Below are 55,521 nucleotides of genomic sequence, written 5' to 3'. Positions count from 1 at the left end.
GAACCGCTGCGATGCACACCCTGATCCAGGAGATCGAGAAGGCCGCCATGCGCGCCGACGTCCCGGACTTCCGTCCGGGCGACACGCTGAAGGTGCACGTGCGCGTCACCGAAGGCAACCGGAGCCGTATCCAGGTCTTCCAGGGCGTGGTGATCCGGCGGCAGGGCGGCGGCGCCCGCGAGACCTTCACCGTCCGGAAGGTCAGCTACAGCGTCGGCGTCGAGCGGACGTTCCCGCTCAACAGCCCCTCGATCGACAAGATCGAGGTCGTCACCCGCGGCGACGTCCGCCGCGCCAAGCTGTACTACCTGCGCAACCTGCGCGGCAAGGCGGCGCGCATCAAGGAGAAGCGCGACTTCTGAGCCCGCCGACCGCCGACGCCCCGGGAACCCGCTGCGGTGCCCGGGGCGTTGCCCGTTTCGGACGGATACGGCGGTCGCGGTGCACGGCGACACGCCCAGCCGACCGGTGGTCGGGGCGCCTCGCCGCTAGGCTTTGTCCCTGATGACTGACGAGGACGATCGGAGAGACGTGCGATCCGGAGCCGAGGGCGCGGTGCCCGATGAAGAGGAGACCGTGACCTCCGCCGAGGAGACGGCCGACGACGACTCCGCCGAGGACGGGAAGGACTCCTCCTCCGCCTCTTCCGATTCCGACGACGATGGCGAGAAGAAAAAGAAGAAGCCGGGCTCGTTCTGGAAGGAACTGCCCGTCCTGATCGTCGTCGCGGTCGTCCTCGCCCTCGTCATCAAGGCGTTCGCGGTCCAGGCGTTCTACATCCCGTCCGGTTCCATGGAGAACACCCTCCAGATCGGCGACCGGGTCCTCGTCAACAAGATCGTCTACCACACCCGCGACATCCACCGCGGCGACGTCGTCGTCTTCAACGGCCTCGACTCCTGGGACCCCGAGACCCACATCTCGAAGCCGACCAACCCCTTCTCCAAGGCGCTGCGCGCCGTCGGCACCGCCTTCGGCGTGGCGCCCAACGAGAAGGACTACATCAAGCGCGTCATCGGCGTCCCGGGCGACCACGTCCACTGCTGCGACGCCCAGGGCCGCGTCACCGTCAACGGCGTCCCCCTGAACGAGAAGTCCTACCTCTACACCGACCCGGTCACCCACGAGCAGAACAAGCCGTCGAACGAGCCGTTCGACGCCTACGTGAAGCCGGGCCAGCTCTGGGTCATGGGCGACCACCGCGAGCTCTCCTACGACTCCCGCTCCCACCGCGGCGACCCCGGCGGCGGCACCATCCCCACCGACCGCGTCATCGGCCGCGCCTTCGTGATCGTCTGGCCGCTGAACCGCATCGACAACCTGCCGATCCCGGACACCTTCAAGCAGACCGGCTTCAAGACCGCCTCCATGGCTGCCCCCGCCACCCCCATGGCCCTGGGCATTCTCGGCACGCTTCCCCTCGCGTACCTGCGCCGCAGACGCCACCGCCGCTCCTAACCCCAACAGGCCCTGCCGACCAGCCCATGAGCGGGGCAGGTTTGGAAGATCGCCAGTCTCCGGTGGCATCGTCCACGACGCCACTGTGCGGCTCCTGACAAGCTGCTCCCTGCGCCCTGGGCACAGGCGTCGTAGCTTGATCTCTGCCACGGTGTCCGCGCACCCGCAGCCCTTTGTCGCTGGTCAGGGTGGCCGGGTGATCGCGGACATGCCCGGAACAGTGGCATTCGGTGAGCGGCGGGGGGTTCGGGCGACGTACCCTGCGGAGCATGAAGGGTCGTCCACTTCGTTTCACGCCACGCCGTGACGCGGGGCTGCACGCCTACGAGCGCGCCCTGGAGCACGCCGGGCTCAGTCCCGTGGCGGGCGTCGACGAGGCGGGCCGCGGGGCCTGCGCGGGCCCGCTGGTCGTCGCCGCCGTGATCCTTCAGGGCGGACGCGGCGGGCGGATCGAGGGCCTCACCGACTCCAAGATGCTGACGCCGGCGCGCCGCGAGGAGCTGTACGCCGAGATCACCAGGCGGGCGCGCGCGTGGAGCGCCGTCATCATCCCCTGCCACGACATCGACCGGATCGGCCTGCACCGCTGCAACGTCACCGGCATGCGGCGGGCGCTGGCGGCCCTGGACACCCGTCCCGCCTACATCCTCAGCGACGGGTTCCCGGTACCGGGGCTGGAGGCCCCGGGACTCGCGGTGATCAAGGGCGATCAGGTCGCCGCGTGCGTGGCCGCCGCCTCCATCGTCGCGAAGGTCACCCGAGACCGCATCATGGTGGATCTCCATGAGCGCTACCCCGAGTACGGCTTCGATGTCCATAAGGGGTATGTGACGCGCGCGCACGGCGCGGCCCTGGCGGAGCACGGACCTTGTCCTGAGCATCGGTTCTCCTACGTCAATGTCGGGCGTGCCTTGCGTAACAATGGGGAGGTGGCCTTGGGGGAGGAGACCGAAGGGGAGGTCCCCGGCGAGGGCCGTACGGAAGGGGCACGGGCGTGAGCGCCGAGGATCTCGAGAAGTACGAGACCGAGATGGAGCTGCAGCTCTATCGCGAGTACCGCGACGTCGTCGGGCTTTTCACCTACGTCGTCGAGACCGAGCGGAGGTTCTACCTCACCAACTCGGTCGACCTGCAGGTGCGCGGCGCCGACAACGGCGAGACCTACTTCGAGGTCACGATGCAGGACGCCTGGGTCTGGGACATGTACCGCCCCGCACGCTTCGTCAAGAACGTGCGTGTCGTCACCTTCAAGGACGTCAACGTCGAGGAACTCGCGAAGAGCGACTTCGAACTCCCTTCCGACCAGTGACCCCGCCCCAAGCCCCACCCGCCCCCCTGAACCGCTCCCCAGGGCCGGGACCTACCTGCACGCCCGCGGACGGATCCCCCACTTCAGGGGTGCGGCCCCGTTACGGGGCGAGCGCACAGGGCATCGACGCTCCCTATCTTTTTCGCCCTCTCCACGTGACCGTGACGGCTCCCTGGGCGCGCTCACGGCCTGCCCACGGGACGCGGTGGTGCCAGCCCGGGCCTGATGGTGCTCGCCCTGCCCGGGCGCGATGGTGCCTGTCCTGCGCGTGGTGGTGCCTGCCCTGGGCGTGGTGGTGCCTGCCCTGGGCGTGGTGGTGTCTGCCCGGAGCGTGCCAGGTCACACCCAGGGCGTGGTGGTGCCTGGCCGAACGCGCTGGGCCTGACCGGGCGTGGTGGTGCCTATCCGGGCGCGCCGGGACTTGGCCGGGGCGTGTCGAGTCCTGCCCGGGGCGTGGCGGGTCCTATCCGGGCGCGGTGGCGACTGACCGGGCGTGGTGGCGCCTGCCTGAGGCGCGGTGGTACTTGCCCGAGGCGCGGTGGTGCCTAGCCGGGCGCGTCGGGGCTTGGACGGCGCCTGTCGAGTCCTGCCTGGGGCGTGGCGGGTCCTAGCCGGACGCGGTGGTGATTGGCAGAAGGCGCTGGGCCTGACCGCGCGTGGTGGTGCCTGACCGCGCGTGGTGGTGCCTGACCCGGTGTGGTGCTCCCTTGCCGGGCGCGCCGGGGCCTGGACGAGGAGCGGTGGTGACTGGCCGGGCGCGGCGGGCGCCTGGCCGGGGCGCGGCGGGGCTGGGCGGGGCGCGGTGGTGGCTGGACGGGTGTGCCGGGGCTTGGGCGGGCCGTGGTGGTGATTGGCCGAACGTGGCGGGCGCCTGGGCGGGGCGCGGTGGTGGCTGGACGGGTGTGCCGGGGCTTGGGCGGGCCGTGGTGGTGATTGGCCGAACGTGGCGGGCGCCTGGCCGGGGCGCGGTGGTGACTGGACGGGTGTGCCGGGGCTTGGGCCGGGGCGCGGCGGGGGCCTGGTCGGGTCTGGGCCGGGGCTGGTGTGGGGGGTTGCGGGGGGTGTCTGGCTGCTTGGGATGTTCGTGGGGGGCATGGCTTCTCCTGGTGGGTCGTGGGCGTTAGCGGGGGGACTTGGCGGACTTGGTGAGGCGCCAGCCGTTGGCGGCCCGTTCTATGAAGCCGGACGCGGCCAGCAGGCCGAGCTTCGCGTTGATGGCGGCCAGGTCCATGCCGGCCTTGGCGGCCAGGGCCGCGGGGCCGGTCGTGCCCCGGGCGGGGAAGGCCTCCAGGACGGCGCGGGTGACCGGTTCCAGCCGGTCGCGGGGGAGGACGGGCGTCTGCGGGGGCGGCGCCAGGTCGGCGCCCAGCCGCCCGACGGCCTCGATGATCTCCTCGGTGCGGCTCACGAGGACGGTGTCCTCCTGGCGGAGGAGCTGGTGGCAGCCGACCGATGAGCGGGAGGTGACCGGGCCCGGCATGGCCATCAGCACGCGGCCGAGCTTGCGGGCCCATGCGGCGGTGTTGAGGGCGCCGCTGCGTGCCTCCGCCTCGACGATCACCGAGCCGCGGGAGAGGGCGGCGATCACCCGGTTGCGGACGAGGAAGCGCAGCCGGTGCGGATGCGTGCCGGGCGGCGACTCGCTCACCAGCAGGGATCGGCGTGCCATCTCCGCGAACAGGCCCTCGTTCGAGGCGGGGTAGGGGACGTCCACGCCGTTGGCGAGGACCGCGACCGTGCGGCCGTCGGCGGCGAGAGAGCCGCGGTGGGCGGCGGCGTCGATGCCGAGCGCTCCGCCGGAGACCACCGTCCAGCCGTCGTCGGCGAGTTCGGAGGCGAAGTCGGAGGCCATCCGCTGCCCGTACGGGGACGAGGCGCGCGAGCCGACCATGGCGACCGATCTCAGGCAGGCGTGGCGCAGGTCCTCGGGGCCGCGGAGCCAGAGCGCGTAGGGGCGCTCGCCGCCGAGGTCGTCGAGGGTGGTGGGCCACTCCGGTTCCCCAGGGCAGACGAGGCGGCCGCCGAACTGCGCGCAGACGGCCAGGTCGCGGTCGGGTTCGGCGGCGGCCAGGCGGATGCGCCAGTGCTCCAGCCGCTGGATCTCCTTAGGCGCGGCGGGCAGGTCGGCGGGGAGGGCGCCGGTGCGGATCACGTCGAGTGCCCCTTCGGCGCCGCAGTGGCCGACGACGCGGTTGAGGAACGCGTCGCCGGGTTCGGCGACGGCGGTGAGGGCGGCGCGGGCCTCCCGCTCCGGTGTCATGGGGATCGTGGTCATGACCGCCCCGCGTGCCAGAGCGCAAGGGCGCCGCCGATGTCGTCCGCGTCGGGCTCGTCGTGGCCGCCGAGGTCGGCGATCGTCCATGCGACGCGCAGGACGCGGTCGAGGCCGCGTGCGCTGAGCGTGCCGCGCTGCAGCGACTCGTCCACCATCCGCATTGCCTCGGGGCCGGGCGTGAAGCGGCGTCGCAGTTCCGGGCCCGGGATCTCGGAGTTGGTGCGCCATGGGGTGCCGGTCAGGCGTTTCAGCGTGCGCTCCCTGGCGAGCATGACCCGGTCGGCCACCACCTTGCTGGCCTCGGCGAATTCCAGGTCGTAGCGGAGTTCGGCTCTGGTTGCGGGCGCCAGCTCCAGTTTGAGGTCGATGCGGTCGAGGAGCGGCCCGGTGACGCGGGTGCTGTACTTGCGGCGCACTCCGGGGGCGCAGGAGCAGTCGACCTGCTTGGCGGCCGCACACGGGCACGGGTTGGCCGCGAGGACGAGGGTGAAGCGGGCGGGGAACCGGGAGGTGCCCTCGGCCCGGCTGATGCGCACCTCGCCCTCTTCGAGCGGCTGGCGGAGGGCGTCAAGGGTCCCCGCCATGAACTCGGGCGCTTCGTCCAGGAACAAGATCCCCCTGTGGGCGAGGGAGACGGCGCCCGGCTGCAGGACCCGGCCCGAGCCGCCGCCGACCATGGACGCCCGGCTGGCGGTGTGATGCGGTGCGTGGAAGGGCGGCTGGGTGATCAGCGGCTGGCCGGGCGGGAGCGTACCGGCGACCGAGTGGATGGCGGTGACCTCGAGCGCGGAGTCGGGCTCCAGCGGCGGCATCAGTGTCGGCAGCCGTTCGGCCAGCATGGTCTTCCCGCAGCCCGGCGGCCCGGTGAAGTACAGGTGATGCCCGCCCGCGGCGCTGATCTCCAGGGCCCGCCGCGCCTCCGCCTGGCCCCGGACGTCGGCCAGGTCGAGGTCGGCCGGGACGTCGGGCCGCCGGATCGCCGCCCCGTCGGTCGCCACCGTCTTTTCGTCGGGCTCCGCCTCCTCGATGGGCGGCGGTTCGTCTCGCAGGATGCACAGCAGCCCGCGCAGCGTCGCGGCGGAGACCACCTCCACGCCCGGTACGAGTTCGGCCTCGGCGGCGTTCGCCCGCGGGACGACGACGGTGCGGCAGCCGTAGTTGGCGGCGGCCAGGACCGCGGGCAGCACGCCCTGGATGGGCCGGAGCCGGCCGTCCAGGCCGAGCTCGCCGATCAGCACCAGCCCCGCGCACGACCGCGCAGGGACGACCTCGGCCGCCGCGAGCAAGGCCACCGCAATGGCCACGTCGAAGATCGAACCCTTCTTGGGCATGCTCGCAGGGAACAGCGAGACGGTGACATGCCGGTTGGGCCAGTCCTCGCCGGAGTTGAAGATCGCCGCACGGACGCGGTCGCGGGCCTCGCTGAGGGCCGTGTCGGGCAGCCCGACCAGGTGCAGGCCGGGCACCCCGCTGGTGAGCGCGGCCTCGACGTCCACGACGAAGCCGTCCACCCCCACCAGGGACACCGAGCGGGTCTTGGCGAGCGTCATTCAGCACACCTCCTTCAGATGATCGATCGAGAAGCCGTCGCCCTTGACGACCAGGCCGAGCACGTCCACCCGGACCTGCGCGCCGCCGACGCCGTGCGCGGCGGCCCACCGCCAGGCCAGCCGCCGTAACCGGGACGACTTGGCGGCCGTGATGGCCTCGAGCGGGTCGCCGTACCGGGCGGAGCGGCGGGTCTTCACCTCGCAGACGACGTGGCCGCGGCCGTCGTGCGCGACGATGTCGAGCTCGCCTTCGGGGCAGCGCCAGTTGCGGTCGAGCACCGTCCAGCCGAGCCCGGTCAGGTAGGCGGCCGCCGCGTCCTCTCCGCGACGGCCCAGTTCGATGCGGGCGTTCATGCGCCTCACCTCCGGGCTCCGACGCTGCCGGACGCCGGATCCGCGGAGAACTGGAACCGCGTTCTGTGGAAAACGCCGCGACATTCGGGGCGATCCGGTGAAAACGGTGGTGGGTGCTTGCTCGGGACGGGCGGGTGCCGCAGCGTGGCCTTGTGGATCTGAACGAGGCCGTGGACGAGTTCGGTCGGCACCTGCACGCCGAGCGCGGCGTATCACCGCACACGCTGCGCGCCTACCTCGGTGATCTGGCGGACCTGTGCGCATACGCCTCAACCGTCGGCGTGACGGAACCGGCAGAAGTGGACGTGTCGCTCCTGCGCGCGTGGCTCGCCCGCCAGCACGCCCTCGGGCGGGCGCGCGCCACGCTCGCTCGCAGGACGGCGGCCGTCCGGGCCTTCACCCACCACCTGCACCGGCGCGGGCTACTGGAGAACGACCCCGGCCTGTTGCTGGGCACGCCGAAGAAGCGCCGCGACCTCCCCGGTGTGCTCACCCAGGACGATGCGGCGCGCCTTCTCGAGACCCTGGACGCCGAAGGGCCGATGGGGTTGCGCGACCTGGCCGTGCTGGAGGTCCTCTACGGGACGGGCGTGCGCGTCAGCGAACTCTGCGGCCTCGACATCGACGACCTGGACACCGGCCGCCGGACCGTACGCGTCCTGGGCAAGGGGAACCGTGAGCGCACCGTCCCGATCGGCGAGCCGGCCGTCCGGGCCGTCGAGGACTGGCTCAGGGCCGGACGCCCGGCGGTGGCGACGGAGACCAGCGGCCCGGCCCTGTTCCTCGGCGCTCGCGGAGGGCGCCTCCACCCGACCAGCGCCCGCCGCATCGTCCATTCACGGATCGCCGACGCGGGGACGATGCCCGACCTCAGCCCCCACGGGCTGCGCCACACGGCCGCCACGCACCTGCTGGAGGGCGGCGCGGACCTCCGCAGCGTCCAGGAGATCCTCGGCCACGCGTCCCTGCAGACCACCCAGCTCTACACGCACGTCTCGGCCGAACGGCTCAAGCAGGTCCACCGCCAGGCCCACCCCCGGGCCGCCAGGGACGACTAGGAGCGTTCCTGGCGGCTCTGGGGGACGCGGCGCAGGCGGCGCTCATGGGCGAGGTCGATCACGCCGGGCGGCGGACGTCGGGAGCGGCCGCGTGCGCGAGTTCGGCGCCAGGCGAAGGACAGCGAGTAGGCGACGACGAGTCCCGTGACGGCCCCGCCCGTGGCCGTCGTCGCGTCACGGAGCGTCATGTTCGGAGCGGGCGGCTGCTCGGACGGGGGATGTCGTTCGTGGGCCTTCCCCGATGCCTCCTGCGGCGGTGCGGCCCGCGGCCACTGGGGAAGCAGCCGTACTTCCCGCCTGACCAGGCTCAGAGGGTCCAGATAGACGCGGCCTTTACGCAGACCCCAGTGCAGGCATGGCGTCGGGCAGTGAAGACGGCCGTCCTCCAAGACGCCGATACGGGCGCCCAAGGCCACCTGGCGCCCGGCCTTGACGCTGGGCTGGACGGGCAGGTACGTCGTGCGCAGCGGCCCGTGATCGACCGCGACGACGCCCCGGCCGGCCAGGCTTCCGGCGTAGGAGACCCGTCCGGCGCCGGCGGCGTACACCGGCTCGCCGGCCCGTGCCGCGAGGTCGACCCCGCGGTGGCCGGGACCCCACGGGACCGCGGGCGGCGAGAAGGCGCGCAGGACCCGCGGTGTGGGCGGGCCTAAGGGCCATCGCCAGGCGTTCGTTCCGGGGGAGACGACCGCGTGCGCTCCCGGGAAGTCGACCGCGTGCGCGCCCGGGGAGCCCAATGCGTTCGCTCCGGGGGAGACGGCGGTGATCACGCAGGTGAGGAGCAGTGTGAGCAACGTCATGCCCAGGAGCCTGCCGCCCGGTGGACCGGCCGTCGAGGAGGTGCGCCAACTGTGGATAACCGCTCGGTCCGTTGATTCACGGGGGCGTCCGCGCCCTGATAATCTGTATGCGTGCCCGGAAGGACACCGGCCAGGGCCAGGCCGTCGCCGATCCGCCGTCCGGCGGGGAGGCGGGAAGCCGCTCCCGGTGAGCGGAGAGGTCACGGATCCGGGGAACGTTCCGGATCACAGCCGCCAAGGGGCGTCCCGGCGGCTGATTTCACGCGTCCGCATGCCACCGAAGACATGGTGGGGCGCCGCCCCTCGGTCCGTCGCCGCGGCGACGGTGGGGCGATGCCCGGGCGCAGGGCGACAACCAAATGCGGCCCGGCAGGGCCAGAGAAGGAGAACACGGGCAATGGCACCCGTCGTCACCATGCGGCAGCTCCTCGAGAGCGGCGTCCACTTCGGCCACCAGACCCGCCGGTGGAACCCGAAGATGAAGCGCTTCATCCTCACCGAGCGCAACGGCATCTACATCATCGACCTGCAGCAGTCGCTGTCCTACATCGACCGCGCCTTCGAGTTCGTCAAGGCCACGGTCGCGCACGGCGGCACGATCCTGTTCGTCGGCACCAAGAAGCAGGCGCAGGAGTCCATCGCCGAGCAGGCGACCCGCGTCGGCATGCCCTACGTCAACCAGCGCTGGCTGGGCGGCATGCTGACCAACTTCTCCACCGTCCACAAGCGGCTCACCCGGCTCAAGGAGCTGGAGGAGATCAACTACGACGACGTGGCCGGCTCCGGCATGACCAAGAAGGAGCTCCTCGGCCTGCGCCGCGAGAAGGACAAGCTGGAGCGCACCCTCGGCGGTATCCGCGACATGGCGAAGGTCCCGAGCGCCATCTGGATCGTGGACACCAAGAAGGAGCACATCGCGGTCAACGAGGCCAAGAAGCTCGGCATCCCGGTCGTGGCCATCCTCGACACCAACTGCGACCCCGACGAGGTCGACTACCCGGTCCCGGGCAACGACGACGCCATCCGCAGCGTCAGCCTGCTGACCCGCGTCGTCGCCGACTCGGTCGCCGACGGTCTCCTCGCGCGCGCGGGCGCCGCGTCCGGCGGCGACGAGAAGCCGGCCGAGGGCGCCGCCTCCGGTGCCGCCGAGCCGCTGGCCGAGTGGGAGCGCGACCTGCTGGAGAACAAGCAGGCCGAGGGTGAGGCCGCCGCCGCTCCGGCCGAGGCGCCCGCCGAGGCCGCGCCGGCCGCCGAGGCCCCGGCCGAGGCCGAGGCCGAGGCTCCTGCCGAGGCGCCCGCCGAGGCTCCGGCCGACGCCCCCGCCGAGGGCCAGCAGGCTTGATCCCGCGGTCCCGGCGGCGTCCTCGCGACGCCGCCGGGACCGTCGCGGGTCCACGACCAACGACGAGAGAAGCGAAGAGAGCGATGGCCAACTTCACCGCCGCTGACGTCAAGCGGCTTCGCGACCTGACCGGCTCCGGCATGATGGCCGTCAAGAACGCCCTGACCGAGGCGGACGGCGACTTCGAGAAGGCCACGGAGCTGCTGCGCCTCAAGGGCGCCAAGGACGTCGGCAAGCGCGCCGAGCGCACCGCCGCCAACGGCCTGGTCGCCGAGCACTTCAACGGCTCGGGCGACGGCGCGCTGCTGGAGCTCAACTGCGAGACCGACTTCGTCGCCAAGAACGCGCAGTTCATCGAGCTGGCGAACCGGCTGGTCGAGTTCGCGGCGGGCAGCGGCGCGGCGGACGCGGCGACCCTGCTCGGCGCCGAGATCGAGGCCGGCAAGACCGTCCAGGCCCTGATCGAGGAGAACAGCGCCAAGATCGGCGAGAAGCTGGAGCTGCGCCGCTTCGCCCACTTCCAGGGCGCGTACGTGGCCAGCTACCTGCACAAGTCCGACCCGTCCCTGCCGCCGACCACCGGCGTCCTGGTCGAGCTGGACAAGGAGAACACCGAGGTCGCCAAGGACGTCGCGCAGCAGATCGCGGCGATGGCGCCCAAGTACCTCACCCGCGAGGAGATCCCCGCCGAGGTGATCGAGAAGGAGCGGGCGCTCGCCGAGCAGCTCACCCGCGACGAGGGCAAGCCGGAGCAGGCCATCCCGAAGATCGTCGAGGGCCGGGTGAACGCCTACTTCCGCGACTTCGTGCTGGTCGAGCAGGCGTTCGTGAAGGACGGCAAGAAGACCATCGCGAAGGTCCTGGACGAGGCCGGCGTGAAGGTCGTGCGCTTCGCCCGGTTCAAGGTCGGGCAGGCGTAAGGGCACTCTGGAGACAGGGACCCGAGATTCAGCGACGCAACGAGGAGGCCGCCGACGTGCCGGAGAAGACGACCACCAGTGCGACGGCGGCCCCGTCGTCCGGGCAGCACGCGCCGCGCGCGGGCTGGAAGCGGGTGCTGCTGAAGCTCTCGGGCGAGGCGTTCGCCGGGCGCGATCCCCTGGGCATCGACCCCGAGGTCGTGCAGCACGTGGCGGAGGCCATCTCCGAGGCCGTGAAGGACGGCGTGCAGGTCGCGGTCGTGTGCGGCGGCGGGAACATGTTCCGCGGCGCGGTCATGGCCGAGCGCGGCATGGACCGCGGCCGCGCCGACTACATGGGGATGATCGGCACGGTCATCAACTGCCTGGCGCTGCAGGACTTCCTCGAGAAGCTCGGGCTCGACACCCGGGTGCAGACCGCCATCACCATGAGCCAGGTGGCCGAGCCGTACATCCCGCGGCGCGCCATCCGGCACCTGGAGAAGGGCCGGGTCGTCATCTTCGGCGCGGGGCTGGGGCAGCCGTTCTTCTCCACCGACACGACCGCCGCGCAGCGCGCGCTGGAGATCGGTGCCGAGGCCGTCCTGAAGGCCACTCAGGTCGACGGCGTCTACGACGCCGATCCCCGTAAGAGTCCAGAGGCGGTCAAGTTCGACCGTTTGGATTACGGTGAGGTTCTACAGCGGGGTCTGAAGGTCATGGACGCCACGGCCATCAGTCTCTGCATGGACAACGCGCTCCCCATCGTGGTCTTCGACCTCATGGGGCAGGGCAACATCGTCCGGGCCGTCCGGGGTGAGAAGATCGGCACGCTGGTCAGCCCGGCACAGGGCTGACCGCTGCCCGGAACGCGGTGCCAGGGCCGACCAGATGACATGGGAGTCACAGTGATCGACGAGACCCTCCTCGAAGCCGAGGAGAAGATGGAGAAGGCGGTCGCGGTCGCCAAGGAGGACTTCCAGGCCATCCGCACCGGCCGGGTCACCCCCGCCATGTTCAACAAGATCACCGCGGAGTACTACGGCACGCCGACGCCGGTCAACCAGCTGGCGTCGTTCACGCTGCCGGAGCCGCGGATGGTCATCGTGCAGGTGTTCGACAAGTCGTCCATGCAGGCGGTGGAGAAGGCGATCCGCGACAGCGACCTCGGCGTGAACCCCACCAACGACGGCAACGTCATCCGGGTGGTCTTCCCCGAGCTGTCGGAGGAGCGCCGCAAGGACTTCGTCAAGGTCGCCGGCACCAAGGCCGAGGACAGCAAGATCTCCATCCGCAACATCCGGCGGCGCGCCAAGGACACCCTCGACAAGCTCGCCAAGGACGGCGAGGTCGGCGAGGACGAGGTGCGGCGTGCGGAGAAGGAGCTCGACGACACCACGCACAAGTACGTGGCGCAGATCGACGAGCTGCTCGAGCACAAGAAGGCCGAACTGCTCGAAGTTTGATGGGACTCGACGACGCCGGGGAGCCCGCGGGCTCCCCGGATGAGCCGGAGGTCGACATGCCCGGCCCACCCCCGGGAGAAGCTCTGGACTCGCCCTCCGGCGAGGCGCCGGACACCCCCGCAGGCACCGCCGCCGAGGACGCGGTGCCCTCCGGCGCGACGTCCGCGACGTCCGCGACGGGCCCGACGGGCGCGCGTGCTGAACCCGAAGGGGAGCCGCCCCAGGACCCGTCCGATGGCGGACGCCAGAGCAGGACCGGCCGGAACCTGCCGATGGCCATCGGAGTGGGCGTCGCCCTCGGGGCGCTGGTACTGCTGTCGCTCTACACGGTCAAGCCGATCTTCCTTGCCGTGATGGTGGTCTTCCTCTTCCTCGGTATGCGGGAGCTGACGGACGCCTTCAAGTCGCGCGGCATCCAGGTCCCGTTCATCCCGCTCGCGACGGGCATGGTGGCCACTCCGGTCGTGTCCTATGTATGGGGGCCCACCGCCGTGGTCGCGGCGGTGTCGCTCACCGTGCTCAGCATGATGCTGATCCGGATGACCGAGGGCGCGGACGGCTACGTCCGGGACGTCAGCGCGGGCGCGTTCGTCGCCGGATACCTGGTGCTGATGGGCGGGATCGTCGCGCTGCTCATGCGGCCGGGCGACGGGGACGACCGCACCGTCATCTTCATCGCGACCACGGTGGCCAGCGACATCGGCGGCTACTTCGCCGGCACGTTCCTCGGCAAGCACAAGCTCGCCCCCACGATCAGCCCGAAGAAGACGTGGGAGGGCGTCACCGGCTCCGCGATCACCTGCATGATCGTCGGTGGCGCGCTGGTGTGGTGGCTGCTGGACGGCGGGCACGCCTGGCAGGGCGCGCTGGTCGGCCTCGCCGCCGTGGTGACCGCGACCGGCGGCGACCTCATCGAGTCGATGATCAAGCGGGATCTCGGCATCAAGGACATGGGAACGCTCCTGCCGGGCCACGGCGGCGTCATGGACCGCCTCGACTCGCTGGTCGCGACGGCCCCCGTGGTGTGGCTGCTGCTGGAGCTGTTCGTCCCCAGCTAGACCCTGGCCCGGCCGCTGCTTGAGGGTCGGGAGGGAGCCGGGTCGCCTCGCGGGCTAGGAGACGACCCAGGAGCGTCCCTGCTGCGCCAGGCGCCGGATGAGCGCGTCCGAGCCCTCGCTCTTGGCGTACCGGTGCTCCTCACCGGTGATGGGGACGAGCCACAGCCACCGGACGGGATCGCCCTGCACGGTCAGCCCGGTGAGGGCGGGCGCCTCCGGCCCTGCCAGCCGGGTGGGATCGTCCAGGAGGAGCACGCCTTCCCACGCGCTGTCCCCGCTTCCCAGGGGGAACGTGCGGGCCTCGTGGTACCACTTGACCACGTCGCCAGGGGCGAACCAGGTCACCGATCGCCACGGGTACTGGGCGAGCCACGGGAAGATGCTCCCCGCGCGCTGGCTGGGCAGTGTGCTCGCCACAGCGAGCTCTATGCGGGCGTACGGGGCGACGTCGTCCTCGTACAGTTCGACGGTGGGCATCCGCTGGCGGCTCATCCCGACCGAGCTGAGCACGGTGAAATCACGATTGCCGCGCGCGGGCCGCTCCGTCACGCCCACTGTCGGGGATGTACTGGCCTTGCCTCCTGCGAGCTGACGCCCCACGTCGTGCCAGTAGTGGCCGCCGGGACCGAGCCGCTGTAGCAGGTGGCCTAGAACCGACTGCTGGAACTCCGCCCAGGAGCCGTCGGCGCGGCACATCTTCCAGTGCTCGCGGGCGCGCTCGATGCGCGGGCCGAACTCCGCGATCTCCTCTTCCATGGGGAAGGCGAACGGGCTCTGCCGCGTCGCGTCGCGCGCGTAGCCGGGGATACCGCGGCCCATGTCGGACCATCCCGGGATCACGAACAGGGGGTCGCCGGCCTCCAGCACGGCGGCTCCGTCGCCCTCCTCGAACCACACCACCTCGAGGGCGGAGGCGTCGACGGCCTCGCGTCCCTGCGGATGGGCGACATGGGACTCCGGCAGTAGCGGCGTGGCGCCCGCGTCCAGCCGCTTCCGGTCCAGTGAGGACGGGGCCTTGCAGTGGTTGGCGACCCAGACTGCGCCGATCACCGAGTCTCGCGCGTCCCGCAGGTAGGCCGAGGTCACGTCACCGTCGGACTCGACGACGAGCCTCCGGCTGCCGTACGGGCTGGCCTCGGCGTGGACGATCGTGGCGGCGGGGCTCCTCGGCGAAGCGGCACCCCTGCGCAAAACCGACATGATCGAGACCTTAGTCGCAGACAAGGTCATGTGCAGCGATGTCGTAGCGCCCGCTGGAAGGGCGCGCCCACGGCCGGAAGGGAGCGTGCCTGCGGGCGGACGAAGCGCGCCTGCAGGCGGACAGAGCGTGCCTGCGAGCGGACGAGGCATCGTCAGGTGTTTGCGACACTGGAAGGACCATGTCTGCCACCACCGAGCCCGCCACCGCGGGCGCCGCGCCCAAGAAGACCCCGGCGAAGCTCGTCTTCGCCGCGCCGCGGCGCGGCAAGCCGCCCCGGCACCTGGCCGACCTCACGCAGGCCGAACGCCGCGAGGCGGTCGCGGAGCTGGGCGAGAAGCCGTTCCGGGCCGACCAGCTGTCGCGCCACTACTTCGCCCGGCTCGTCGACGACCCGGCGAAGATGACCGACCTGCCCGCCGCCGTGCGCGACCGGCTGGTGTCCGAGCTGCTGCCCTCGCTGCTCACCCCGGTGCGCGAGCTGGACTGCGACGGCGGCAGGACGCTGAAGACGGTCTGGAAGGCGTTCGACGGGGTCCTGTTCGAGTCGGTGCTGATGCGGTACCCGGACCGGGCCACGATGTGCGTCTCGTCCCAGGCGGGCTGCGGCATGAACTGCCCGTTCTGCGCCACGGGGCAGGCCGGGCTCACCCGTAACCTCTCCACGGCCGAGATCGTGGAACAGGTCGCCGCGGGCGCGCGCGCGATGGCGCGCGGGCGCATCCCCGGCGGCCCCGGGCGGGTCTCCAACATCGTCTTCATGGGCATGGGGGAGCCGCTCGCGAACTACAAGGCCGTGATCGGCGCGGTCCACCGCATCACCGATCCGGCACCGGCCGGCCTGGGGATCTCCCAGCGGTCCGTCACCGTGTCCACGGTCGGCCTCGTCCCGGCGATCGAGAAGCTGGCCGCCGAGGACATGTCGGTGCGGCTCGCGGTGTCGCTGCACGCGCCCGACGACGAGCTGCGCGACGACCTCGTCCCGATCAACAACCGGTGGAAGGTCGCCGAGGTCCTGGACGCCGCGTGGGCCTACGCCGAGCGCAGCGGACGGCGTGTCTCGATCGAGTACGCGCTCATCAAGGACGTCAACGACCAGGCCTGGCGGGCCGATCTTCTCGGCAGGCTCTTGCGCGGCCACCTCGTACACGTCAATCTGATCCCGTTGAATCCGACGCCGGGCTCCAAGTGGACCGCCTCGCGGCCGGAGGACGAGCGCGAGTTCGTCCGCCGCCTGGAGGCCCACGGGGTCCCGGTCACGGTGCGCGACACTCGGGGCAGGGAGATCGACGGGGCCTGCGGACAGCTGGCCGCGGCGACGAAGGACTGAGCGCGCCGGCGGCGCCCCCCGGGCCCCGCGGGCGCGGGGACGAGGGCTGAGGAGCACGGTGGCGCTCATGAGCACGCGGCTGCCGGTGGCGTTGCGGGGCTACGACCGGACACAGGTGGACGGCCTCCTCGAACGGATCTCGGGCGCGCTGAACGGCGGGCCGCCGATGTCCGCGGACGAGGTGCGCACGGCGCGCTTCGACGTCGTGCTGCGCGGCTACGACCGCCGCGCGGTGGACGACCTGGTGCGCGAGTGCATCAGGGAGCTGGAGACGAAGGCGCCGATCGCCGAGCGTCCCGGCCGGCCCCGGGCGAATCCCGCATGGCTGATCAACTGGATCCAGAACGCCCGGTTCGCCGGCTCGGGCATCCGCCCGGGCTACGACGTCCGGGACGTCGACGCGTTCCTGGACCGCGTCATCTCCGGGCTGCGCGGCGCGGCGCCGCCGGTGTCGGCGCGGGACGTCCGGGAGAGCGCGTTCCGCGTCGTCCGCCTGGGCCCGGGCTACGACGAGCAGGAGGTCGACCGCTTCCTCACCCAGCTCGCCGGAGCCCTCGAAGGCCGCTGAGAACGATCACCGCCGCGGAGTTATCCACATTTTCGCCGCGGGGTGGTGACCGCCGCCGGCGCCCAGCAGGCTGCTGGGCATGGACGACTTCGACGCGCAGCGCCGGCGGCTGACCGCCTTCCTCGGCCTCCTGTTCACCTCCGAGATCATCTCGGTCCTGCTGTCCCTGGCCCGGCCCGCGGTGCGGCTCGGCGCCGCCGGTGACGGCATACCGGTGAGGCTCGGCGGCGCGCCGCTGCTGCCGGCCGCCGCGGCCTGGCCCGTCTGGAGGGGCCGTCCGCTCGACTTCCTGGGCGCCGTCGACTTCGCCGAACTCGCCGTCTTCGGGACGATCCCCGATCTTCCCCGCTCCGGCACGACCGCCTTCTACTACGCCAGCGAGACCCCGCGGCCGTGGGGTGACGCGTGCGGGCAGCGGGACGGGTGGCGCGTGTTCACCGGCGACCTGCACCCCGCCGAACCACCGCCCGGCACCGTGTCCTATCCGCCGGCCGAGCTGGGCGCAGCTCCGTTCCTGTCCCTGCCGTCACCGCAGGAGCCCGTCATGCGGCGGTTGGAGCGCGTCCACCGCGGCTTCCTGGCCGAATATGAGCAGCTGCACGCGGTCTGGTCCCGGCATGTCACGCCCGACGCCCCGGCGCATCAGCTGGGCGGCTGGCCCGACCTCGTCCAGCGGCCGGTCGGCCCCGACTGCCTGTACGCCTCGACGGGCCGTCCGCTGGAGACCCTCGACGCCCCGGAACTGTCGGCCGACGACCTGGCGGCCGCCGACGACTGGCGCCTCCTGCTCCAGCTCGACTCCGACGACCGCCTCGGCTGGTACTGGGGCGACCCGGGCCGCGTCTACTTCTGCTCCCACCGGAGCGCTCCGCTGGAGGGTGCATGGCTGACCGTTCAAGCGGCATGACATCCGGAGCGTGCGACCGCCGCGCAGCGGTGCGGGCGGTCAGCGACGCAGCCGCGCGGCGAACACGTATGCGCCGCCCACGACGACCGACCAGAGGGCGAGGTGCAGCACCAGTCCGGGGAAGTCCGCGAGGAAGCGGTCCGGGCCGTCGTGCGCCGACCGCAGCCACTCGATCATCGGGACAGAGAGCCACGAGAGGCGTCCCAGCCCCAGCAGGAGGACCGCCGTCGCACCGCCCAGCAGCGCCAGCAGCGACACCCCGGGGTCCGGGATGAACGCCCGGCTCGTCCATGCACCGAGCAGCGTGCCGGCGATCGCCACCGGAACGCTCAGCGCGCACCCCGCGAGGATTGCCCGCCCTGGAGCACCGACCTGGAGTGCCTGCACGAGAGGAATGGCGAGCACGATGACGCCCAAGAACACGTTCACCGCGTATGCGGCGGCCAACCCCGCCCACGTGGGCGTCCAGCGGTGCCGCGCCGCGGTCGCCGACAGCGCCCGCTGCTCGTCGGGCTGCGTGTCCAGCAGGGCCCGTGCCGTCCAAGCCCAGATCGGGAACATGAACGCCGCCACGTCGCCGAAGGTGCCGACGGACAGCTTGATCCGCTCCGGCCCGCCCGGCCCCTGCACGAGCACGAGCACCATGACCAGCGCCACGACGATCACCGGATGCAGGACGCGCAGCGAACGCACGTACCCCTCGACCTGGAACCGCGCGAGCGCGATCACCGCCCCCACCCCCCCCACTCGCGCTCCGAACTCCCGCGGAGGATTCGGCTGTGCGCCGGATCGCTGTTCGGTCGCCGCCCCTGACGGTCTTTCGGTTCGGGGATCGGGCGGTTGGGGTGTTCTCTCCTTAAGTGGGTGTGCCGGGCGTGGGCTGGTGGCCATTGCCGGCTTAGGAGGCTGGCCTCATTGCGGGGGGAGGCAGGGGTCTCGTAGGCGGGTTGTCGGCTGTCTTCTGGAAGCGCTTCGGTGTTTGCGGGGGGCTTGGTGATCACTGGTCGGGCCTCCGCACGGTGTAGCCGTCGGCGCGGAGTTTGGTCTCCGCAGTGTCGGCGTCGGCTTCGGGCACCACGACCTCGAGCACCGTGAGCCTCGGTGCGTCCGGTTCCTCGCCGGGAGCCAGGCGCGTCACCGTGCCGTTCGCGACCTGGAGCCGGTCGATGCCCGGAAGGGATTCGATGCAGCGCTGGTGGTCGCTGATGACCACGGTTGCGCCCTCGGCGGCGAGGCCGGCGATCAGGCCCGGGAGGGTGTCGCGGGTCGCCGCGTCCAGGCCGGCGAACGGCTCGTCGAGGATGAGGAGGCCCGGATCGTCCATGAGCGCCTGGGCGAGCCCGACCTTCTGCGCACTGCCCTTGGACAGCTCCGGCAACCGCACGTCGAGGAGGTGATCGAAAGACAGACGCTCGGCCCACGTTCCGATCGCGTCCTTGGGCGCGCGCCTGACGGCGGCCATGTGGCCGAGGTAGGAGCGGACGGTGAACGGCTGGTCCACGGGGAAGCGCTCGGGCGCGTATCCGATCCGGCTCGGCCTGTCCCGCACCGAGCCCCGCCCGGGGGCGCGAAGGCCGGCGATGAGGCGGAGAAGGGTGGACTTTCCCGCGCCGTTCCGTCCGGTCACCTCGGTGACGCTGCCCGCCGGTAGGGAGAGCGTGACGTCCCGCAGCACCCAGGGGCCCCTCCGGTGATAGCGGAAGGCGACATCGTCGAGCCGCATAGGACACGAAGGGTAGTCGCGGAAACCTAAGGACGCCGTTAGGGAGGAGGCTGCGCACGCAGGCGGAGGGCGGCAGAATGCCGCGCATGGCTGACTCCGCGTCCGGCAAGCCCTGCATATTCTGCGAGATCGTGAAGGGAGAGCGCCCCGCCCACATCGTCCTCGACGCTCCGGACGCGCTCGCGTTCCTCGATGTCCGGCCGCTCTTCAAGGGGCACACGCTGCTGGTGCCGCGGACGCATGTCGAGACGCTGCCGGACCTGCCCGCCGACCTCGTCGGCCCGTACTTCCAGCACGCGCAGCGGCTCGCAGCAGCCATGGAGTCGGTGCTCGGCGCGGCCGGCTCCTTCGTCGCCATGAACAACCGCATCAGCCAGAGCGTCCCCCACCTCCACGTGCACGTCGTTCCACGCAACCGCAAGGACGGTCTGAGGGGCTTCTTCTGGCCCCGCCAGAAGTACGACTCCGACGCCGAGGCCGCCGACTACGCCTCCCGCCTATCCACCGCCTTCGCCTGACCCCGAGCCTGACCCCGAGCCGCCTGACCCCGAGCCGCCTGACCCCGAGCCGCCTGACCCCGAGCCGCCGGGCGATCCTTCGCAGAAACCGGTGGGGTGCCGGGTCACTGACTGGGCTGGTTTGTCTGGGCCAGTGAAGGCGCTGCTGGATCCATCGGCTGCGCGAGGCTGTGGTGCTCGGGGAGGGTTGTTTGGCGGCTTGCGGGGGCGCCCCCGCTGTTGGGGCGGGGGCGTCCGGGGGTTAGCTCAGGGCTAGGAGGAGGGCTAGGAAGGGCTCGGTCGCCTTGGGGGCCGGGGGTGGGCCGGGGTTGGCGGCGCGGAGGGCGGCGGCGTGCTCGTACAGGTCGCGTTCCGCGCGGTCGAGGGCGGCGGACAGGACGTAGTCGGCGACGTTCCAGCCGATCAGATCGGCGGCCTTGCGGATGGCGAGGAGCTGCTCGGCGGACGTGCTCAGAGCGATGCGGTCGTCGGTTCCAGAGGCGGGAAGGTCCGGACGGACCGACTCAGACATGGCCGGTCTCCTTCCTTGCGGCATCTCAAAGTACGCCGCGAGGGGTTGCCGGGACATCCTCATTGGGGACGAGAATCGACGGATGGCGGGCGAAGGCGGACGGCGGCGCGCGGCCTCAGCGGGTCCCCCAGGAGTAGGTCTGTTTGCGCAGCTTGAGGTAGACGAAGCTCTCCGTGGAGACGACGCCGGGCACGGCGCGGATCCGGCCCAGCAGTTCCAGGAGGCGCTCGTCGTCCTCGCAGACCAGCTCGAGCAGGATGTCGAACGAGCCGGCGGCGATGACGACGTAGTCGATCTCGTCGACGGCGGCGAGCTCGTCGGCGATCGTCTCCAGGTCGCCCTCGCACTTCACGCCGATCATCATCTGCCGGGAGAAGCCGAGCATCAGCGGGTCGGTCACGCCGACGATCTGCATGACGCCGGTGTCGAGGAGCTTCTGCACGCGCTGCCGGACCGCGGCCTCGGAGAGGCCGACGGCCTTGCCGATGGCGGCGTAGGAGCGGCGGCCGTCCTGCTGGAGCTGCTCGATGATCCGCTTGGCGGTCTCGTCGAGGTGGACGGGCGGCCGGGCGGAGCCCCGGCGGGCGGGAGGGCGCTCCTCCGTCATCGTTGGTACTCCTAGCTGCGGCATCGAGGGTGTGAGGCGGCTGGTCCAAGTGAATTAGTCGTGAAACTGGATCGTAACAACGGAATCACTTGTGTTGGGCTGGAACGTCTGTCAGGGTCAGGCCAACGGGACAGTTCGGGCGGCGGCGCCCAGGAAGGATCGAGATGAGCGGCGAACGGCTGCGCAACTTTATCGGTGGCGAGTACACCGACGCCAAGGACGGGCGGACGCTGGAGGTGGTCGACCCCAGCACCGGCGAAGCGTACGCGGAGGCGCCCGTGTCCGGCGCCGAGGACGTCGACGCCGCGTTCCGCGCCGCCGCGGAGGCGTTCCCCGCCTGGCGGGACGCCACGCCCGGCGAGCGCAGCCTGGCGATGCTGCGGTTCGCGGACGCGGTCGAGGCCCGGGGACGCGAGCTGGTCGAGGCGGAGAGCCGCGACACCGGCAAGCCCGTCCAGCTCACCATGGACGAGGAGCTGCCGCCGATGGTGGACAACCTCCGGTTCTTCGCGGGCGCGTCCCGCGTCCTGGAGGGCAAGGCCACCGGCGAGTACCTGGCGGACCACACCTCGTCGATCCGGCGCGAGCCGATCGGGGTGTGCGCGCAGGTGACGCCCTGGAACTACCCGATGATGATGGCGGTCTGGAAGATCGGGCCGGCGCTCGCGACGGGCAACACCGTGGTGCTCAAGCCGTCCGAGACGACCCCGGTCAGCACGCTGATGCTGGCGGAGATCGCCGCGGAGCACCTGCCGCCGGGCGTGTTCAACGTGATCTGCGGCGACCGCGACACCGGCCGCGCGCTGGTGGAGCACCCGACGCCGCAGATGGTGTCGATCACCGGCAGCGTGCGGGCGGGCATGGAGGTCGCCGCGTCCGCCGCGAAGGACCTGAAGAAGGTGCACCTGGAGCTCGGCGGCAAGGCGCCCGTCGTGGTGTTCGACGACGCGGACGTGGAGTCGGCGGCGCAGGGCATCGCCGAGGCCGGCTACTTCAACGCCGGCCAGGACTGCACCGCGGCGACGCGGGTGCTGGTCGCCGACCGGCTGCACGACGACTTCACCGAGGCGCTCGCCGAGGCGGCGCGCGGCACGGTGGTCGGCCCGCCGAGCAACACCGACGCCTTCTACGGTCCGGTGAACAGCCAGGCGCAGCTGGAGCGCGTGCAGGGCTTCATCGACCGGGTGCCGTCGCACGCGCGCGTGCTGGCCGGCGGGTCGCGGTCCGGTGACACCGGCTACTTCTTCGAGCCGACGGTCGTCGGCGGGCTCCGCCAGGACGACGAGATCGTGCAGAACGAGGTGTTCGGCCCGGTCATCACCGTCCAGCGGTTCTCCGACGAGGCGCAGGCGATCGAGTGGGCGAACGGCGTCCGGTACGGGCTGGCGGCCAGCGTGTGGACGCAGAACCACGGGCGCGCGATGCGCATGAGCAAGGCACTGGACTTCGGGGCGGTGTGGGTGAACACCCACATCCCGTTCGTCTCGGAGATGCCGCACGGGGGCTTCAAGCACTCCGGCTACGGCAAGGACATGTCGATGTACGGAATCGAGGACTACACCCGCGTCAAGCACGTCATGCACTACATCGGCGCCTGAGGGACGTACCGCGGCGGTGCGCGGGCCGGCGTCCGGTCCTCCGGACGGACGCCGGCCGGCGCGGGGGCGTCGCCGTGGTGGTCGGGCGCCACGAGCTCGTGAAGGAAACCCCTGCCCATGACCGAAACCCAGCCCGCCCCGGCGCGCGACGACCCGGGTCGCGCAGTTCCCGCCATCGAGCTCACGGGAGTCGAGAAGACCTACCACGCCTACGGCGAGGCCGTCGCGGCGGTCCGCGGCGTGGACCTGACGATCGCGCAGGGGGAGTTCTTCTCCCTGCTCGGCCCGTCCGGCTGCGGCAAGACCACCACGATGCGCATGATCGCCGGCTTCGAGGAGCCGACGGCCGGCGAGGTCTACCTGCACGGAAACAGCGTCACCGGCGTGCCCGCCAACCGCCGTGACGTGAACATGGTGTTCCAGTCGTACGCGCTGTTCCCGCACATGAACGTCTTCGACAACGTGGCGTTCGGGCTGCGCCGGCGCGGCGTCGGCAAGGCCGACGTCAAGGCGCGGGTCGGCGAGATGCTGGAGATCGTCGACCTGACGGGGCGGGAGCGGCGCCGTCCCGCCGAACTGTCGGGCGGCCAGCAGCAGCGGGTCGCGCTGGCGCGCGCGCTGGTGAACCGGCCGCGCGCGCTGCTGCTGGACGAGCCGCTCGGCGCGCTCGACCTGAAGCTGCGGCAGGCGATGCAGGTCGAGCTGAAGCGCATCCAGCGGGAGGTCGGCATCACGTTCGTGTACGTGACGCACGACCAGGGCGAGGCGCTGACGATGTCGGACCGGATCGCGGTGATGAACGACGGGCTGATCGAGCAGCTCGGCACGCCGCGGGAGATCTACGAGCATCCGGCGACGCGGTTCGTGGCCGGGTTCATCGGGACGTCGAACCTGCTCGGCGGGGAGGTCGCCGAGGTGTCCGGGGGCGGCGCCGTGATCTCCTACGGGGCGGACGGGCGGATCGAGGTGCCGGTGCGGGACGGGCTGGCGGTCGCGGCGGGGGAGCGGCTGGAGCTGACGGTCCGGCCGGAGAAGATCGGCATCGGGACCGACAAGCCGGCCGGCGACCTGTGCCGCGTCCGCGGCACGGTCACGGAGGTCGTCTACCTGGGGACCTCGACGAACTACAACATCACCACCTCCACCGGCGCCGACGTGGTCGTGTTCCTGCAGAACGCCACGAACGCCGACGACATCGCCGTTCGCGGGGACGGCGTCTGGCTGTCGTGGGACCCGCGCCACTCGTACGCCATAGGAGCCCCCCAGTGACGAACATCGACCCCGCGTTCCTGCGCGGCCTGACCCGCCCGCGGCTGGCACGGTCCACCGCGTCCCGCCGGGACGTCCTGCGGCTGATGGGCGCGGCGGGCGCCGGCCTGGCCCTGTCCGCCTGCGGCGTGAAGGGGCAGGGCGGCAAGGAGAAGGTCACCCAGACCGACGTGCAGAAGTACTGGGCGGGCAAGGCCCGGACCGGGAAGCTCAACTGGGCGAACTGGCCGGGCTACATGGAGGACGACCACTCGACCATCAAGGCCTTCGAGAAGGCCACCGGCATCAAGGTGGACTACAAGGAGGTCATCCAGGAGATGGGGCCCTGGTTCGGCAAGATCCAGGCCCCGCTGGCGGCGGGCCAGTCCATCGGGTTCGACCTGATGGTGATGACGAACGGGATCCAGCTGGAGCAGGCGCGGCAGCTCGGCTACCTCGCGCCGCTGGACCAGTCGCGGCTGAAGAACTTCCAGGCCAACGCCGGCGCGACGTTCAAGAACCCGTCGTACGACCCGGGCAACGCGTTCACGGTCCCGTACGAGTCGGGCATCACCGGGATCGCGTACAACACCAAGTACGTCAAGGAGGAGATCACCAGCATCGCGCAGCTGTTCGACCCGAAGTACAAGGGGCGGGTCGGCATGATGGGCGACTCGCAGGAGCTCGGGAACTTCGGGATGTTCCTGCTGGGCATCGACCCGGAGAAGTCGACGCAGGCCGACTGGGAGAAGGCGGCGGCGAAGCTGCGGGAGCAGCGCGACAAGGGGATCGTCCGCAAGTACTACAACCAGGACTACGTCGACGCCGTCAGCAAGGGCGACGTGTGGATGACGATGGCGTGGTCCGGTGACGTGTACAGCATGACCAGTCCGGACGTGCGGTTCGCCATCCCGAAGGAGGGCGGCACCATCTGGACCGACAACATGTGCATCCCGAAGACCGCGAGCGCCCCCGTCGACGCGATCACGCTGATGGACTGGCTGTACGTCCCGGAGAACAACGCGCCGCTGACCGAGTTCGTCAACTACATCACGCCGGTGCCGGGCGTGAAGCAGGTCGTCGCGGCGGACGCGGCGAAGGCGACGGGCCAGGAGAAGAAGGACCTGACCCGGCTCAGCACGAGCCCGCTGGTGTTCCCGACGGACGCGGACATGCAGCGGCTGCGGCACTACCGGCGGCTCACGCAGGCGGAGGAGACGCAGTACCAGAAGATCTTCGAGCCCATCGCCAAGGGGTCGTGATGGCCCGGCGGTCCCGGGGCGGCGCGTCGACGCCGTACCTGATGATCCTGCCGAGCGGGCTGTGGATGCTGGCGTTCTTCATCGTGCCGATCGTGCTGATGGTGTCGCTGTCGCTGCAGACGGGGAACCTCATCGACGGCTTCCGGCAGACGTTCCACTGGCAGAACTACACCGACAGCCTGAACACCTACGGCGACAAGGTGGTGCGGTCGCTCTGGTACGGCCTGATAGCGACCGTCCTGTGCATCGCGCTCGCGTACCCCGCCGCGTACTGGATCGCCTTCCGCGGCGGGCGGCACAAGTCGACGTACCTGTTCCTGCTGCTGCTGCCGTACTTCGTGTCGTTCGTCCTGCGGACGGTGTCGTGGAAGCTGGTCCTGACCGACAACGGGCCGATCCTCGGTCCGCTGCGGAACCACGGCATCCTGCCGGACGGCTTCCACGTGCTGGACACGGGCGTCGCGGTGGTGTCGGGGCTGACGTACAACTTCCTGCCGTTCATGGTGCTGCCGATCTACGTGGCGCTGGAGCGGATCGACGAGCGCGTCGTCGAGGCCGCGTACGACCTGTACGCGAGCCGCGCGCAGGCGTTCGCGCGGGTGGTGCTGCCGCTGTCGCTGCCGGGGGTGTTCGCGGGCGTCATCATGACGTTCGTGCCCGTGTCCTCGGACTACGTCAACGCCGAGGTGCTGGGCGGCCCGCAGAACACGATGATCGGCAACGTGATCCAGACGGAGTACTTCGACAACAGCGCCTACCCGGTCGCGTCGGCGCTGTCGTTCGCGCTGATGGCGATCCTGCTGGTCGGCATCTTCGTGTACGCGCGGTCGCTGGGCACGCAGGACGTTCTGGAGGCGGCGGGACGATGACGACGATCGCACCCACCGCGGCCCCGCGCCCCGCGCCGCCGCGCCGGCGCCGCCGGATCTCCGGCCTGCACCTGTACACGCTGCTGCTGATCGCGTGGCTGATCCTGCCGATCGCCATCATGATCATGTTCGGGTTCAACGACACGCACAGCAAGCAGAACTTCCAGTGGCAGGGCTTCACGTTCAAGTGGTACGTCCACCTGTTCGACAAGGAGGACCTGACCACGGCGGTGGTCAACTCGCTGACGATCGCGCTGTTCAGCACCGCCATCACCACCGTCATCGGGACGTTCGCCGGCATCGCGCTCGGCCGGTACCGGTTCCGCGGCAAGGGCGTGACGAACCTGGTGCTGTTCATGGCGATCTCCTGCCCGGAGATCGTGATGGGCGCGTCGCTGCTGTCCATGTTCGTCACGTTCAACCTGCCGCGCGGTTACCTGACGATCCTGCTGGCGCACGTGATGTTCTCGATCGCGTTCGTCGCGGTGACGGTGCGGGCGCGCGTGGTCGGCCTGGACCCGGCGGTGGAGGAGGCGGCGCAGGACCTCGGGGCCGGGCCGTGGACGCGGTTCCGGCTGGTCACGCTGCCGATGATCATGCCAGGGGTGGTGGCGGGGGCGCTGCTGGCGTTCGTGCTGTCCATCGACGACTTCGTCATCACCAACTTCACCAGCGGCTCCACCATCACGTTCCCGCTGTGGATCTACGGCTCCACCCGGACCGGGACGCCGCCGCAGGTCAACGTGATGGGGACGATCATCTTCGCGGTCGGCGTGGTGATCGCCGTGGTGTCGGCGCGGCGCAGCATCCGCGCGTCCCGCTGAGGGCGCGGACGTGCCCGATCCCGCGAGCGTGACCGGCTCCGCGAGCGTGCCGTACGACGTCGCGAAGGCGCTCGCGGACGCCGAGCCCGTGCCGTACTGGCTCGCCGGCGCGGCGCGTCCCGAGCCGGAGCCGCCGCCGGCGGGCGACCAGGTCTGCGACCTGGCCGTGGTCGGCGGCGGCTACAGCGGCCTGTGGACGGCCCTGCTCGCCAAGGAGCGCGACCCGTCCCTGGACGTCGTCGTGCTGGAGGCCGGGCGGGTGGGGTCCGCCGCGTCGGGGCGCAACGGCGGGTTCTGCGCGGCGAGCCTCACCCACGGCCTGGAGAACGGCTCGGGCCGCTGGCCGGACGAGATGCACGAGCTCGAACGGCTCGGCTGGGACAACCTGCGCGCCATCGGCACCACCCTCACCCGCTACGGCATCGACGCCGAGTGGGACCCGACCGGCGAGATGACCGTCGCGACGCGGGAGTGGCAGGTCCCGCTGCTGGAACGGGAGGCGGAGAAGGCGTACGAGCTGGGCTGGGAGCCGATCCTGCTCGGCCCGGACGCCGTCCGCCGGGAGGTCGCGTCGCCCACCTACCTCGCCGGGCTGTGGGACCGGGACGCGGTCGTCATGGTGCATCCCGCGAAGCTCGCGTTCGGGCTGGCGGCCGCGTGCCGGTCCCTCGGCGTCCGTATCCACGAGAACGCGCGGGTGACCGGTGTGCGTTCGGACGCCCGCCGGCTGCGGCTGAGCGGCGCGCACGGGTCGGTGACGGCCCGGCGCGTCGCGCTCGCGACGGGCGCATTCCCGCCGCTGCTGCGGCGCATGCGTAGTCTTCTCGTCCCCGTGTACGACTACGCATTGGTGACCGAGCCGCTTTCTCCGGCGCAGCGCGACGCGATCGGCTGGAAGCATCGGCAGGGGCTCGGGGACGCCGGAAACCAGTTCCACTATTACCGGCTCACCGCGGACGACCGGATCCTCTGGGGCGGGTACGACGCCGTCTACCACTACGGCAACGGGATGCGTCGCGACCTGGAGAACCGTCCCGCCACTTTCGCCGCCTTGGCGCGGCATTTCTTCGACACGTTCCCGCAGCTGGAGGGCGTACGTTTCACGCACGCGTGGGGCGGCGTCATCGACACGTGCAGCCGCTTCTGCGCCTTCTACGGGACGGCCTTCGACCGGAGGCTCGCCTATGCGGCGGGCTATACCGGCCTCGGTGTGGGAGCCACGCGTTTCGGTGCGGACGTCATGCTCGATCTGCTCCGCGTCGGCCTTGCGCCCGGTGAGGAGACCGAGCGGACGCGGCTGGCGATGGTGCGCTCCAAGCCCGTCCCGTTCCCGCCCGAACCGCTCAGGTACGGCGTCATCGAGCTGACGCGGCGCGAGATGGCCCGCGCCGACCGCAACGACGGCCGCCGCGGCCTGTGGCTGCGCGCCCTGGACCGCTTCGGCCTCGGCTTCGACTCCTGACAGCCCGCGCCACCAGCGGGGTCGCCCGCCGACCGGCGGGGTCGCGCGCCGCCCGGCCGGGAGGTCAGTCCGGCGCCGCGTCGACGGTGCCGAAGACGAACGACGAGACCTCGAGGTAGAGCTGCTCCGGGTACGGCACGAAGCGGACCCTCCGGAGCCCCTGCTTCTGCCCCGCGGACTCGATGATGAACTCGCCGTAGCCGAGCGCCCGGCCCGTGTAGGAGCGCTTCAGCTCGATGTTGTCGACCTTCGCCATCGGCATCATCGCGATGTCCCGGTTGAGGACGCCGCGGATCACCATGACCCGGTGCTCGGTGACCAGGAAGAACTGCATGGACCAGGCGGCGAGGTTCCAGAGCAGGTAGCCGAGGCTGACCAGCCACAGCAGCCAGATCCACACCAGGCCGATGGTGATCTGGACGGCCGCGCACAGGACGAGGGCGGCGACCGTGGACGCGATCGGCAGCAGGAGGAGGGCGGGGTGCCGGCGCACGGCGATGACCCGTCCCTCGTAGGACATCAAGTACCTGTCGACCATCCGCGTCGTCGTGTCGTCGCGGTGGACCACCATGTCCTGCAGATTCACTGCGGTTCCCCATCGTGTCCGGTGCGTCCAACGGTAGCCCAACGCGCGCCGGCGGTGCAGGGACCGCGGGGGTGAGGCGCGCGGGTCGCGCGGGAACGCCGGATCGCCCTTGTGCGCGCGGGACGCGCGGCTGATGATGTTGGTCATGGACGGCGTTGGGGAGCCCGGTCGGCAGCCGCAGGAGGGCCGTGCGGGCGCCGGGGGAGCGCAAGGGGAGTTCGCCCACGACGTCATGGGCCGCCCCATCTGGCGGCTGATGCTGCGCGGGCTCGGCGTGTACCTGCCGGGGTGGCGGACGCCGGAGACGGTGCTGCGGGTGCCGGGCGGCGCGACCGGGTTCGGCCCGCCCGCGTTCCTGGACGGCGCCGCCGGGTTCGGGCTGCAGCTCCCGGACCGGCGCCGGGGCCTGGAGCCGGACCGGGAGATCTACGTGCGGGGCCGGGAGAACCCGAGCTTCGGCATCGTCGTGGCGGGCCCGGCGGAGGCGATCGGCAGCCGGGTCGTGGACGCGGACACGCTGATGCGGTTCGCGCGGCGGCTGACCTTCGAGGAGCTGTTCGACACCGGCGACGCCGACTCGGTGCCGTACGCGGTGCGCGGCGCGCGCGCGGTGGAGAACGTGGTGTTCCTCGACCGTGCCGCAGGCGTCGGGCTGTGCGCGGAGGTCGAACCCGTGACGCGCGCGCTGCACTGCCCGCTGTACGTGCGGATCGGCGGCCCCGCCGAGCGGACGGTCTGGGCCTACGCCCCGAACACCGGCCACGCCCCGAACGCCCACGGCACGCCCGGCACAGCCCACGGCACGCCCGGCACTGCCCACGGCACGCCCGGTACCGGCCATGGCGCCCCGAGCACCGCCCACGGCACGCCCGGAACCGCCCACGGCGCGGACCCGGCCTACGGTGCCGGCCCGGCTTACGGCGCGGAAGCCCAGGCGGTGAGGTCCCACAGCTGATGCGACGGCAGCCGCCGCAGCCGCTCGGTGGCCGACGACGGGTCCCAGAACACCTCGTCGCTCTCCAGCTCCAGTGACTGCGCCGCCGTCAGCACCGCGCAGAGCAGCTCGTCGCGGGTGCGGACGGCCATCAGCGGCCCGATCTGCGCCACCGCCCCGGAACACTCCGACAGGGTGCGCAGGAGCGCCTTGAGGGCCTCCTCGTCCTCCGGAGCGCGCGCGGGCTCCACACCGGGCGGGAGGCCCGGCTCGACGCGGGCCAGGCCGCTGCGGCGGTCACCCCCGTTGGCGGTGAGGCCGTTCTTCGGCGCCTCGGTGCCGGCCGAGATGAGCAGCGCGCTGAACGCGCCCGCGAGGTCCTCGGCGGCCTGGCCGCCGAGGAAGTAGCGGCGCCGCTCGGGCGAGCCCGGCGCCGTCCCGTCGGTGCCCTCGGCGGTGCGGAACCGGACGTTCAGCCGGCTGGCCCGCACGCACCGCTCGTACATCTCGGTGAGGATGTCCTCGAGCTGCTCGTCGCGCGCCCACAGCCGCCCCGTGGCGGTCACGGACGTCCCGCCGGGGTGCTCGCGCGGCCGCCCCGTCAGCGCGGCCGTGACGGTGTCGTCGAGCTCGCCCTCGGTGAACTGGAGCAGCTCGGTGACGACGTCCTCGACGTCCTCCAGCGTGCGGGTGAGGGTGCGCTGCAGCTCGAGGATCTCCTCGCCGCCGCGCTCCAGCTCGGCGAGCCGGTCCAGCGCGCCCTCGACCTTGCCCTCGACGTCGGCGGCGCCGGCGCCGGTCACCGACCGCACCGACGTCTCGATGTCGGCGAGCTTGCGGCGCAGCGCGGCGAGCGTGATGCGCTGCTGCTCCAGGTCGTGCAGCCGGCCCGCCTGCACGCGCAGGTGTTCGTCGGCCTGGTGGACGCGCCCCGCCAGCTCCTCGACCTGCTCGTGGTTGTGCCGCAGCCGGCCGTCCAGCGCGGGCAGCACGTCCTGCTTGACCCGCGACAGCTCGGCGGTGAGCTGCTCGCCGACCGTGACCAGCACGTTGTTCTGCTTGGTGACCTGCTCGTTCAGCTCGTCGACGCGGCGCGCGAACGCGGTGGCCTGGTTGCGGGACTGCCGCCCCGCGTAGAGTTCCAGCGCCCCGACCACGACGCACAGCACCACCAGGACGACCGTCGTCATGGCACTCCTCGGGCGAGGCGGTTCCTACCGGAATGGGTTTTGATCGCGACCATAACTTACGATCACGCGCGCCGACCGGAACTTACGTAACCGACTGATCTCAGTGACCGTCCGGTCTCATCCGCCCTTCACGCCCCGCCATTCCTGCCATTGCGCGTCCGCGCGGTCACGCTTCGTCACAGCCCTCGAATTGGGGCACGGTCGTGGTGACTTTCAGGCCCGCGGGATCGAACCATTTGTGCAGCAGCTTCGGCAGGGTCCCGTCCTGGTACATCTTGGTGAGGACCTTGTTCACCTTCTCGCAGCCGTCCACGTCGTCCTTGCGCAGGCCGATGCCGTACGGTTCGTCGGAGAACGGGGCGTTGACGATCGCCACCTTGTGGCCCTCCTTGACGGCCTTCGCCGCCAGGCCCGCCAGGATCAGGTCGTCGGTCGAGACGGCGTCGAGACGGCCCGCGGTGAGGTCGTCCAGGCAGGCCGCGTAGCCCCCGACGTCCGCCGGAAGCGCCGCCACGCCCATCTCGTCGTGGACGCGCGGGTACGACACCGACCCGGCGACCCGGCACAGCCGCTTCCCGGCGAGGTTGTGGACGCTCTTCACCGCCGACGCGTCGGACGCGCGGACGAGGATGTCCTGGTGCGCGACGTAGTACGGCCCGGCGAACGCCACGTCCAGCTTCCGCTCGGGCGTGATCGAGTAGCTGGCGACGACGAGGTCGACCTTGCCCTTCTCGATCAGGCTCTCGCGGGTCTTGGACGTCACCGGGGCGAAGCGCAGGTGCGAGCCCGTGACGCCGAGCCGCTTGGCGACCTCCGTCGCGACGTCGATGTCGAAGCCCGCGTAGGTGCCGCCGCTGCGCGCCCCGACGCCGGGCTGGTCGGTGTTGACGCCGATCGTGAGGTCGCTCTTGTGCACGATCGACGTCTCGCCCGCGTCGGCGATCCCGCACGCCGCCGCCGACAGCGCCGCCGTCCCGGCGGTCAGCAGCGCCGCCGCCGCGCGCAGCACGGTCCCGTTCCGCCGGATCCCCATGGTCTCCATTCCGCGCCTTCTCATCGCTGCCACCGGTATTCCGCCAGGCGCGGACGCACCCCGATGAGCGCGAGCGCGACGATGATGACGCCCGCGACCGGCAGCACCGCGTACCAGCCGCCCGTGCCGTGCTCGCCGTCCTTGACGGCGTCCTCGAACGCGGTCCAGTGGATCCCGATGAGGGACTGCATGTCCTTGTCGTACCGGGTGAAGTCGGTGGTGGCCGCGCCGCGCGCCGCGGCGGCCTGCGCCCGCTGCCCGCCGTCGACCAGCGCCCGCATCCGGTGGTCGTTCTGCTGGACCTTCTGGTAGTCGGCCAGCACGCGCCTCAGCGCGTCGTCGGTGTCGGCGGGCCGGTCGGCGTCCGCGGCCCGGCCGGCCTCCGCGCCGAGGAAGCCGAGGAACGGCGCGCGGCCGGGCTCGAACGACAGCCCCTTCTGCACGGCGGCGTTGTACTCGTCGAGGTTCCCGGCCTTCAGGTACAGGACGGTCTGCGACTTGTTCAGGTACACCTGCTCGTAGGTGTCGGCGCGGGCCGGGTCGAGCAGGAAGCGCGTCTCGTCGGCGTTCGCGCTGTTGCTGATGGCGCGCGCCCGCGACAGCGACAGGATCGGGTCGAAGCCCTGCTCCTTCGCCCGGCGCAGGTCGTCCGCCTGCCCGGAGAGCATCGCGGCGCAGGCGGCGACGAGGACGAGCGCGCCGAGCGTGGCGACCGCCAGCGCCGGGTTCAGCAGCCGCCGGAAGCGGCGAGCCAGGTACGCCTGCAGCCCGAGCAGGACGGCCAGCAGCACGATCCCGGTCACGATGACCCACAGGGCGCCCGACCGGACGTCGGAGCGTTTCTCCTCGTAGGTGTGCCGGACGAGTGTGCCGTTGTCGAGCGTCAGGTTGTACGCCTTGGGCAGCAGGTCGAGCTTCATCATGTCGGTCGCCTGCCGGTACAGGTCCAGGACCTTCTTCGGCGGCTGCCCGGACGTGCGGCCCGACTGCTCGTCGAGCAGCAGCGCCTGCGAGGCGAGCCGCTCGTAGCGGCCGATGCCGTCCAGCAGCTCGCGGGCGGTGTCGTCCTCGGTCGTCTCGTCGGCGAGCTTCGCCGCCTTCAGCAGCGCGACGCCGGCCCGCTGCCGGTCCTCGTCGTAGCGGGCGAGGGCCTGGTCGCGGCCGCCGCCGGGCGCGGCCCCGGCGAGCAGCGCGTTGGCCAGCTGGGCGTCCATGTCCGACAGCTGGAAGTACATGTCGCCGGTCGCGACGACCTGCGGGCCCGCGTCCTTCCCGATCACCTGCACGCCGTCGCGGGCGTCGGCGATCGCCGCCCACGCCACCACGAGCAGCGCCACGAGCACCACGGCGACCGCGGCGGTCAGCGCCCGGATCCGGCCCGCGACGGTGCGGGGCAGCGCCCGCGCGATGCCCGACGGCTCGGCGGGGGCCGCGCGCCGCAGCCGCCGCTGCGACGGGCGCTCGGGCGGCGCGGCCTCCCCGCCGCGGGCCGCGGCGGCCCCGGCGGGACCCCTGGACGGTGCGCCCGGCGGACCCGCCGGCGCCTGCTGGACGGCCGTCATAGCGCCTCGTCTCTGGTCAGCGTGATGGTGGTCCAGGCGCCGACGTGGATGCGGTCGCCCGCGGCCACGGGGACCTCCTCGTTCAGCGGGATCGGCTCGGTGGAGCCGTTCAGGCAGGTCCGGTTCCGGGAACCGGGGTCGACGAGCGTCCAGGAGCCGTCCGGCTTGGCCAGCAGCACCGCGTGCACGTGCGAGACGCCCGGGTCCTCCGGTGGCTCGCGCAGGTCGATCTCCGGCGGGGACGGCTGCGCCGAGCTCCGCCGCCCGATGCGGATCTGCTGCCCGGCGAGCGGGATCCGCCGCTCCGGCGCGTAGGGCGGGAACGCCAGCGTCGCCGAGTCCGGTCCCTCCTCGGCGATGACCGCGTTGTAGTACTCGCGGTCGGCGGCGACCACGGCCGTCCAGCCCGTCCCGCCCGTCACGCCCGGGCCGGGCGGTGCGGGGTCGGGCCGGTCCGGGCCGGGCGGCGGGGGACCCGGCCGGTCGGGGGTGGGCCGGCCGCCGCCGGTCGCGAAGTCGTAGCCGCAGATCTCGCAGAACCGGTCGGTGCCGGGCTCGCCGCAGTCCGGGCAGACCCGTGCTCCGGCCGGGGCGGGCGACGCTCCGGTCCCCCCGCCGGACGGGGACGCGGGGGAGGCCAGGGGCGCGCCGATGAGCTCGCCGCACTCGTCGCAGTAGTCCGCGGACTGGGAGGTGTGTCCGTTGGGGCAGATCGCCATGCTCAGCCCTCGCCCCGCCGCGTCGGCACCGTCTCGTCCTTGCGGGTCGTCGGGGTCTCGGCCCCGCGCGTCCGGACGGTCTTGGTGGACCGGGTGTCGAGCGTCATCTCGTCGGCCTTGTCGACGTCGCGCTTCAGCCGGACGGTCCCGGTGGCGGGGTCGACGACGTCCACGACGCGCCGCAGCAGCGCGGTGATCTCCTCGTTGCCGGCCTGGTCGGCGAGCACGACCGCGCGGCCGAGCCGGGCGGTGGCGGTGTCGACGTCGCCCTTCCCGCGGGCCTCCAGGCCCTCCTGGATGGCCTGCGCCAGCTCCGCCTGCCCGGTGTAGTCCGCGACCCGCGGGTTGATCTTGGTGGAGAGGGCCTCGTCGTCCGTCCACTGCGCGAGCACGTTCCCGGTCGCGAGGACCTGCGCCTCCTCGCCGGGGGCGCCCGGCACGACCAGCTTCACCCAGGCGGCGCGGACCTCCTTGCCGACCTCGCCGGGCGGCACCTCGACGCAGACGTGGTAGTCGCGGCTCTCGGCGCCCCACGCGCCGAGCGGGTAGTCGCCGGCCTGCGCCGCCGACTCCGTCCGCTTGCCGGTGAGGTCGTCCACCGACGGCATCACCTGCTTGACGAACCTCAGCGTCGCGGTCTTCGGCGTCCACACCCGCAGCGCCACGTCCGCGACGGCCTTGCCCATCGCCGCCTCCGTCATCGCCCGGAAGTCGGCGGCGAGGTCGTTGGTGTCGCGGATGAACTCGACGCTGCCGAGCAGCGCGGACGCGATCCGGCGCAGCTCGGCGACCTCCCAGTCGGTGCCGATGCCGCGGCAGTCGCAGACGAACCGGCCCGCGCAGCGCGCCAGCGCGGCGTTGAGCTGCTCGGGCGTCTCGTGCTGGTTCTTGCCGTCGGTCAGCAGGATCGCCTGCCGGATCGCGCCCGGCCGGGCGTCGAAGATCTGGTCGGCGAGCCGCAGCCACGACCCGATCGCGGTGCCCCCGGACGCCTTCAGCCTCTTCAGCTCCTGCTTGGCGCGCTGCCGGGTGCCGTCCGTCGCCTTGACGAGGCCGGGCTGCTGCGGGAACACCATCGACGCCGAGTTGGAGCCGGAGACGATCGCGAACTCGACGCCGTCGCGCAGCGTGTCCACCGCGGTCTGCGCGGCGGCGACCGCGGCGCGCAGCTTGCTGTCGGGGTACGACATCGAGCCCGAGGTGTCGATGATGATCACCACGGCGGCGTCCACCGCGGCCGGCGACGGCAGCGCCGGGCCGGTCGCCTCGACGGACACGATGGCGTGCACCTCGCGGCCGCCCGCGGGCAGGTACTTGTTCTGGTCGACCTTGATCGTGAATTGCGGCTGCTCGCTCATCGGTGCTGCTCCGTGCTCTCGGGGTGCGTGCGCGGGGGGACTGGGGGAGAGGGGAAGGGGATGACCGCGACGGTGATGTTGTCGCGCCCGCCGGCGTCGAGGGCGTGCCGGACGAGCGTCCGCGCGGCGCCGAGCGGGTCGGCGGCCGGGTCGGGCCGCTCGCCGCCCGCCGGTTCGCCCTCCGGTCCTCCTCCGGCGCCGCCCTCCGGGGCTTCGCTCGTCGCGGCCGCGGGTTCTTGCGCGGGTTCTTGCGCGGGTTCCGCGGGGCCGCCTCCCGGGCCGCCGAGGAGGGACGCCAGGTCGGCGGCGGCCGGGAAGTAGTTCCACAGGCCGTCGCTGCACACCAGCAGCGTGCCGGGGCCGGTCGGGCGGAACGTCGCGACGTGCGGCCGGACCTCGCCCGCGTCGGCGCCCAGCCACGCGGTGATGACGTGCGCGTTCGGGTGCGCCTCCGCCTCCGCCTCGGTCAGCGCGCCCTGCGCCACCATGATCGCGGCCCACGAGTCGTCCTCGGTGAGCTGCCGGGACGCGCCCAGCTCGGCCATGTCGCCGGTGCTCGGCTCGGTGTCGCCGGTGGCGGGCTCGGTGTCGTCGGGGCCGAGGCCGTCCGGCCGCGTCGCGTCCGGCCGGGTGTCCTCCCGGCCGGTCTCGGCCGTCCCGCCGCCGTCGGCGGACAGCCAGTAGGCGCGGCTGTCGCCCACCCAGCCGACGGTCAGGGCCCCGCCGCGCGTCACCGCCGACACGTACGTGCACGACGGCGCCTCCGACGGCGACGCGGCGAGCGCGGCGACCGCGCCGGCCGCCTTCAGCGCGGCGGAGCGGGTCGCGTCCTCGGGGTCGCGGCCCGCGTCCAGCAGCGCCGCCAGCTCGGCGGCGGCGGTGTCGGCCGCCGTGCGGGACGCCTCGTCCGGACGCTGCGACGAGCCGACCCCGTCCGACACGACCGCGACGACGCCGGCGGCGTGCGCGGCGAGGGCGAGCGCGTCCTCGTTGCGGCTGTAGCGCTTGCCGCGGTCGCTGGCGCCCGCGGCCACCAGCGCGCCGGACCCGTTCGCGTCCGCCCCGGCGGCTGGAAGCCCGATCTCGATGTGGTCGCGTTCGGCGGGCTGGCGCAGGCCGCAGCGCTCGCAGTAGCCGTCCGCGTCGATCGCCGCGCCGCCGCACTCCGGGCACGGCCGGGCCCCGGACGCCGCGGCCCGCCGCCGGGCGAGCGAGGCGGAGCTCTGCCGGATCGTCGCCCCCTCCCGGGGCGCCGCGCTCTCCCCGGGCTCCCCGGGCGGCGGATCACCGAGCTTGTGGCCGCAGTTCTCGCAGAACACGTAGCCCGGGTAGACGATCTCCCTGCACACCGGGCAGGTCGGTTCGGCGGGCTTGGCCGCGGCCGTGCCGTCGGCGGTGCCGTGAGCGGGGTCGGCGGTGGGGTCGTCGGTCACAGCAGCGTCCTCGGGCGTACGGCGTTGGCGGAGTCGATGAGCAGGCGGGACTCGCCGCGGTCGCGGGAGCGGCGGGCCAGCTCCCGGTACGTGCGCTCCAGCCGCCGCCGCAGCGGCGTCTCGGCGAGCGGCGCGCCCATCAGCGCACCGCCCCGCGCGCCGTTGCCGGACCCGGCGGGCAGCCAGTCGAGCGCGGCCTCCAGGATCTCGGCGGCGAGCCGGTCGTGCCGCTCGTCGTCCAGGTCCAGGGCGTCCAGCCGCTCGCCCGCCGCGACCAGCTCGGCCGCCGTCAGGTCCGCGGGCGGGCGGCCCCGCACGGCCGTCGCGACCGCCGCGATCTGCGCGGGCACGTACCGGATGGAGATCTTCGGCACCGCGTCCAGCGCCCGCACCGCCGCCGCGCGGCGGCCCGCGGCCAGATGCACCCGGGCCAGCCCGAACGCCGCCGTGAGGTAGCCGTGGTCGGTCCGCCACACCAGCTCGAACAGCCGGACGGCCTCGTCCGGCTCGGAGTGCTCGCGGCAGTACGCGAGGCCGAGCTTCGGCGCCGCCTCGCCCGGCAGCAGCCCGTACAGCCGGTCGAAGCGCGGCTCGGCCTCGGCGACCCTGCCCTCGGCGAGCAGCGCCACGGCGCGGAACCAGTCCACCCGCCAGTCGCCGGGAAGGCTCTGCGCGAGCCCGTCCAGCAGCGCCGACGCCTCGTCCGCCCGGCCCGTCTCGATCTTGACGCGGGCGAGCGCCAGCATCACCTCGGGGGTGCGCTCCGGCGCGTTCTCCAGCACCGGGCCGAGCTGCTCGTCGTCCAGCGCGGTCAGCCCCGCGAGGAACGCGGCGGCCGGGTCGGAGCCGTCCACCAGCGGCACCGGCAGCGCGCCCGCCGCGAGCGGCGGCGGGACGGGCGGCAGCGCGGACTCGGCCGCGAGGTCGCCCGCCATCCACGGGTCGAAGCGCTCCGGCCCGAACAGCGCGGACGGCGCGGGACGCGGCGCGCCCTCCTCGGCGGCGAGCACCTCCCGCAGCACGCCGGTGAGCTGCTCCGCCATCTCCGCCGCGTCCTGGAACCGCTCCTTGGGCTCCCTGTGCGTCGCCCGGCGCAGGAACCGGTCGTAGGACTCGAACTCCCGGAGCAGCGGCACCTCGTCCCGCGGCGGCAGGCTCTCGGCATAGGCCCGGGTGTAGCCCTTGAACGGGAAGCTCAGCACCGCCAGCGCCCGCCCGACCGTGTACAGGTCGGAGCTGACCGACGGGCCGGCGTCGGCGATCTCCGGCGCCTGGTAGCCGATCGTGCCGTAGATGGCGCCGTCCGGGTCGTCCAGCCGCCGGACGCCGCCGAGGTCGATGAGCTTCAGCTCCTCCTCGGACTGGATGACGTTGTCCGGCTTGAAGTCGCAGTAGACCAGCCCGTTGGCGTGCAGGTAGTCGAACGCGCGCAGGACCTCGAGGGCGTAGGCGATGGCCTGGGGGAGCGGCAGGTGCTTCTCGCCGGCGGGCTGCGGCTGCTCCAGCAGGATGTCCTTGAGGGACTGCCCGCCGACGTACTGCATGACGATGTAGTCGTCGCCCTGGTGCTCGACGAAGTTGTAGATCTTGACGATGTTGGGGTGGTCGACGGCGGCGAGGTAGGCGCGCTCGGCCTCCGCCGCGATCCGGGCGTCGGCGTCGCCGGTGTCCAGCAGGCCCTTGAGCACCACCCACCGGTTGCTGACCCGCTCGTCCTGCGCCAGGTAGATCCAGCCGAGGCCGCCGTGCGCGATGCAGCCGAGCACCCGGTACTGGTTGGCGACCAGGTCGCCGGCCGCGAGCTTCGGCGTGAAGGAGAACCCGGTACCGCACTTCGGGCAGAACCCCTCGGTGCGGCCCGGCCGGTCGGGGCGGCCGCGCCCGACGGGCTCGCCGCAGTTGGAGCAGTACCGCTTGCTCTCCGCGACCTGCGGGTCGCTCATCACCGCCGACGACGGGTCCCGGTACGGGACGCGCGGCACCTCGACGAGCCCGGCGCCGAGCATCCCGCGCCGCCCGGACGACCGCGACGAGCCGGTGCGGGTGCTGCCCGTCCGGGTCGTCCCGCTCGTCCCGGTGGAGGCGGACGGCTGGTCCGGGGGCGAGCCGCACTCGTCACAGTAGCCGTCGACGATCGTGCCGGAGCAGCCGGGCTGGCGGCACTTGTCATCGGGCGGGGCGGACGGCCCCTGCGCCGAGGGCGTCGAGGTGGCCGGGGCGGCCGGGGCGGCCGGGGCGGCGGCGGAGCCGCATTCGTCGCAGTAGCCGTCGACGATGGTGCCGGAGCAGCCCGGCTGGGTGCAGGCGTCCGGCGCGCCGGACCCGGACGCGGGCGAACCGGACGTGGGGGACGGGCTCGGCGAGGCGGGCGGCATGCCGCATATGACGCAGTAACCGTCCTCGATGGTTCCGCCGCAGCCCGCCGCGGTGCACTGGCTCAACGTTGCGCTCCCTTCGCCCGCGAGGTGATGGCCTGCTGGTATCCCGACAGCGTCACGGTCGCCTCGCGCAGGTCGCAGGGCGAGGTCCAGAGCAGCTCGCGGGCCCGCTCGTAGATCGCGGCGAGTTCGGCGTCCTCGGCCCCGCCGAGGCGGGCGGCCTTCGCCCGGTAGGCCTCCAGCCGCCCGCGCAGCTCCTCGCGCCGGTCCAGCAGGCCGCGGATCACCTCGACGTCCCGGCGGGCCTGGTCCAGCGCGGCGTTCATCGCGCGTTCCAGGTCCGCGACCCGGCCGGCGAGGTCGTTCCAGCCGCCGGCGCGCGCCGCCGTGCCGTGCGGGGGGCGCCCGACGGCCGCGAGCCGGTCGGCGAGCGTGGCGGACATGTCCGGCAGGTCGGGCAGGACCGGGGAGGCGATCTTCGCGAGCACCTCGTCGCGGGCGCGGCGCGCCTCCGCCTCGGCGCCGCGCAGCGCGTCGAGCACGGTCGCGATCCCGGCGATCCGGTCGGCGAACCCGTCGCGCAGCCGGCGCGCCTCCTCCAGGCCGCGGCGCACGTCCGCGAGCGCGGTGCGCAGCGCGTCCAGGCGGCCGGTGTCGGCGCGACCGCCCTTGGCCAGCGCCAACGGATCACCGCGCACGACCGCGGCGACGGCCTCCAGCTCTGCGGTCAGCCGCTCCAGGTCGGGGTCCGTCCCGCCGAGCGAGGCCAGGAGGCCGGCAGCGGCGCGCTGCTCCTCCTCGACCTCGGCGAGCCGGGACAGCAGCGCCGACCAGACGGCGTCGAGCGCGGCGACGGTCTTGGCGACGTCCTCGTACAGCGGCGTCATCCGCGCGACGACCGCCTGCAGCGTCAGCCTCTCGCCGGACGGGCCGGCCAGCAGCGTCCGGCGCTCCAGCGGGACCTCCTCGGCCGGCAGTTCGACCGACGGCCCGGCCAGCAGCCGGGTCAGCTCGGCGAGCTGCGCCCGGTCCGGCCGCGAGTGCCGGGCGCGCAGCCGCTCCGCCTCGCCGAGCGTGCGGCCGTAGTGGTCGAACAGCGCCCAGATCTCCGCCATCCGCGCCCGGACCTCGGCCTGCACGCGCCGCGTCCTCCCGTCGAGCGCGGCGCCGTCCAGCAGCTGGTAGCCCTGGTGCCCCTCGAGGTCGAGGAGCGCCGTGCTGATGCGCTCCTTCTCATCGCGCAGGTGTGCCAGCGCCCGGTCCGCCCCGTCCCGGTCCAAGGGGGGACGGCCCGCCCACGCGTCGTTCACCGCCCGTCCACGATCATGTGTTCGCCCCCGATTCCCCCGAATAGAGCACGTTTTGGGCACAGTGTTCACCATGCACCGTGGGCATCTCAAGCGAGCCCGCGATCGGGGCGCGCCGTGCCGCCCGCCCTGCGTCAGGTGACGCTTTCCGGGCGTTCCGGCCACTGCGAAATGTCAGTGTTCGAACGTATGATCGAACCATGGCGAACGTTGCGACGCACCTTCGGACCACCCCCGCGCACGACGCGGCCGGCACCGTCCTCGATCACACCGTGCTCACCGCCGCCGAGATCGCGGCCCTCGCGCTCTCGCTCGCGCACCTCGGCGCCGGCCCGCAGGCCGCCACCGCCCGCCGCGCCCTGCGCACCCTCCTCGACCCGGCCGGCCACGACGACGTCGTCGCCGCGACCCTGGCCACCCTCACCGCGCCCCTGGACGCCTCCACCGCCGACCGCGCCCGCGTGATCGCCGCGGCCATCACCGAGCACCGCGTCGTCCGGCTCTGCTACGGCGACGCCGGCGCGAACGTGACGATCCGCGAGGTGGAGCCCGTCACCTGCCTCGTCCACCGCGACCACTGGTACCTCGTCGGCTGGTGCCGCATGCGGCGCGGCGTCCGCGCCTTCCGCTTCGACCGGATCCTCGCCGTCGAGTCCACCGGCCTGCCCTCGCGTCCCCGCCGCGCCGACCGCTACCTGCCGTTCCAGCGCCGGGCCGCGCACGCGGCCTGACGCGGGCCCGGGCGGGCGCCGCCGCTAGCCCAGGGCGCGGCGCCCGCCCCGCACGGCCTGCCCGAGCAGGCGGCCGGCCGTGCGGGCCACCCGGCCCGCCGGCGTGCGCGACGGGTCGTCGCGCTGCTCGGCGCGCAGCCCGAGGATGATCTCCTCGACGGCCTTGCGGGTCAGGTCGCGCACCTCGGTGACCGCCCGGTCGTCGTCGGCGCGGCCGGCCCACAGCGCCGTGTCGATCGGCTCGCCGAAGCCGAAGTAGAGCCGCTGCGGGCGCGGGATCGGCGTCGGCCCGACGCCGCGCGACACCGGCATCAGCACGTCGTCGCGCATGCCGCGCTCGCCGAGGACGGCGCGGCCGAGCAGCCGGGCCGGGGCGAGCAGCGGGCTGCCCGGGTCCAGCACGGTGGTGAACATCTCCTCCACCCCCACCGACCCGAACGGGATGATCGGGCAGCCCGCCTCCACGGCGAGGCGCGCGAAGCCCAGGCGGCCCTCCCACTGCAGGCGGTACCGGTCGGCGCGGTCGCGCGTCGCCTCCCGCGCGCCCCCGGGGAACACCACGACCATCTGCCCGTCCCGCAGCAGGGCGCGGCAGTTGTCGCGCGTCCCGTCGACCGAGCCGCCCATGTCCATCACGGTCCGCCAGCCCGGGATCCGCCAATGCGCGTGGTCGGCCAGCGACCGCACCCACACCCCGCGCCGCCGGTGGATCTCGAAGAAGATCAGCGGCGCGTCGACCACCCCGTACACCGTGTGGTTCCCGACCAGCAGCGCCGGACCCGTCTCGGGCACGTTCTCCATGCCGTGGAAGACGGGCGAGGTGTACGCGCGCCACGGCTCGAGCGCCAGGCTCGCGGCGCGGATCAGCGCGCCGGACGGCGGGGTCCAGTCGAGTGGGGAGGCCATGGCGCCGATCGTAAGGCAGGCCGACCCGCGCTCCTGACCCGAGGGTCAGTGCACGCTTACAGAATCGGCGCGTAGAACGAGTCGACCGCCGGCTGCCCGGTGTAGTTCGGACCGGCCTGGTCGTCGGCGCCCAGGTAGCGGTAGGGGAGCCGCACCTCCCGCCGCCCCCGCAGGGAGATCCGGGCGGCCCGCGCCAGGACGCGCAGCTTGTCGCCGACGTAGTGCAGCCCGTGCACGCACGTGATCAGGTCGTACGGCTCGTCCGGCGCCCACTCCGCGACGGACGCGGTGACGAGCCGCACGGCCCTCGCCGCGGGCAGGAAGTGGCCGGTCAGGTCGACGCCCGTGATGCGCGCGTCCGGACGTTGCCCGGCTGCCTCCGCCAGCGCCCGTCCCGCGCCGCAGCACAGGTCCAGCCAGGCGCCGCCGAGCTCGGTGAGCACGTCGATCCCGAGCTCCCGCCCGTACGACCTCAGCGTGCGCTCCCGGTTCATGGCGCAGTTGGCCACCACCGGAGACCTTTCCAGCGTCATGTCGTCCAGCCGCCGTTCCATGCCGGGATTCTGGCACCGCGCGCTGTCCGGCGACGGAGTGCGCGCGGAGAACTACCATTGCGGCGGTGAGCGCGCGGGACGTCCTTGAGCATCTGCAGCGGCTCGGCATGTCCGGATACGAGGCGAAGGCGTACGTCGCCCTCGTCGGGGCGGGCAGGCCGGTCAACGGGTACGAGGTGGCGAAGCGCTCCGGGGTCCCGCGCAGCACCGTCTACGAGACGCTCGGCAAGCTGGTGGCGCGGGGCGCCGCCTACGAGCTGCGGGGATCGTCCGACGCGACCGAGTACCTGCCGCTGCCGCCCGAGGCGCTCCTCGACCGGATGCGGCGGGAGTTCGACGGGTCGGTCGCCGTGCTGCGGTCGGCGCTGCCGGCCGTGGCGGCGGCCCCGGAAGGGCACCTGATCCACGGGCTGAAGGACGCCGAGGCCATGCTGGACCGGGCCGAGGACGTGATCGCCGGGGCCCGGCGCGGCCTGGTCATGTCGGTGTGGCCGGAGGAGATGGCGCGGCTGCGGGAGGCCGTCGTCGACGCCGCCGGACGGGACGTCGAGGTGTCGGTGGTCTCGTTCGGCGAGGATCCGTTCGGCGGGGACGGGACGGGTGCCGTCTACCGGCACCGGTACTCCGCGCCCGAGGCCGTCCTGGAGGATCTCGGGTACCGGCTCCTGGTGGTCGTCGGGGACCGGCGGGAGGCCGTCGTCGGCGGGTTCGGCGAGGGCGCGGCGTGGGGGATCTACACGGCGGACCCGGCGGTCGCGCTGATGGCGGCCGAGTACGTGCGGCAGGACATCGCCCTGCAGATCCTCGCGGACCGGGTCGGCGCCGAGGAGATCGACCGGCTGTTCGCCACCGATCCGGGACTCCTGCGCCTCCTCGGCCGCTCCTGACCCCGCGTTCAGGCGGTGGTGTGGCCGACGGCGTCGGCGACGACGGCGGTCACGTCGCGGGTGCGGGCGTACACGGCGCGCTGCAGCTGGGCGCCGTTGCCGCGCTCCAGGAGGCCGTGCAGCAGCCGGGTGGCGGTCTCCAGGTCGCCCGCGCGGTCGAGCGCCGGGCCGAGATGCTCCAGCAGCGCGCGGACCACCTCGTGGACGGGAGCCGCGCGGCGGGTCGCGGGATGCACGAGGTCCTCGCGCAGCCCGGACCGTCCGGCCCGCCACATCGCCAGCCGCATCAGGTCGGCGCGGACGGGGTCGGGCGGCTCGCCGGCGTGCCACGACTCGGCGGCGGTGTCGACCATGGCGCGGACGAGGGCGGCCATGAGCACCGCGTCGTCGGCGCGCATGCACACGTCGGGGACGCGGATCTCCACGGTGGGGTAGCGGCGGGACAGCCGCGCGTCGTAGTAGATCATCCCCTCGTCGACGAGCGCGCCGGTGGCCAGCAGCGCCTCGACGGTCGCGCGGTAGGCCTTCGCGGAGCCGAACAGCTCGGTCGGGCCGCTGGACGGCCACCGCCCCCACACCTGGTGCCGCCAGCTGTCGTAGCCGGTGTCGGCGCCCTGCCAGAACGGGGAGTTGGCGCTGAGCGCGAGCAGCGGCGGCAGCCAGGGCCGGATCCGGTCGAGGACGGCGACGCCCTCGTCCGGCGACGCGACGCCCACGTGGACGTGGCAGCCGCAGGTGAGCTGCTCGTCGGCGGTGGGCCCGTAGGTGTCCGACATGCGCCGGTAGCGGTGCGACGGGGACAGCGACGGGCGGACGGTGACCGGGGAGGTCGCGAGGGCGGCGACCGTGATGCCGACGCCCGCCGCGGCCTGCGCCGCCGCCTGCCGCGCCGACCTGACGTGCGCGGAGACCTCGTCGAGGGTGCTGCAAACCGGGGTGCAGATCTCCAACTGCTCGCGCTGAAGTTCGCATTCCAGCGGTTCGGACCGCCGGCCGCCGTTGAACAGGACTTCGGCGTGCCGGCGGGCGTACTGGACGACGGAGCCGGAGACGGCCTGCGGCACGCCGCTGACGGGGTCGACGAGGAGCAGCTCCTCTTCCACCCCGAAGGTGCGCATACCCACCGAACTGCGAAGTGTCACTAGATGGTTGTGCCCTCAGCGCACTGAAGTACCTCCTCCGGGTGACACCCGGACGGCCGGAGGCGGCGTGAAGCGGCCAGGGGAGCGGGCTAGCGGACGGCCCCGGGTTCCGCTTCCGCGAGGACGATGATGAACGAGGCCGTGACCATGACCGGACCGCGGTCCAGATGGTCCAGCCAGCGGCGGGCGGCGTCCCGGTCCAGGTGGCCCGCGTCGACGGCGCGGCCGGTGTTGCGGCGCAGCCCGAACACGTGTTCGGCCGTGGCCGGGTCGCGGAACACCGGCGCCGCGTTCAGCACCGACCGGACCGCGAACCCGGCCGCCTCCGCCAGCCGCGGGACCTGCCGCCCCATCGCCCGGTTCCGGTTGCCGTTCTCGGCGACGAACCGGGTGAACGCGAGGCTCGTCTCCAGGTCGGGATGGTCGATCGCGAGGGTGTCCCAGTCGGGTTCGGCGAGCGCCAGCAGCCCGCCCGGCCGCAGGACGCGGCGGAGCTCGCCGAGGGCGCGGGACGGGTCGTCCAGGTGCATCATCACCCGGTCCATCCGGGCCCGGTCCACGGCGCCCGCGTCCAGGGGGAGGGCGTGCGCGTCGGCCCGCTCCACCCGGACGCGGGGCAGGTCCGCGGTGCGGCGGCGCGCCTCGTCCGCCATGGCCGGGTCGTGGTCGACGCCGATCACGGTGCCGGACGGCCCGGCCGCGGACGCGAGGGCGGCCAGGTCGGTGCCGGGACCGCAGCCGACGTCCAGCACCGTGTGTCCGGGCTCGATGGCGAGGGCCTCCAGCATGTGGCGCTTGTAGGCGCCGGCCACGTCCGTCGCGGCGACCCGGTCGAGGTAGTCGATGCTCGCTGCCATGCGGTGATCAAACCAGCCGGATGTGGAGGGAGTGTGCGCTCACGGTGCGAGCCATGTGCGCAGCAGCGCGCCGGTCTCCTCCAGGCGGTCGATGTAGAGCATGTGGCCGGACTCGATCTCGCTGATCGTCAGCCCGGGGCCGAGGGCGGCGCGGCAGTCCACGACGAACTCCGGCCGCACCAGGTCGGCGAGCGTCGCGATCACCAGGTGGGTGGGCAGGTCGGCGGGCGGCGGGACGTGCGGGCGCGCCATCTCCGAGTACGCCGTCACGATCGCGGCCGGCTCGTACCGCCAGCGGGTGCGCCCGTCCGGGCCGTGCTCCAGGTGCTCGCCGACCTCGTCGTTCACGGTCTCCTCGGACGCCAGGGACCAGCGCGCCACCAGCGACGCCCGCGCCTCGACGGCGTCCGCGAACGACACCGCGGCCATGTATCCGCGGGCGTTCCGCGCGGCCTCCGCCGGGTCGAGGCCGATCGCCGGGTCCAGCAGGACGAGCCGCCGCACCCGGTGCGGCGCGGTCCGCGCCAGATGCACCGCGATCATGCCGCCGTAGGAGTGCCCGACGAGGTCGGCCTGGTCGAGGCCCTCGGCGTCCATGACCGCGAGGACGTCCTCGACGTGCTGCTCGACGCCCCACGGCGGCTCGTGCGGGGAGCGGCCGTGCCCGCGCAGGTCGGGCGCGAGGGTGTACCGGTCCGCGAGGTGCCGCTCGGCCGTCCGCCGCCACCGGGCCCCGTGCCCCGTGACGCCGTGCAGGGCGACCAGCGGCGCCCCCGATGGATCTCCGTACCGATGAACATGCAACGCCGCGTCCGTCATGCTGGAAAGCGTAAACGCGGAGTAAGCCCCGGGCTCCCCGTTCGCCGATCGGCCGCCGCCGATCTCCGGCGCCCCGCGCCGGTCAGGAGCGTTCCCAGCGGACGGAGCTGAGCGCGAGCAGCGCGACGTGGAAGGACACGCACGACTCGACGTCGTCGAGGTCGGCGTCGAGGACCCGCTCGATGCGGCGGAGCCGCTCGTAGAAGGCCGGGCGCGACAGGTGGGCCTGCTGCGCCGCGACGGCCTTGTTCCGCCCGGATTCGAGGTACAGCTCCAGGATGCGGGTGAGGTCGCTGCCGCGCTGCGCGTCGTACTCCAGCAGCGGGCCGAGTTCCCGCTCGACGAACGTCTGGACGCGGGCGTCGTCGCGCAGCAGGTGCAGCAGGCCGCGCAGCCGCAGGTCGGGCAGCCGGTAGAACAGCCGGCCGCCGGAGCCGCGGGCGGCGACGTCGGCGACCTGCTCGGCCTCCAGGAACGAGCGGCGGACGTCCCGGATCGTCTCCACGACGGACCCGGCGGCCATCACGGTGTCGCCGCCGGACTGCTTGCGGATCCGGGTGGCGACGTCGGTGAGCGCGGTCTCGGCGTCCGCGCGGGCGGGCAGCGAGGCCAGCACGCCGACCCGGGCCTGCGGGCCGCCCTCGTCCAGCACGCCGACGAGGGCGGGCAGGCGGGCGTCCTTGCAGGCGGCGGCCGCCGTCTCGGCGAGCGCCGACAGCTCCCCGACGGGCGGCGCCGACCCCCGCGCCGCGTGCGCGGACCCGCGGTGCCGCAGCACCGCGCCGAGCAGCCGCCGACCGGACAGCGGCACGCCGAGCGCGCGGGCGCGGGCGGCGGCCTCCTGCGGGTCGGAGTAGGCGTGCGCGAGGATCCGGGCGATGATCGTCCCGTGCGCCTGCCGCTCGACGCTCTCGGCGTGCCGGTCCAGCAGCCGGCCGAGCGCGAGGGTGGTCGCGGCCCGCTCGATCAGCACGGTCTCCCGCGGCGACGGCGGCGAGCCGAGCACGATGATCAGCCGGCCCCAGTCCTCGCCGCGGGCGCCGACCGTGGTGACGAGCCAGCCGGACGCGGTGTCGTAGCCGGTGCGGGTCCGCGGCCGGACGGCGCGCGAGCGGGTCTCCCACGCCGACAGCAGCTCGGCGGGGTCGCGGCCGTCGGCGTCGGCGGCCAGCACCCGGTGCGACAGGTTCTCCAGCACGACCGGGTGCCCGCCGATCGCGGCGACCTGCCGGACGACCTCGTCGGTGGAGGCGCCCTCCACCGACAGCTGGGTGAAGATCTCGTGCAGCTGCTCGGAGGCGCGCAGCTCGGCGAACTGCTCCTGGACGATCCGGGCGTGCACGGACTCGGTGATGTCGACGAACGCCGGCTCGTGCGCCAGCACGACCACCGGGAGGCCGAGGTCCTCGGCGGCGGCGACCAGCGCGGCGGGCGGGCGGCTGGCGTACCGCCGGCCGAGCTCGATCATCAGGCCGCTGACGCCGACCTCGGCGAGGTCGGCGATGTAGGCGCGCAGCCGGTCCGGCTCGTCGGGCAGCGCGATGCCGGTGGTGAGCACCAGCTCGCCGCCGTGCAGCAGGTGCGCGATGTCGGTGACCTCGGCGACGTGCACCCAGCGGACGAGGTTGCCGGTTCGGTCGGCGCCGGCGACGACGCGCGGCTGCCCGCGGCGGACCGCGTCGAGCTGGAGGACGTCGTCGAGTGTGGGCAGCATCGCCCGCGATGATATCCGACAGGCTGTCAACGGGGATGACCATGAGGTTTACAGGGTGTAGGCGGCAGGGGGAGGCGTCCGGGGACGCCGCGTTCCACTCCGTCAACCGGCGGGCCGGTGTCGTGACACTCTGCCGCTGGCCCCGCGGTTCCGCCGGAACGAGACTTGGGCCATGTCGGAACACGCGAACCTGCTCCGGCGCCACAGGGCGGTCATGCCGTCCTGGATGGCGCTCAACTACCAGGACCCCATCGAGATCGTCGGCGGCAAGGGAAACCGCGTGACCGACGCCGAGGGCGAGACCTACCTCGACTTCTTCACGGGCATCCTCACCAACATGATCGGGTACGACGTGCCCGAGGTGCGGGAGGCGGTGGAGCGGCAGCTCGCCACCGGCGTCGTGCACACCTCCACCGCCTACCTGCTGCGCGGCCAGGTCGAGCTGGCGGAGAAGATCGCCCGGCTGTCCGGCATCCCGGACGCGAAGGTGTTCTTCGCCAACTCCGGCACCGAGGCCAACGAGACGGCGCTGCTGCTGGCGGCGTACGCGCGGCGCAGCGACCAGGTCCTCGCGATGCGGCAGAGCTACCACGGCCGCTCGTTCGGCGCGACCGGCATCACCGGCAACCGGGCCTGGACGAACCTGTCCTACTCGCCGCTGAACGTGCACTTCCTGCACGGCGCCGACCGCCACCTCCCGCAGTTCGCCGGCATGTCCGACGAGGCGTACATCGACGCGTGCGTGCAGGACCTGCGGCACGTCCTCGCGACCGCGACCGGCGGCGACGTCGCCGCGCTGATCGCGGAGCCGATCCAGGGCGTCGGCGGCTTCACGATGGCGCCGGACGGCCTGTTCGCCGCCTACAAGGAGGTCCTCGACGAGGCGGGCATCCTGTTCATCTCCGACGAGGTGCAGACCGCGTGGGGACGGACCGGCCAGGGCTTCTGGGGCATCGACAACCACGGTGTGACGCCCGACATGATGACGTTCGCCAAGGGCCTCGGGAACGGGTTCGCGGTCGGCGGCGTCGTCGCGCGCGGCGACCTGATGGACGCCCTGCACGCCGTCGGGCTCTCCACATTCGGCGGGAACCCGATCTCGATGGCGGCGGCGAACGCCACCCTCGACTACGTCCTGGACCACGACCTGCAGGCCAACGCCGCCAAGCAGGGCACGACGATCATCAGGGGCCTGCGGGAGGCGTCGGCGCGGTTCCCGGTCGTCAAGGACGTCCGCGGCAAGGGCCTGATGTTCGCGATCGAGCTCGCGGACCCGGAGACCGGCGAGCCGAGCCCGCCGCTGGCCGCCGCGCTGATGGAGGCGGCCCGCGAGCGGGGGCTGCTGGTCGGCAAGGGCGGCCTGTACGGCAACGTGGTGCGCATGGCCCCGCCCCTCACCCTGACCGACGCCGAGGCCCTCGAAGGGCTCGGCATCCTGATCGCCTCGCTGGAGTCCGTGACCGAGGACGCCGCCGCGAAGGCCGCGACCGGAAAGACCGCCTGATGACCGACGCAGAGTCCCAGACCAAGCACATCACCCACTGGATCGGCGGCAAGCCGTTCGACGGGGACGCCGCCCGGCGCGGCGACGTCTACGAGCCCGCGACCGGACGCGTCGCCGGGCACGTCGACTTCGCGTCCGCCGCCGAGGTGGACGCGGCCGTCGCCGCCGCGAAGGCCGCGTTCCCCGGCTGGCGGGACGCGTCCCTGTCCAAGCGGACGTCCGTGCTGTTCCGGTTCCGCGAACTGGTCGCCGCGCACCGCGACGAGCTGGCCGCGCTGATCTCCGCCGAGCACGGCAAGGTGCTGTCGGACGCGGCGGGCGAGGTCGCGCGCGGCCTGGAGGTCGTGGAGTTCGCCTGCGGCATCCCGCACCTGCTCAAGGGCGGGTTCTCGGAGAACGTGTCCACGAAGGTGGACGCCTACTCGATCCTGCAGCCGCTCGGCGTCGTCGCCGGGATCACCCCGTTCAACTTCCCGGCGATGGTGCCGATGTGGATGTTCCCGGTGGCGATCGCGTGCGGGAACACGTTCGTGCTCAAGCCGTCGGAGAAGGACCCGTCGGCGTCGGTGCGGATCGCGGAGCTGTGGGCCGAGGCGGGCCTGCCGGACGGGGTGTTCAACGTCGTCCACGGCGACAAGGCCGCGGTGGACGGGCTGCTGCACCACCCGGACGTGAAGGCCGTCAGCTTCGTCGGCTCCACGCCGATCGCGCGGTACATCTACGAGACGGCGGCGGCGAACGGCAAGCGGGTGCAGGCGCTCGGCGGCGCGAAGAACCACATGCTGGTGCTGCCGGACGCCGACCTGGACCTCGCCGCGGACGCGGCGGTGTCGGCGGGCTTCGGCTCGGCGGGCGAGCGCTGCATGGCGATCTCCGTCGTGGTGGCCGTCGACCCGGTCGGCGACGAGCTGATGGCGAAGGTCCGCGAGCGGGTCGCGAAGCTCAAGATCGGCCCCGGCGACGACCCCGAGTCGGAGATGGGGCCGCTGGTCACCGAGGCGCACCGCGACAAGGTCGCCTCCTACCTCGACAGCGGCGTCGCGCAGGGCGCCACCCTCGCGATCGACGGCCGCGAGACGCCGGTGCTCGGCGGCGCGGGCGACGGCTTCTGGCTCGGCCCGACCGTCCTCGACCACGTCACCCCGGAGATGGACGCCTACAAGGACGAGATCTTCGGCCCGGTGCTCGCGGTCGTGCGGGCCGGCTCGTACGAGGAGGCCATGGAGCTGATCTCGGCGAACCCGTACGGCAACGGCACCGCGATCTTCACCAACGACGGCGGGGCCGCGCGCCGCTTCCAGAACGAGGTGGAGGTCGGCATGGTCGGGATCAACGTGCCGATCCCGGTGCCGATGGCGTACTACTCGTTCGGCGGCTGGAAGGACTCGCTGTTCGGCGACAGCCACGCGCACGGCATGGAGGGCGTGCACTTCTACACGCGCACCAAGGCCGTCACGGCACGCTGGCTCGATCCTTCTCACGGCGGCGTGAACCTCGGGTTCCCCACCAACGGCTGACGGCCCCCGCGCCCGCGCGATCCGTCTCCGCGTCCGAGCGATCGGCGTCGGCGTCCGTGCGATCGGCGTCCGCGCGGTCGGTCTCCGCACCGGCCGCGCGGGCGCGGACCGCCGACAGGCCGAGGCCCACCGCGAGGCAGGCGAACGGCACCGCGGGCACGACGTAGCGGTAGTCGAAGTCGGCGCTGGCGATGGGGAACAGCAGCAGCGTCGCCGCCGTCCCCCACACCATCAGGACCTCGCGGCGCCGCCCGCGGGCCGCCGCGACGGCGACGGCGCCGAGCCCGAACACGGCGCCGATCGCCGGTCCCGGCAGGAACCAGCGTTCCTGGTAGCCGATCATGCGGTTCGCGTACGGCTGGACGACCTCGCTCGGAGCGCCCGTCCGGCCGTACCGCATCGCGTCCGCGAGCACGGTGCCCGGCGCGCCGGGCCCGGAGGCGTAGGCGACACCGCTCGGGAACAGCTGCGGCCGGTCGGGGAAGTGGTAGAGCCGCTCGGTCGTCGAGTTCGGGTAGCGGTACCGGTGCGGGCTGAAGGCGCGCCCGACGCCCTCGCCGACCGCCTGCAGGTAGTCGCCGGGCTGCGCCAGGATCGCCCGGATGGAGAAGTCGCGCAGCGTGCTGTTCGCCTCCGGGGTCACCACGGGTGACATGAGCAGCCGGGGCGGGATGTCGCCGCGCCAGATCAGGCGGCCCGGCGCCTCGCGCCGCTCCTCGGCCCCCGGGGGCAGGCACAGGGCCGCCTCATCGGGCGGCGGGCGCATCTTCGCGCAGTCCGCGAACCCGGCCGTCCGCCCCCACAGGTAGATGCCGTCGGACGTGGTGAGCGCGTACGTGCCGCGCTCCGCGTGGAACCACAGCGCGTACGCGACGAGCGGGACCGCGGCGGCCGCGCCGAACGACAGCGCCGGACGCCACCCGCGCCGCCACAGCAGCAGGCAGACCAGCACGACCGGGACCAGCGGCGCGCCCGCCGACCGGACGAGCACCGCGTAGCCGAGGAGCAGGCCGGCGGCCAGGGCCGTCCACCACGGCGGGGCCCGCCCGTCGCGGACGCGCCAGAGCAGCAGCGTCAGCGCGCCCGCGATCAGGAACATGAACAGCGTCTCGGACATCAGCAGATGTTCGAGCTCGATCTGGTACGCGTCGTACAGCACGGGCAGCGTGACCAGGGCGGACGCCCAGGCGGGCAGCCCGGCACGGCACAGCACCGCGTACGCCATCACTGCGATCGCGAGGCCCATGAGGTGCTGGGCGACCACGACGGCGGTCAGGCTGTGCAGCGGCTCCAGCAGCCGCAGCACGAACGAGTACCCGAGCGTCTTGCTGGGCGCCGGCGCGGGCCGCAGCGCGTAGCCGACGTAGAAGTACGAGTCGCCGGTGAACCACAGGCCGTGCGGGTAGGCGAGCACCGCCGTCCAGCGCAGCGCGGCACCGCCCGCGAGCGCGAGAACGAACGGTGCGTGGCGGAGATACCGACGAAACGCCCAGATAGCATTAAATGGCGCAAAAAGCCTTGACGGCACGCGGGACCGCCTCGCGGTGCTCGATGTCGGAACGCTGGTCCGGCCACGCTAGCCGCGGCCGGTGACGCCGCGGTGAACGCGGGATTGCGGCCCGTGACCCGCCCCGGCCTCGCCCGGCGCGAACCGGCAGGCCGGGGCCGGTGTCCGGTACTTTCCCACGGCCGTGGATTTCCGTCGTTGATTTTCGTCCGGGCCCTGCCGACGAATAATGGCTCCACCCATTGACGCGCTCTGTGGCGGGCGACACAATCGCACTGTCAATTAAAAGGAGCGAAATTAAAAGTCAGGCTCCGGAGTCAGAACGGGATCCGGCGTTCCGGTGACCGGTGGGACGGGACGAGCAGGAGAGCCGCGCTATGACCGCTGACGACCATGCCGCGGAGGTCGACGCGCTCGGCCGTCGGTTCCCCGGCTGGACGATCTGGTTCGGGCCGTTCACCCGGCACTGGTGGGCGCTCCCGCCCCGCGAACGCGACCTCGGCGACTTCCTCGAGGCCGACACCCCGCAGACGCTCATCGCACGGATCGAGGTGGTCAAGCACACCGCACCCAGGCTTTCCCCCGACGACGGCCTCCGGCCGTCCCGCGACCCCCGGCAGAGCGCGCGGCGTCCCTCGAATCTCCTCCGTCTCGAGGGCGTCACACCGCCGCCGCTGCGCCGGGCGCCGGTGATCGCGTGGCCAGGCAGCACTGCAAGGTGATCCGCTGTTCCCCAACCTCGCCACGTCCACCGGCACCGCCGCGGCCCCGGGAAGGGCGGCAGCCCGCGCCACATCCCTCTCCAGCAACCTCCGTGTGGCGCGGACACCGGCACCCGCCGCCCTCCCGGGGCCGTGCCGTTCCGTATACGGACCGAAAATGATTTTATGAATGGTCCGGCATAGCCGGGCCGACCGGGCCGTTCGGATGGGCGTTCAGAGTCGCGATCTTCTGTAATACCCCCGCTTCGCGGCACGAGTCGGAAGAGCGGCCACCGGAAACCGTCGAATGGCTTGCCGGTGGCGCCCCGCACCCTCGCGAATGGCGGCGGGACCGCGTTCCCGCCGGCGACCCGGGCGGGGCGGGCACAGCCCCGCGGTGCCGGAGGCGCTACGCTGCGCCGATGGGTCCGTCCGCGACGGGGGACGGCCGCGGAGGGGATCGGGAGCGACATGCGGCGGAGGGCCGGCCGGCGGACGGGCGGCGGGAGGCTGGCGGCGCTGGCGGCGGCCGCGGTCGTGGCGGCCGCGGGCCTCGGGGCGTGCAGCGACGAGGACCCCCGGCCGATCGGCGTCGCGAAGGTGGCGAGCACCCTCGGCCCCGGTGAGGGCAGCCTCAACCTGCTCGCGCTGCCGGGCTCCGTGGAGAGCGGCACCACCGACCCGCGGGTGGACTGGGTCACCCCCTTCCAGGAGCGCACCGGCTGCAAGGTCGGCGTGAAGCTGGTCAAGACCCCGCAGGAGATGTACGACCTCATGCGCGACAAGGGCCGCCGCTACGACGGCGTCGCCGCGCCGCCGGAGGTCGCCGGCCGCCTCGTCGCCGAGGACCAGGTCACCGCGGTCAACACCAGCCTCGTGGACGGCTACAAGAAGCTGGAGCCGAAGCTGCGCGGCCTGCTGAAGCAGGACGGCAAGTACTACGGCGTCCCCTACGTCTGGGGCGCGAACCTCCTCATGTACGACACCCGGACGGTGCAGCCGCCGGCGAGCTGGTCCGCGCTGTTCGACCCCGAGCAGGCCCGCCGCTACTCCGGCAAGCTGATCGTGCGGGACAGCCCGCTGTCGATCGCGGAGGCCGCGCTCTACCTCAAGGGCCACGACCGCAAGCTCAAGATCGGCGACCCGTACTCGCTGTCACCCCGCCAGCTCGCCGCCGCCGGCCGCGTCCTCGCCCGGCAGCGCCCGCACGTGCTGAAGTACTGGGAGCAGCCCGCCGACGCGATCAGCGCGTTCGCCGGGGGAGCGGCCGTGCTCGGCGAGGCGGGCCCCTACCAGGTGGACGTGCTGGACCGCGCGGGCAAGCCCGTCCAGGCCGCCGAGCCGTCCGAGGGCCTCACCGGCTGGATGGACGCCTGGATGATCGGCGCCCGCGTCCAGCATCCGAACTGCATGTACCAGTGGCTGCAGTGGACGGCGTCCCCGGACGTCCAGCAGCAGGTGACCGAGTGGACGGGGGTGGCGCCCGCCAACCCGCAGGCGTGCTCGGGCGACCGCCTCCGCGCGGGCTTCTGCGGCGCCTTCCACGTCGGCGACCGCGACTACATCGACAAGATCATGTTCGCGCACGCCCCCACCCGCGTCTGCGGCGGCAAGTCCAAGAAGACCGACTGCACCGACTACGCCGAGTGGACCAAGACCTGGCTAGAGTCCACCAAGGCCTGAAGCGCCCAAGAGCCCCCAGCCCCCCCAACGCACCGAACCGCAACCGTACGCAGCGACCGCAGCCGCCTAACGCAACTACCCCAGATGTGCGCTGCGACCGCAGCCGCCCTGACGCGACCACCGCAGCCGTGCGCAGCAATCCGAGCCGCCCCAACGCGACCACCGCAGCTGTGCGCAGCGACCGCAGCTGCCCTAACGCAACTACCCCAGCCGTGCGCAGCGACCGCAGCCGCCCTAACGCGACAAGCTGAGCCCGCACGCGAGCGCGCTATCTGACCGCTGGGGGGCGAAGCCGAAGGCGAGCC

General features: G+C 72.8%; 52 protein-coding genes. 27 read left to right on the top strand and 25 right to left on the bottom strand.

Features of this window, described 5'->3' with window-relative positions:
- Positions 1–11: 11 nt before the first annotated feature.
- The 4 genes from rplS (at position 12) to AB0C78_RS31980 (ending at position 2,767) form a co-directional block, all read left to right on the top strand.
- Positions 12–362: a 50S ribosomal protein L19 gene (gene rplS, locus AB0C78_RS31995; RefSeq protein WP_067461562.1), complete on the top strand. Its 351-nt coding sequence runs from the start codon at positions 12–14 to the stop codon at positions 360–362.
- A gap of 169 nt (positions 363–531) precedes the next feature.
- On the top strand, positions 532–1,458 hold the full coding sequence (gene lepB, locus AB0C78_RS31990; protein ID WP_360755103.1) for a signal peptidase I: 927 nt from the start codon (positions 532–534) through the stop codon (positions 1,456–1,458).
- 269 nt (positions 1,459–1,727) lie between these two features.
- On the top strand, positions 1,728–2,456 hold the full coding sequence (locus AB0C78_RS31985) for a ribonuclease HII (protein ID WP_360755100.1): 729 nt from the start codon (positions 1,728–1,730) through the stop codon (positions 2,454–2,456).
- On the top strand, positions 2,453–2,767 hold the full coding sequence (locus AB0C78_RS31980; protein WP_151539670.1) for a DUF2469 domain-containing protein: 315 nt from the start codon (positions 2,453–2,455) through the stop codon (positions 2,765–2,767). The genes AB0C78_RS31985 and AB0C78_RS31980 overlap by 4 nt, the downstream gene beginning before the upstream one ends.
- Before the next feature lie 1,120 nt (positions 2,768–3,887).
- On the opposite strand, the gene dprA is transcribed toward AB0C78_RS31980, so the two are convergent.
- From dprA to AB0C78_RS31965, 3 genes are read right to left on the bottom strand one after another with little or no spacing between them, the layout of a single operon-like run.
- Complete coding sequence (gene dprA / locus AB0C78_RS31975; RefSeq protein ID WP_360755097.1) at positions 3,888–5,042, bottom strand: DNA-processing protein DprA; 1,155 nt, start codon at positions 5,040–5,042, stop codon at positions 3,888–3,890.
- Positions 5,039–6,592 carry a YifB family Mg chelatase-like AAA ATPase gene (locus AB0C78_RS31970; protein ID WP_360755094.1) on the bottom strand — a complete coding sequence of 518 codons (1,554 nt, stop codon included), beginning with the start codon at positions 6,590–6,592 and terminating at the stop codon, positions 5,039–5,041. Before AB0C78_RS31970 ends, dprA begins: the two co-directional genes overlap by 4 nt.
- Positions 6,593–6,946: a YraN family protein gene (locus AB0C78_RS31965; protein WP_151539732.1), complete on the bottom strand. Its 354-nt coding sequence runs from the start codon at positions 6,944–6,946 to the stop codon at positions 6,593–6,595.
- Between the two features lie 152 nt (positions 6,947–7,098).
- Between AB0C78_RS31965 and AB0C78_RS31960 the strand changes: the two genes are divergently transcribed.
- Positions 7,099–8,004: a tyrosine recombinase XerC gene (locus AB0C78_RS31960; protein ID WP_360755092.1), complete on the top strand. Its 906-nt coding sequence runs from the start codon at positions 7,099–7,101 to the stop codon at positions 8,002–8,004.
- Here AB0C78_RS31960 and AB0C78_RS31955 read toward each other — a convergent pair.
- Positions 8,001–8,804 (bottom strand): M23 family metallopeptidase, encoded by an 804-nt coding sequence (locus AB0C78_RS31955; protein WP_360755090.1) that lies wholly within the window; start codon positions 8,802–8,804, stop codon positions 8,001–8,003. The two genes, AB0C78_RS31960 and AB0C78_RS31955, sit on opposite strands and share 4 nt — an antisense overlap.
- Positions 8,805–9,201: 397 nt before the next feature.
- On the opposite strand from AB0C78_RS31955, the gene rpsB reads away from it, so the two are divergent.
- From rpsB to AB0C78_RS31930, 5 genes are all read left to right on the top strand, one after another.
- Positions 9,202–10,146: a 30S ribosomal protein S2 gene (gene rpsB, locus AB0C78_RS31950; RefSeq protein ID WP_360755088.1), complete on the top strand. Its 945-nt coding sequence runs from the start codon at positions 9,202–9,204 to the stop codon at positions 10,144–10,146.
- An 83-nt stretch (positions 10,147–10,229) separates the two neighbouring features.
- Positions 10,230–11,066 (top strand): translation elongation factor Ts, encoded by an 837-nt coding sequence (gene tsf, locus AB0C78_RS31945; RefSeq protein ID WP_151539736.1) that lies wholly within the window; start codon positions 10,230–10,232, stop codon positions 11,064–11,066.
- 56 nt (positions 11,067–11,122) lie between these two features.
- Positions 11,123–11,902 (top strand): UMP kinase, encoded by a 780-nt coding sequence (gene pyrH, locus AB0C78_RS31940; RefSeq protein ID WP_151539737.1) that lies wholly within the window; start codon positions 11,123–11,125, stop codon positions 11,900–11,902.
- A gap of 51 nt (positions 11,903–11,953) precedes the next feature.
- The gene (frr, locus tag AB0C78_RS31935; protein ID WP_151539738.1) at positions 11,954–12,511 is read left to right on the top strand and encodes a ribosome recycling factor; all 558 of its coding nucleotides are present in this window, start codon (positions 11,954–11,956) and stop codon (positions 12,509–12,511) included.
- Entirely contained in the window at positions 12,511–13,569 is a 1,059-nt protein-coding gene (locus AB0C78_RS31930) for a phosphatidate cytidylyltransferase (protein ID WP_360755083.1), read from the top strand. The genes frr and AB0C78_RS31930 overlap by 1 nt, the downstream gene beginning before the upstream one ends.
- A gap of 54 nt (positions 13,570–13,623) precedes the next feature.
- Here the strand turns inward: AB0C78_RS31930 and AB0C78_RS31925 are convergent, their stop codons facing one another.
- The gene (locus tag AB0C78_RS31925) at positions 13,624–14,769 is read right to left on the bottom strand and encodes a suppressor of fused domain protein (protein ID WP_360755081.1); all 1,146 of its coding nucleotides are present in this window, start codon (positions 14,767–14,769) and stop codon (positions 13,624–13,626) included.
- Between the two features lie 179 nt (positions 14,770–14,948).
- On the opposite strand from AB0C78_RS31925, the gene rlmN reads away from it, so the two are divergent.
- From rlmN to AB0C78_RS31910, 3 genes are all read left to right on the top strand, one after another.
- Positions 14,949–16,097 (top strand): 23S rRNA (adenine(2503)-C(2))-methyltransferase RlmN, encoded by a 1,149-nt coding sequence (rlmN, locus tag AB0C78_RS31920; protein WP_360755079.1) that lies wholly within the window; start codon positions 14,949–14,951, stop codon positions 16,095–16,097.
- Between the two features lie 67 nt (positions 16,098–16,164).
- Positions 16,165–16,665, top strand: coding sequence for a DivIVA domain-containing protein (locus AB0C78_RS31915; protein WP_151539742.1), 501 nt, complete (start codon positions 16,165–16,167; stop codon positions 16,663–16,665).
- Between the two features lie 79 nt (positions 16,666–16,744).
- On the top strand, positions 16,745–17,572 hold the full coding sequence (locus tag AB0C78_RS31910; RefSeq protein WP_360755076.1) for a DUF1963 domain-containing protein: 828 nt from the start codon (positions 16,745–16,747) through the stop codon (positions 17,570–17,572).
- 39 nt (positions 17,573–17,611) lie between these two features.
- On the opposite strand, the gene AB0C78_RS31905 is transcribed toward AB0C78_RS31910, so the two are convergent.
- Entirely contained in the window at positions 17,612–18,301 is a 690-nt protein-coding gene (locus AB0C78_RS31905; protein ID WP_360755074.1) for a hypothetical protein, read from the bottom strand.
- A gap of 268 nt (positions 18,302–18,569) precedes the next feature.
- A complete protein-coding gene (locus AB0C78_RS31900) occupies positions 18,570–19,295 on the bottom strand; it encodes an ATP-binding cassette domain-containing protein (RefSeq protein WP_360755072.1) in 726 nt (241 codons plus the stop codon).
- Positions 19,296–19,381: 86 nt separating this feature from the next.
- Between AB0C78_RS31900 and AB0C78_RS31895 the strand changes: the two genes are divergently transcribed.
- The gene (locus AB0C78_RS31895) at positions 19,382–19,813 is read left to right on the top strand and encodes an HIT family protein (protein WP_360755070.1); all 432 of its coding nucleotides are present in this window, start codon (positions 19,382–19,384) and stop codon (positions 19,811–19,813) included.
- A gap of 241 nt (positions 19,814–20,054) precedes the next feature.
- Here the strand turns inward: AB0C78_RS31895 and AB0C78_RS31890 are convergent, their stop codons facing one another.
- Both AB0C78_RS31890 and AB0C78_RS31885 read right to left on the bottom strand, forming a co-directional pair.
- Entirely contained in the window at positions 20,055–20,324 is a 270-nt protein-coding gene (locus AB0C78_RS31890; RefSeq protein WP_360755068.1) for a DUF1778 domain-containing protein, read from the bottom strand.
- A gap of 115 nt (positions 20,325–20,439) precedes the next feature.
- On the bottom strand, positions 20,440–20,931 hold the full coding sequence (locus AB0C78_RS31885) for an Lrp/AsnC family transcriptional regulator (protein ID WP_151539748.1): 492 nt from the start codon (positions 20,929–20,931) through the stop codon (positions 20,440–20,442).
- 164 nt (positions 20,932–21,095) lie between these two features.
- Here AB0C78_RS31885 and AB0C78_RS31880 point away from each other — a divergent pair, with 164 nt between their 5' ends.
- The 6 genes from AB0C78_RS31880 (at position 21,096) to AB0C78_RS31855 (ending at position 28,194) form a co-directional block, all read left to right on the top strand.
- On the top strand, positions 21,096–22,529 hold the full coding sequence (locus AB0C78_RS31880) for a gamma-aminobutyraldehyde dehydrogenase (RefSeq protein WP_360755064.1): 1,434 nt from the start codon (positions 21,096–21,098) through the stop codon (positions 22,527–22,529).
- A 117-nt stretch (positions 22,530–22,646) separates the two neighbouring features.
- Positions 22,647–23,798 carry an ABC transporter ATP-binding protein gene (locus AB0C78_RS31875; protein ID WP_360755062.1) on the top strand — a complete coding sequence of 384 codons (1,152 nt, stop codon included), beginning with the start codon at positions 22,647–22,649 and terminating at the stop codon, positions 23,796–23,798.
- Entirely contained in the window at positions 23,795–25,039 is a 1,245-nt protein-coding gene (locus AB0C78_RS31870; RefSeq protein WP_360755060.1) for a spermidine/putrescine ABC transporter substrate-binding protein, read from the top strand. The genes AB0C78_RS31875 and AB0C78_RS31870 overlap by 4 nt, the downstream gene beginning before the upstream one ends.
- Entirely contained in the window at positions 25,039–25,908 is an 870-nt protein-coding gene (locus tag AB0C78_RS31865; RefSeq protein WP_360755057.1) for an ABC transporter permease, read from the top strand. The genes AB0C78_RS31870 and AB0C78_RS31865 overlap by 1 nt, the downstream gene beginning before the upstream one ends.
- Positions 25,905–26,732, top strand: a complete 828-nt coding sequence (locus AB0C78_RS31860; protein ID WP_360755054.1) for an ABC transporter permease — start codon at positions 25,905–25,907, stop codon at positions 26,730–26,732. Before AB0C78_RS31865 ends, AB0C78_RS31860 begins: the two co-directional genes overlap by 4 nt.
- Positions 26,733–26,742: 10 nt before the next feature.
- Positions 26,743–28,194 (top strand): FAD-dependent oxidoreductase, encoded by a 1,452-nt coding sequence (locus AB0C78_RS31855; protein WP_360755051.1) that lies wholly within the window; start codon positions 26,743–26,745, stop codon positions 28,192–28,194.
- 64 nt (positions 28,195–28,258) lie between these two features.
- On the opposite strand, the gene AB0C78_RS31850 is transcribed toward AB0C78_RS31855, so the two are convergent.
- Complete coding sequence (locus tag AB0C78_RS31850) at positions 28,259–28,780, bottom strand: PH domain-containing protein (RefSeq protein WP_225991518.1); 522 nt, start codon at positions 28,778–28,780, stop codon at positions 28,259–28,261.
- Positions 28,781–28,925: 145 nt separating this feature from the next.
- On the opposite strand from AB0C78_RS31850, the gene AB0C78_RS31845 reads away from it, so the two are divergent.
- Positions 28,926–29,735, top strand: a complete 810-nt coding sequence (locus AB0C78_RS31845) for a hypothetical protein (RefSeq protein WP_360755047.1) — start codon at positions 28,926–28,928, stop codon at positions 29,733–29,735.
- Here the strand turns inward: AB0C78_RS31845 and AB0C78_RS31840 are convergent.
- The 8 genes from AB0C78_RS31840 to AB0C78_RS31805 form a co-directional block, all read right to left on the bottom strand.
- A complete protein-coding gene (locus AB0C78_RS31840; protein ID WP_360755044.1) occupies positions 29,696–30,904 on the bottom strand; it encodes a hypothetical protein in 1,209 nt (402 codons plus the stop codon). The two genes, AB0C78_RS31845 and AB0C78_RS31840, sit on opposite strands and share 40 nt — an antisense overlap.
- Before the next feature lie 166 nt (positions 30,905–31,070).
- Positions 31,071–31,946, bottom strand: a complete 876-nt coding sequence (locus tag AB0C78_RS31835; RefSeq protein ID WP_360755041.1) for a glutamate ABC transporter substrate-binding protein — start codon at positions 31,944–31,946, stop codon at positions 31,071–31,073.
- 11 nt (positions 31,947–31,957) lie between these two features.
- Positions 31,958–33,499, bottom strand: coding sequence for a hypothetical protein (locus tag AB0C78_RS31830; RefSeq protein WP_360755039.1), 1,542 nt, complete (start codon positions 33,497–33,499; stop codon positions 31,958–31,960).
- A complete protein-coding gene (locus AB0C78_RS31825) occupies positions 33,496–34,218 on the bottom strand; it encodes an FHA domain-containing protein (RefSeq protein WP_360755037.1) in 723 nt (240 codons plus the stop codon). The genes AB0C78_RS31830 and AB0C78_RS31825 overlap by 4 nt, the downstream gene beginning before the upstream one ends.
- 2 nt (positions 34,219–34,220) lie before the next feature.
- Complete coding sequence (locus AB0C78_RS31820) at positions 34,221–35,576, bottom strand: VWA domain-containing protein (protein WP_360755035.1); 1,356 nt, start codon at positions 35,574–35,576, stop codon at positions 34,221–34,223.
- Positions 35,573–37,009, bottom strand: coding sequence for a protein phosphatase 2C domain-containing protein (locus AB0C78_RS31815; RefSeq protein WP_360755033.1), 1,437 nt, complete (start codon positions 37,007–37,009; stop codon positions 35,573–35,575). The genes AB0C78_RS31820 and AB0C78_RS31815 overlap by 4 nt, the downstream gene beginning before the upstream one ends.
- Positions 37,006–39,384, bottom strand: a complete 2,379-nt coding sequence (locus AB0C78_RS31810) for a tetratricopeptide repeat protein (protein WP_360755155.1) — start codon at positions 39,382–39,384, stop codon at positions 37,006–37,008. Before AB0C78_RS31810 ends, AB0C78_RS31815 begins: the two co-directional genes overlap by 4 nt.
- A 62-nt stretch (positions 39,385–39,446) precedes the next feature.
- A complete protein-coding gene (locus AB0C78_RS31805) occupies positions 39,447–40,697 on the bottom strand; it encodes a hypothetical protein (RefSeq protein WP_360755030.1) in 1,251 nt (416 codons plus the stop codon).
- A gap of 197 nt (positions 40,698–40,894) precedes the next feature.
- On the opposite strand from AB0C78_RS31805, the gene AB0C78_RS31800 reads away from it, so the two are divergent.
- A complete protein-coding gene (locus AB0C78_RS31800; protein ID WP_360755027.1) occupies positions 40,895–41,425 on the top strand; it encodes a WYL domain-containing protein in 531 nt (176 codons plus the stop codon).
- 24 nt (positions 41,426–41,449) lie between these two features.
- On the opposite strand, the gene AB0C78_RS31795 is transcribed toward AB0C78_RS31800, so the two are convergent.
- The gene (locus AB0C78_RS31795) at positions 41,450–42,331 is read right to left on the bottom strand and encodes a lysophospholipid acyltransferase family protein (RefSeq protein ID WP_360755025.1); all 882 of its coding nucleotides are present in this window, start codon (positions 42,329–42,331) and stop codon (positions 41,450–41,452) included.
- Between the two features lie 56 nt (positions 42,332–42,387).
- The gene (locus AB0C78_RS31790; RefSeq protein ID WP_360755022.1) at positions 42,388–42,885 is read right to left on the bottom strand and encodes a class I SAM-dependent methyltransferase; all 498 of its coding nucleotides are present in this window, start codon (positions 42,883–42,885) and stop codon (positions 42,388–42,390) included.
- Positions 42,886–42,950: 65 nt separating this feature from the next.
- Between AB0C78_RS31790 and AB0C78_RS31785 the strand changes: the two genes are divergently transcribed.
- On the top strand, positions 42,951–43,772 hold the full coding sequence (locus tag AB0C78_RS31785) for a helix-turn-helix domain-containing protein (protein ID WP_360755020.1): 822 nt from the start codon (positions 42,951–42,953) through the stop codon (positions 43,770–43,772).
- A gap of 8 nt (positions 43,773–43,780) precedes the next feature.
- On the opposite strand, the gene AB0C78_RS31780 is transcribed toward AB0C78_RS31785, so the two are convergent.
- The 4 genes from AB0C78_RS31780 to AB0C78_RS31765 form a co-directional block, all read right to left on the bottom strand.
- Positions 43,781–44,890, bottom strand: a complete 1,110-nt coding sequence (locus AB0C78_RS31780) for a glutamate--cysteine ligase (RefSeq protein ID WP_360755152.1) — start codon at positions 44,888–44,890, stop codon at positions 43,781–43,783.
- Positions 44,891–45,003: 113 nt separating this feature from the next.
- Positions 45,004–45,771 carry a methyltransferase domain-containing protein gene (locus AB0C78_RS31775; RefSeq protein WP_360755017.1) on the bottom strand — a complete coding sequence of 256 codons (768 nt, stop codon included), beginning with the start codon at positions 45,769–45,771 and terminating at the stop codon, positions 45,004–45,006.
- A gap of 39 nt (positions 45,772–45,810) precedes the next feature.
- Positions 45,811–46,590: an alpha/beta hydrolase gene (locus AB0C78_RS31770; protein ID WP_151545794.1), complete on the bottom strand. Its 780-nt coding sequence runs from the start codon at positions 46,588–46,590 to the stop codon at positions 45,811–45,813.
- Positions 46,591–46,672: 82 nt separating this feature from the next.
- Positions 46,673–48,304: a PucR family transcriptional regulator ligand-binding domain-containing protein gene (locus AB0C78_RS31765; RefSeq protein WP_360755015.1), complete on the bottom strand. Its 1,632-nt coding sequence runs from the start codon at positions 48,302–48,304 to the stop codon at positions 46,673–46,675.
- A gap of 172 nt (positions 48,305–48,476) precedes the next feature.
- Between AB0C78_RS31765 and AB0C78_RS31760 the strand changes: the two genes are divergently transcribed.
- Positions 48,477–49,808, top strand: coding sequence for an aspartate aminotransferase family protein (locus tag AB0C78_RS31760; protein WP_360755012.1), 1,332 nt, complete (start codon positions 48,477–48,479; stop codon positions 49,806–49,808).
- Positions 49,808–51,325, top strand: a complete 1,518-nt coding sequence (locus AB0C78_RS31755; protein ID WP_360755009.1) for a CoA-acylating methylmalonate-semialdehyde dehydrogenase — start codon at positions 49,808–49,810, stop codon at positions 51,323–51,325. The genes AB0C78_RS31760 and AB0C78_RS31755 overlap by 1 nt, the downstream gene beginning before the upstream one ends.
- Here AB0C78_RS31755 and AB0C78_RS31750 read toward each other — a convergent pair.
- Entirely contained in the window at positions 51,261–52,739 is a 1,479-nt protein-coding gene (locus AB0C78_RS31750) for a phospholipid carrier-dependent glycosyltransferase (RefSeq protein WP_360755007.1), read from the bottom strand. The two genes, AB0C78_RS31755 and AB0C78_RS31750, sit on opposite strands and share 65 nt — an antisense overlap.
- Before the next feature lie 470 nt (positions 52,740–53,209).
- Here AB0C78_RS31750 and AB0C78_RS31745 point away from each other — a divergent pair, with 470 nt between their 5' ends.
- Together AB0C78_RS31745 and AB0C78_RS31740 are read left to right on the top strand one after the other, a co-directional pair.
- Positions 53,210–53,554 carry a hypothetical protein gene (locus AB0C78_RS31745; RefSeq protein ID WP_360755004.1) on the top strand — a complete coding sequence of 115 codons (345 nt, stop codon included), beginning with the start codon at positions 53,210–53,212 and terminating at the stop codon, positions 53,552–53,554.
- Between the two features lie 450 nt (positions 53,555–54,004).
- Positions 54,005–55,216 carry an extracellular solute-binding protein gene (locus AB0C78_RS31740; RefSeq protein WP_360755002.1) on the top strand — a complete coding sequence of 404 codons (1,212 nt, stop codon included), beginning with the start codon at positions 54,005–54,007 and terminating at the stop codon, positions 55,214–55,216.
- Positions 55,217–55,521 lie beyond the last annotated feature (305 nt).

Origin of the sequence: Actinomadura sp. NPDC048394 (assembly GCF_040651755.1) — a bacterium.
In the GTDB taxonomy this organism is placed as follows: domain Bacteria; phylum Actinomycetota; class Actinomycetes; order Streptosporangiales; family Streptosporangiaceae; genus Spirillospora; species Spirillospora montaniterrae.
Note: the sequence above shows the minus strand (reverse complement) of the source record. Positions and strands in the feature narration are given on the sequence as shown.

Excerpts from the sequence above, each read along its gene's own strand:
- rplS (WP_067461562.1), top strand. The coding sequence starts at position 12 with ATGCACACCCTGATCCAGGAGATCGAGAAGGCCGCCATGCGCGCCGAC.
- AB0C78_RS31985 (WP_360755100.1), top strand. The coding sequence starts at position 1,728 with ATGAAGGGTCGTCCACTTCGTTTCACGCCACGCCGTGACGCGGGGCTG.
- dprA (WP_360755097.1), bottom strand. The coding sequence starts at position 5,042 with ATGACCACGATCCCCATGACACCGGAGCGGGAGGCCCGCGCCGCCCTC.
- AB0C78_RS31970 (WP_360755094.1), bottom strand. The coding sequence starts at position 6,592 with ATGACGCTCGCCAAGACCCGCTCGGTGTCCCTGGTGGGGGTGGACGGC.
- AB0C78_RS31965 (WP_151539732.1), bottom strand. The coding sequence starts at position 6,946 with ATGAACGCCCGCATCGAACTGGGCCGTCGCGGAGAGGACGCGGCGGCC.
- AB0C78_RS31955 (WP_360755090.1), bottom strand. The coding sequence starts at position 8,804 with ATGACGTTGCTCACACTGCTCCTCACCTGCGTGATCACCGCCGTCTCC.
- rpsB (WP_360755088.1), top strand. The coding sequence starts at position 9,202 with ATGGCACCCGTCGTCACCATGCGGCAGCTCCTCGAGAGCGGCGTCCAC.
- tsf (WP_151539736.1), top strand. The coding sequence starts at position 10,230 with ATGGCCAACTTCACCGCCGCTGACGTCAAGCGGCTTCGCGACCTGACC.
- AB0C78_RS31930 (WP_360755083.1), top strand. The coding sequence starts at position 12,511 with ATGGGACTCGACGACGCCGGGGAGCCCGCGGGCTCCCCGGATGAGCCG.
- AB0C78_RS31925 (WP_360755081.1), bottom strand. The coding sequence starts at position 14,769 with ATGTCGGTTTTGCGCAGGGGTGCCGCTTCGCCGAGGAGCCCCGCCGCC.
- rlmN (WP_360755079.1), top strand. The coding sequence starts at position 14,949 with ATGTCTGCCACCACCGAGCCCGCCACCGCGGGCGCCGCGCCCAAGAAG.
- AB0C78_RS31915 (WP_151539742.1), top strand. The coding sequence starts at position 16,165 with ATGAGCACGCGGCTGCCGGTGGCGTTGCGGGGCTACGACCGGACACAG.
- AB0C78_RS31910 (WP_360755076.1), top strand. The coding sequence starts at position 16,745 with ATGGACGACTTCGACGCGCAGCGCCGGCGGCTGACCGCCTTCCTCGGC.
- AB0C78_RS31900 (WP_360755072.1), bottom strand. The coding sequence starts at position 19,295 with ATGCGGCTCGACGATGTCGCCTTCCGCTATCACCGGAGGGGCCCCTGG.
- AB0C78_RS31895 (WP_360755070.1), top strand. The coding sequence starts at position 19,382 with ATGGCTGACTCCGCGTCCGGCAAGCCCTGCATATTCTGCGAGATCGTG.
- AB0C78_RS31890 (WP_360755068.1), bottom strand. The coding sequence starts at position 20,324 with ATGTCTGAGTCGGTCCGTCCGGACCTTCCCGCCTCTGGAACCGACGAC.
- AB0C78_RS31885 (WP_151539748.1), bottom strand. The coding sequence starts at position 20,931 with ATGACGGAGGAGCGCCCTCCCGCCCGCCGGGGCTCCGCCCGGCCGCCC.
- AB0C78_RS31880 (WP_360755064.1), top strand. The coding sequence starts at position 21,096 with ATGAGCGGCGAACGGCTGCGCAACTTTATCGGTGGCGAGTACACCGAC.
- AB0C78_RS31875 (WP_360755062.1), top strand. The coding sequence starts at position 22,647 with ATGACCGAAACCCAGCCCGCCCCGGCGCGCGACGACCCGGGTCGCGCA.
- AB0C78_RS31865 (WP_360755057.1), top strand. The coding sequence starts at position 25,039 with ATGGCCCGGCGGTCCCGGGGCGGCGCGTCGACGCCGTACCTGATGATC.
- AB0C78_RS31860 (WP_360755054.1), top strand. The coding sequence starts at position 25,905 with ATGACGACGATCGCACCCACCGCGGCCCCGCGCCCCGCGCCGCCGCGC.
- AB0C78_RS31845 (WP_360755047.1), top strand. The coding sequence starts at position 28,926 with ATGGACGGCGTTGGGGAGCCCGGTCGGCAGCCGCAGGAGGGCCGTGCG.
- AB0C78_RS31840 (WP_360755044.1), bottom strand. The coding sequence starts at position 30,904 with ATGACGACGGTCGTCCTGGTGGTGCTGTGCGTCGTGGTCGGGGCGCTG.
- AB0C78_RS31835 (WP_360755041.1), bottom strand. The coding sequence starts at position 31,946 with ATGGAGACCATGGGGATCCGGCGGAACGGGACCGTGCTGCGCGCGGCG.
- AB0C78_RS31830 (WP_360755039.1), bottom strand. The coding sequence starts at position 33,499 with ATGACGGCCGTCCAGCAGGCGCCGGCGGGTCCGCCGGGCGCACCGTCC.
- AB0C78_RS31825 (WP_360755037.1), bottom strand. The coding sequence starts at position 34,218 with ATGGCGATCTGCCCCAACGGACACACCTCCCAGTCCGCGGACTACTGC.
- AB0C78_RS31820 (WP_360755035.1), bottom strand. The coding sequence starts at position 35,576 with ATGAGCGAGCAGCCGCAATTCACGATCAAGGTCGACCAGAACAAGTAC.
- AB0C78_RS31810 (WP_360755155.1), bottom strand. The coding sequence starts at position 39,384 with ATGCCGCCCGCCTCGCCGAGCCCGTCCCCCACGTCCGGTTCGCCCGCG.
- AB0C78_RS31800 (WP_360755027.1), top strand. The coding sequence starts at position 40,895 with ATGGCGAACGTTGCGACGCACCTTCGGACCACCCCCGCGCACGACGCG.
- AB0C78_RS31795 (WP_360755025.1), bottom strand. The coding sequence starts at position 42,331 with ATGGCCTCCCCACTCGACTGGACCCCGCCGTCCGGCGCGCTGATCCGC.
- AB0C78_RS31790 (WP_360755022.1), bottom strand. The coding sequence starts at position 42,885 with ATGGAACGGCGGCTGGACGACATGACGCTGGAAAGGTCTCCGGTGGTG.
- AB0C78_RS31780 (WP_360755152.1), bottom strand. The coding sequence starts at position 44,890 with ATGCGCACCTTCGGGGTGGAAGAGGAGCTGCTCCTCGTCGACCCCGTC.
- AB0C78_RS31775 (WP_360755017.1), bottom strand. The coding sequence starts at position 45,771 with ATGGCAGCGAGCATCGACTACCTCGACCGGGTCGCCGCGACGGACGTG.
- AB0C78_RS31770 (WP_151545794.1), bottom strand. The coding sequence starts at position 46,590 with ATGACGGACGCGGCGTTGCATGTTCATCGGTACGGAGATCCATCGGGG.
- AB0C78_RS31765 (WP_360755015.1), bottom strand. The coding sequence starts at position 48,304 with ATGCTGCCCACACTCGACGACGTCCTCCAGCTCGACGCGGTCCGCCGC.
- AB0C78_RS31760 (WP_360755012.1), top strand. The coding sequence starts at position 48,477 with ATGTCGGAACACGCGAACCTGCTCCGGCGCCACAGGGCGGTCATGCCG.
- AB0C78_RS31755 (WP_360755009.1), top strand. The coding sequence starts at position 49,808 with ATGACCGACGCAGAGTCCCAGACCAAGCACATCACCCACTGGATCGGC.
- AB0C78_RS31745 (WP_360755004.1), top strand. The coding sequence starts at position 53,210 with ATGACCGCTGACGACCATGCCGCGGAGGTCGACGCGCTCGGCCGTCGG.
- AB0C78_RS31740 (WP_360755002.1), top strand. The coding sequence starts at position 54,005 with ATGCGGCGGAGGGCCGGCCGGCGGACGGGCGGCGGGAGGCTGGCGGCG.